We start from the raw sequence: 57671 nt of genomic DNA, 5'->3' as shown, positions 1-57671 counted from the left end.
TATCACTTTGATCAAAAGTGCGCGCGTTCTGTCAGCGGCTCACCATGACATGGGGACTGGATTAATTAATCAACTTTTTGCGACGGGCATCCATGAAAGACAGTTTTTCGCCTTGACCATTGCACGGCACGGCATGCCAGTAAAGGCGCACATAGCCGCCCTGGTGCTTCTGCTTACAGCTCTCCGCCACTTCATACGCTAACCGGGAGGCGTTAAACAGGTTCAGATAATGATCGCTTTTAAGGTCATCTATCACGGCCTGCTTGAGATAGGCGTTTATTCGACTGTCGCGCATCATCGACACGAAATCACGAACAGCCGTGTAGGCAAGGTTCCGGCATTGCAGACGTATTTTGCCCTGGCTGTACCTTTCGCAATTCGAAATGTCTGTTTCTACTGAGCTGAAAAGGAGTGAAACCGGAAACTCCGCGGGAGTCATGACTTTTGCCTCGGCCGGATTTCTTTTCGCTGAGAGTTTGATCATGGGATTCAATGTCATTATCTCTCGCGAAACTGGCTCAAGTTCGGTCGGCAGCTTACTCAAATCAGCGCTTTCCAGCGGCACATAAGGATCATCGTTCTTGAGTAAGGGACCTGACGGCTGTTTAGATTTCAGTACCGTCTCCGTTGAACCGTGTCCGGTGCAACTTGATAAAACAAAAGCAAAAATCAGTAAAACCCAACGTTTCAAAACAGCATACCTACGCAACAACTCAAAGAGGGCCAAGAGGGTAACGCATCTGCACCCTGAAGATCAGCATTCCGTGACGGCGTTTTGTAACAAAAGTATCGTGTGTTTGAGTGACAGGCTCAGGAGCAGCCAGTTGCTGACATTTTCATGGCCTCTAACCTCCGTGGTTACGATCGGTGCTGCCTGTAGTATCAAAGAATAGTTACCTCAGCGTTGCTTATGTACGTCACTCACACTGGCTTAGTTATTGAAAGGGTAAAAATGAACAAGAGCACACCTATGCGCCCTCTGATAATGAAAACCCCGACGCGCACCGGCAATTAATTTCTCGGTTCGTCAACCACAGGGGCTTATGAATTACGGAAGAAAGCTTAAGTCTTCTTCCTTTGGCCCTTAACACTTACAACATTAATGATGTTTTTAGAAATTGTGATTAAGAGAACAATCACGCACATTATTGAAAAAATAGATTTTTAACAGCAATAAATCTCATCAACAAAACCTCATTAAAGCCAAGCCAATTCTAAATTTGAAAGCTATAGTTAGGTCTCACTTGGGATGGTTTATACAGGCATCGCCATGATGATTTAAGCCAATCCAACTGATAATGATTACCGCCTGATTTCGCGCTACCTCATAAGGGTTATAATATGATTCAATCAGCAAGTAGCATTCAGAAACGCAGCGATGAGAAGCGTGGATTTAAACCTAAAACCTATAAACTCTCTTTGACTGCCATCGAGAAGATAGAGTTACTGGCCCGGGAGAAAGGTGTTTCCCAAGGGACAATCATTGCCGATGCAATAATGAACTATGATGGGTCAAAAAAAAGTTAAGCCACGAAATTATGTAATTCAAAACTAAAACACCCGTTCAGGAACTATTTCGGCCATTAAAGAGTGTTGGAACCATATATATCAAATTGCGGACCTCGATAGCGATTTTCAAAACTTTTCTGGCTCGATTCCTACATTCATATCCAGTCCAACGTATCAACACCTGTGACATGTCGCGCCCTCGATAGCAAATAACCCCGCCATTTGGCAGGGTTCCGCTGTTTTAGCTGCATGACTAAGTGACCACTCGTAACTGGCTACAACAGTTTTTGCGTAACGCTGGAGAATTATTTACTATTAATTAGAAATTTTTGAGTATGGCATTGAACGTGGCACCGCCATACATACGACAACCGACGGAGAATGGATGCATGGCACGTAATATGGCCCCGGGCTATTGTATTGTCGAGCGGCCTGGGTCACTTGATTATCAGGCCAGAGAACTGTTCAGAGATACCCGCACTCCAGCTGCTCAGATGTTCATGAGAATGAATACTGATACACCCTGGTTAAAACCCGGGCAGATATTGATTGTTGCCGATCCTGATACACCAGCACCAATGACTTTGCAGGCGCTGTCAGCACTCAGGCAAGCCAAAACAAAAACAAACCAGGCTTTGAACGGAGTCAGCACAGAAGAAGCCAGTTTCATGCAGAAGTATTACGGAGTTATCGCGGGCCTGACAAATGCCGGAGACAAGATTTTCGGTACTGTAGGAGATGCAGGCGAAAAATACTATTCCTCTATAGAACAGACCCTGAAAAAAATCGAGGGCAGCTACCAAAATCAATTCCGCACACAAGGCACCCTTATAAGTCAGCAATTCTTTGTGGAGCGCAATCAGCTATTGAACCAACTGAAAGAACTGGTAAATAAACCCCTTCTCAAGTCTCTAAACCGTTATGCTCTTAAACTTCGGCCTTACGAAGATATGCGCAGAGCATTAAACCTTTCAAGCCGCTCGATCGTTCATGAGTGGTCAACTGTTGGTATCGGTGGAATACCGGGATACTCGAATTTTGTTGGTAATGCAGCCAAAGCAGCACGTTTCCTCAAATACGGTGGATTCATTGGGATTGGTTTTTCTTTTGCTAACACAACAAATGAAGTGGTCAAGAGCTGCACTACAGGCCGTGAGAATGAATGCGAAAGAGTGGCATTCAAAAAATACACTTCGTTTACTGCTTCAACAGCCGGTGGCGTTGGTGGTGGTGCCCTGGGTTCTATTGTTGGTATTGGGATATGTACCGGAATCGGTATTGCAACAGCCGGTGTCGGTGGTGTCGCCTGTGCCGCAGTTGGTTCTGTTGCGGGAGGTTTGGCTGGAAGTTCCGCAGCTGACTTGATTATGGATTCAATATACAAACACCTGGACATCTGACAGCAAATGAAAATTTTTGTAATCGCCGTTATCATTGTTGCCAGCCTGGCTTTTATCGCCTCAATCATCTGGTATGCAATCAACAGGCCCAAGTACTACGAATTATTGAATCGCTTCCAAAGAAAATATACGTTTCCTGCTCCGTACTCATTTAGCTGCATGGTAGGCTTTTTTGGCGCACCACTTATGGCTTACTTTTTCCTTCGACTAAAGAACAGAAAGAACATACTGTTTGTTGAGAAAGCCAGTGATGTATACACCTTTCCGGATAATGACACTATCAAATTAATGTCCTGGTTACCGGTCTTCAAAGGTTTATTAATAATTTGCACGGTTTGCTATTCCTTCCTCATGCTTCTTGCGGTTTTTCTGGAGGCAAAGGACAGATTATTCCCATAGTCTGTATGCTTTATCGTCGGGACAAACAGCCCACTAAGTGGGCTGTGACATGCTAATTCTAAAGCGAGCGGTCCATTTCCAGTTTTACATCAAACATCAACAGACAGCCTTCCACAATACCTTCTGCCATCATGAGTTTTATCCTGATCATTCCCTCAGTGACCTTTAGTTTCTTCACAAATGCATGCCGCACCAACAAAAACGGGAGCCATTGGCTCCCGTTTTGCACTCTACCCGCTAAGGCAGATTACATATTCGCGATAATCGCGTCGCCAAACTCTGAACATTTCAGCAGTTTAGCGCCTTCCATCAGACGTTCGAAGTCATAGGTCACGGTCTTGTTGGCGATTGCGCCTTCCATGCCTTTAACAATCAGGTCTGCGGCTTCGAACCACTCCAGATGACGCAGCATCATCTCAGCGGAGAGGATAACGGAACCTGGGTTCACTTTATCCTGACCCGCATATTTCGGTGCAGTACCGTGGGTCGCTTCGAACAGCGCACATTCGTCACCGATGTTGGCACCCGGTGCGATACCGATACCGCCAACCTGCGCCGCCAGGGCGTCAGAGATGTAGTCACCGTTCAGGTTCATACAGGCGATCACGTCGTACTCTGCCGGACGCAGCAGGATCTGTTGCAGGAAGGCGTCAGCGATGACGTCTTTCACGATGATCTCTTTGCCGGTGTTCGGGTTTTTGAACTTCATCCACGGACCGCCATCGATCAGTTCGCCGCCGAACTCTTCTTTCACCAGCTGGTAGCCCCAGTCTTTGAAAGAACCTTCGGTGAACTTCATGATGTTGCCTTTGTGCACCAGGGTCAGGGAGTCACGATCGTTAGTGATGGTGTATTCCACTGCGGCACGCACCAGACGTTTGGTGCCTTCTTCTGAACACGGCTTCACGCCGATGCCACACTGCTGCGGGAAGCGAATTTTCTTCACGCCCATCTCTTCACGCAGGAACTTGATCACTTTGTCCGCTTCCGGCGTACCGGCTTTCCACTCGATACCGGCATAGATATCTTCGGAGTTTTCACGGAAGATCACCATGTCGGTATCTTCAGGACGTTTTACCGGGCTCGGGGTGCCTTTGTAGTAGCGTACCGGACGCAGACATACGTAGAGGTCCAGCTCCTGACGCAGCGCAACGTTCAGAGAACGAATACCGCCACCAACCGGGGTAGTCAGCGGGCCTTTGATGGCAACGCGATATTCTTTGATTAAATCGAGGGTTTCCTGCGGCAGCCAGACGTCCTGGCCGTAGAGTTCTACTGATTTCTCACCGGTGTAAATTTCCATCCAGGAAATTTTTCGCTCGCCGTTGTAGGCTTTCTTCACAGCGGCATCAACCACTTTCAGCATCACAGGCGAAACGTCAACACCGATGCCGTCACCTTCAATGTAGGGGATGATCGGGTTATTAGGTACTACCAGTTTGCCCTGATCCAGGGTGATTTTCTGACCTTCCGCCGGAACAACTACTTTGCTTTCCATTAACCTCTCCTTCGAGCGATTTTTTGTTAATGATTTGTAAGATGCGCGTCAATACTACTTGAATATTTCCGCCGCGCCAATCACCGCAGTTTCGCGTTATAATGCGCTGATTGTCACCGACTGCAAAGCCCATGCGAAAAACTTCTCAACGAATTCACCAGGATAAACGATTCAGCGGCCCGGCACGTAAGCCTGTCCGCCGTGATACGCGGCCCAAAGGCCCGGTACGCGTCATACTCTTTAACAAACCTTTCGATGTTTTACCGCAATTTAGCGATGAGGCCGGACGCCGCACCCTCAAGGATTTCGTGCCCGTCACCGACGTCTACGCCGCAGGCCGCCTCGATCGCGACAGCGAAGGGCTGATGGTGTTAACCAATGATGGCGCACTCCAGGCGCAGTTAACACAGCCCGGTAAACGGACCGGGAAAATCTATTTTGTGCAGGTGGAAGGCGAACCGCAGGAATCAGATTTATCCCTCCTGCGCACTGGCGTGACGCTGAATGATGGCCCCACCCTGCCTGCAGGTGTCGAGCGCGTCGCCGAGCCGGAATGGCTGTGGCCACGCCAGCCGCCGATTCGCGAACGCAAAGCTATCCCCACCAGTTGGCTGAAGATCACCTTATATGAAGGGCGTAACCGTCAGGTGCGACGCATGACGGCACACATAGGTTTCCCTACCCTGCGCCTGATTCGCTATGCCTTGGGGGAACATCAGCTGGATAATCTGGCACCGGGCGAATGGCGTGATATCAGCGCACAATTTTCAATAACTTCAGGTTAACAATCCGGGAGGATCGATGTTTAAACCTCATGTCACGGTGGCGTGTCTGGTGCAGGCGCAAGGTCAGTTGCTGGTGGTGGAAGAACAGGTCAATGGCCGCGCTACCTGGAATCAGCCCGCCGGTCATCTGGAAGCGGATGAAACCCTGTTGGAAGCGGTACAACGCGAGCTGTTTGAAGAGACCGGCATCACCGCCACGCCGGACTATTTTCTTGGTGTGCAGCAGTGGATCGCCCCGGATAATACGCCTTTTGTGCGGTTCCTGTTTGGCCTGGATCTGGCAGAAATGGTCGCCACTACGCCACATGACGATGACATCGATTGCTGCTGGTGGCTGACGCCAGAGCAGATTATCAGCGCCGATAAGCTGCGTTCGCCGCTGGTGGCGGAAAGTGTGCGGCTGTGGCAACAGGGGGCACGCTACCCTCTGCAACTGGTTGCTCCGTTCCAGTGGCCGTTTCACGAGGGTGCGCACCCGGCTTCCGCGTGCTAGAATACGCCGCCTGTTTTTATCGTAATCAAGAGTGCGTCATGTCTGACAACAGCCAGAAAAAAGTGATCGTCGGTATGTCCGGCGGCGTCGATTCTTCCGTTTCCGCCTGGTTACTGCAACAGCAGGGCTATCAGGTCGAGGGCCTGTTCATGAAGAACTGGGAGGAAGACGACGGCGAGGAGTATTGCACTGCCGCTGACGACCTGGCTGATGCGCAGGCCGTATGTGACAAACTCGGTATCAAATTGCACAAAGTTAACTTTGCCGCCGAGTACTGGGACAATGTTTTTGAGCATTTCCTCGAAGAGTACAAAGCTGGTCGTACGCCGAACCCCGATATTCTCTGTAACAAAGAGATCAAATTTAAAGCGTTTCTCGAATTCGCCGCTGAAGATCTCGGTGCTGACTTTATCGCGACCGGCCACTACGTGCGTCGTCAGGATGTTGACGGCCAAAGCCGCCTGCTGCGCGGCCTCGACGGCAACAAAGATCAGAGTTACTTCCTGTACACCCTGAGCCATGAGCAGGTTGCGCAAAGCCTGTTCCCGGTGGGTGAGCTGGAAAAACCGGAAGTGCGTCGCATTGCCGAGCAGCTTGATCTGATCACCGCAAAGAAAAAAGATTCCACCGGCATCTGCTTTATTGGCGAACGCAAATTCCGCGATTTCCTTGGTCGCTATCTCCCGGCTCAACCGGGCGAGATTGAAACCGTTGACGGCGAAATCGTCGGTGAGCATCAGGGCCTGATGTACCACACCCTGGGCCAGCGCAAAGGATTGGGCATTGGTGGTCGTAAAGAAAGCAATGACGATCCCTGGTACGTGGTCGATAAAGACGTCGCCCGTAACCGTCTGATTGTGGCGCAGGGTGGTGATCATCCGCGTTTAATGTCCGTGGGGCTGATTGCCCAGCAGTTGCATTGGGTGGATCGTCAGCCGATTACCGCGCCGCTGCGTTGTACGGTGAAAACCCGTTACCGCCAGACCGATATCCCGTGCGAAATTATCCCGCACAGCGATGACCGTATTGAAGTGCGTTTTGATGAGCCGGTTGCGGCTGTCACGCCGGGCCAGTCTGCCGTGTTTTACCTCGGTGACGTTTGCCTGGGTGGCGGCATTATTGAACAGCGTCTGCCCTGGGCAGCGGCCTAAGGTCGGCGCTGCCGACGCGTATACAGGAGTAACCGTGGCTAAGAACTATTATGAGATAACGCTGGCACTGGCGGGCGTCTGCCAGGCTGCGCATCTGGTGCAGCAGCTGGCGCATCAGGGTACCTGTAATAATGACGCGCTGAGCGTGTCACTGCGCAGCCTGCTTGATCTCAATCCCGGCTCAACGCTGGCGGTGTATGGCAATGATGAGGCCAACCTGCGGCTCGGGCTGGAGACGCTAATGGCGGTGCTGAACAGCAGCAGCCGCCAGGGTGCCGGTGCAGAATTGACGCGTTACACCCTGAGCCTGATGGTACTGGAGCGCAAACTGCACGGGAACAAACAGGCATTGAACACCCTGGCCCAGCGCATCAGCCAGTTGGATCGCCAACTGGCGCACTATGAACTGGAATCCGACACCATCACCAGCGCGATGGCAGCGATTTATGTCGATGTGATTAGCCCACTTGGCCCACGTATTCAGGTGACCGGCTCCCCACAGGTGCTGCAAAGCTCACAGATTCAGGGCCGCGTGCGCGCCGCGCTGCTGGCGGGTATCCGTTCTGCCGTATTATGGCAGCAGGTCGGTGGTGGCCGCCTGCAACTGATGTTCTCGCGTCAGCGTTTGCTGAGTGAGGCAAAAACCATTTTATCCCGGCTGGGAACGGCGTATTAAACGTCTTTCCGGCATTACGCTTTGTTAAACGATTCAGGAGTTGCACTGATGGAATTATCCTCTCTGACCGCCGTCTCACCTGTCGATGGTCGTTACGGCGATAAAGTCAGCCCGCTGCGCGCGATTTTCAGCGAATACGGTTTGCTGAAATTCCGCGTTGAGGTTGAAGTTCGCTGGTTACAGAAACTGGCCGCGACCGCAGAGATCAAGGAAGTTCCTGCATTTGATGCTGACGCAAACGCTTTCCTTGACGCTATCGTCGCCAATTTCAATGAAACTGACGCAGCGCGCATCAAAACCATCGAGCGCACCACCAACCACGACGTGAAAGCGGTGGAATACTTTCTGAAAGAGAAAGTGGCCGACGTCCCTGCCCTGCACGCGGTATCTGAGTTTATCCACTTCGCCTGTACTTCCGAAGATATCAACAACCTGTCGCACGCGCTGATGCTGGAAACCGCCCGCCGTGACGTGATTCTGCCGTACTGGAGCAAAATCATTGCCGCAGTGAAAGGCCTGGCGCAGGAATATCGCGACATTCCGCTGCTGTCGCGTACCCACGGCCAGCCTGCCACCCCGTCCACTATGGGTAAAGAGATGGCGAACGTCGCTTACCGTATGGAGCGTCAGCTGCGTCAGTTGGGCAACATCGAAGTACTGGGTAAAATCAATGGTGCGGTAGGTAACTACAACGCCCACATCGCTGCCTATCCGGAAGTGGACTGGCACCAGTTGAGCGAAGCCTTCGTTACCTCTCTGGGCATCACCTGGAACCCCTACACCACGCAGATTGAGCCGCACGACTATATTGCTGAAATGTTCGACTGCATCGCGCGTTTCAACACCATTCTGATCGACTTTGATCGCGATATCTGGGGCTACGTGGCGCTCAACCACTTCAAACAGAAAACTATTGCCGGTGAAATTGGTTCTTCGACCATGCCGCACAAAGTTAACCCGATCGACTTCGAAAACTCCGAAGGTAACCTCGGTCTGGCGAATGCGGTGATGCAACATCTGGCCAGCAAACTGCCGGTTTCGCGCTGGCAGCGTGATTTGACCGACTCCACCGTCCTGCGTAACCTGGGCGTTGGCGTGGGTTATGCGCTGATTGCCTACCAGGCGACGCTGAAAGGCATCTCTAAGCTGGAAGTGAACCGCGATCGTCTGCTTGACGAGCTGGATCACAACTGGGAAGTTCTGGCGGAGCCAATCCAGACGGTAATGCGTCGTTATGGCATCGAGAAGCCGTACGAGAAACTGAAAGAGCTGACGCGCGGTAAACGCGTGGATGCGGCCGGTATGCAGGCGTTTATCGATAGCCTGGAACTGCCGGAAGAAGAAAAAGTGCGTCTGAAACAGATGACGCCGGCAAACTACCTTGGCCGTGCGGTCCAGATGGTTGACGACCTGAAGTAATCGCCACCCACGCAGGCGCGCCGCGGCTCGCCTGCGTTAATCTGCGGTTTAGCTGACCTGGCATATACTTTTCTCCATCAATGTGTTGAAAGTAAGGAAATGCTATGCGTGTTCTGGTTGTGGAAGATAATGCGCTGCTGCGTCATCATCTCGCCGTGCAATTGCGCGAAATGGGCCATCAGGTGGATGCCGCAGAAGATGCGAAAGAAGCCGATTATTTTCTCCAGGAGCATGTGCCGGATATTGCGCTGGTCGATCTCGGCCTGCCGGGCGAAGACGGTATGTCACTGATCCGCCGCTGGCGTGGTGATGCCATTCGCCAACCGATTCTGGTGCTGACCGCGCGTGAAGGCTGGCAGGCAAAAGTGGAGGCGCTGGAAGCCGGTGCCGACGACTATGTCACCAAACCTTTCCATATCGAAGAAGTGGCAGCACGTTTGCAGGCGCTGATGCGTCGTAACAGCGGCCATGCTTCCCAGATTATCTCGATGCCTCCGTTTCAGGTTGACCTCTCGCGTCGCGAGCTGACCATCAATGAAGAACAGGTCAAACTGACGGCGTTTGAATACACTATCGTGGAAACCCTGATCCGCAATGCCGGTAAAGTGGTCAGCAAAGATTCGCTGATGTTGCAGCTTTATCCCGACGCCGAACTGCGTGAAAGTCATACCATTGATGTGCTGATGGGGCGTCTGCGTAAAAAAATTCTCGCGCTCTATCCGACGGAAGTGATTAACACCGTACGCGGCCAGGGCTATCGCTTCGATCTCTGATAAATGAACTGGTTGCGTCGTCTGCGTCCCTTCTCACTGCGCGCCCGCTTTTTGCTGGCGACGGCAGCCATTGTGTTGTTTCTGTCGCTCTCCTACGGCATGGTTGCCGTGGTGGGTTATGTGGTGAGTTTTGATAAGAACACCTACCGCGTGATGCGAGGCGAGAGCAACCTGTTTTTTACCCTCGCCCAATGGCAGGACAACAAACTCACCATTGCTCAGCCGGAGCGCATGACGCTGAATTTCCCGACGCTGGTTTTTATCTACGATGAACACGGCAAATTGCTGTGGCAACAGCGCGATGTCCCGGAGATTCGCAAGAAAATTCAGCGCGAGTGGTTACTCAAACCAGATTTTTACGAAATTGATACCAGCAATCGTACCAGCCTGGCGGCGATGGGGAATAACCCGGTGGCGCAGAGGCAGTTACACGCCTGGGATACCGACAGCAACGACACCTTTACCCACTCGGTTGCCGTCAATCGCTACGATGCCACCACCAACTTACCGGCGCTGACGATTGTGGTAGTCGATTCGATCCCGCAGGAACTGCAACATTCGGATGTGGTGTGGTCATGGTTTAGCTATGTGCTGGCCGCGAATCTGCTGTTGGTGATCCCATTGCTATGGCTGGCCGCGCACTGGAGCCTGCGTCCCATTGGCGATCTCACTTCTCAGGTACGCGAGCTGGAAACCAGCCAGCGTGAAAACCTCGATGATAATCCTCCGCAGGAACTGAAGAGCCTGGTTCGCAACCTGAATTTGCTGCTTTCCAACGAACGACAGCGTTATACGCGCTATCGCACTACACTGTCCGATCTCACCCACAGCCTGAAAACCCCGCTGGCGGTGTTGCAGAGTACGCTGCGTTCACTACGCAGCGGCAAAGAGCTGACGGTGGAACAAGCCGAACCGGTGATGCTGGAACAAATCAGCCGTATCTCGCAGCAAATTGGTTATTACCTGCATCGTGCCACCATGCAGGCCGACCATAACCCGTTGCAGCGCGACCTCCATTCCGTCTCCGCGTTGCTCGACAGCCTGTGCTCGGCGTTAAACAAGGTTTATCAACGCAAAGGGGTGGAAATCACCCTCGATATCTCCCCTGAGCTGACCTTTATCGGTGACCAAAACGATTTCATGGAAGTGCTGGGCAACGTACTGGATAACGCCTGCAAATATTGCCTGGAGTTTATTGAGGTCACCGCGCGCCAGACAGACAAAGCCCTGCATCTGTATATCGACGACGATGGTCCCGGCATTCCCGAAAGCAAGCGGGATTTGATCTTTGTACGCGGGCAGCGCGCCGATACGCTGCGTCCCGGCCAGGGCCTGGGTTTGGCGGTGGTGCGCGACATTCTGGAACAATATGCCGGTCAGGTTATCGCCACCACCAGCCCGCTGGGCGGTGCCCGTATGGAAGTCATCTTCCAACGTCAGGAAGTTGAACATCGTCGTGAGTAGAACGGCACGCGGGCTGTTATACTTGCAGGCATTCATGGCCCTAACCGGAACCCTTCTATGGATTATCAGCTCGATCTTAACTGGCCCGATTTTATTCAGCGCTACTGGCAAAAACGCCCGGTGGTGCTCAAACGTGGTTTTAAAAACTTTATTGACCCTATTTCTCCTGATGAGCTGGCCGGTCTGGCAATGGAAAACGAGGTGGATAGCCGCCTGGTGAGCCACAACAACGGCAAATGGCAGGTAAGCCACGGTCCGTTTGAAAGTTACGATCATCTCGGCGAAAACAACTGGTCGCTGCTGGTGCAGGCGGTGAACCACTGGCACGAGCCTTCTGCGGCGCTGATGCGTCCGTTCCGCTTCTTGCCCGACTGGCGCATTGACGATCTGATGATCTCCTTTGCCGTGCCGGGCGGCGGCGTAGGTCCCCATTTCGACCAGTATGATGTGTTTATTATTCAGGGCACCGGACGTCGTCGCTGGCGCGTTGGCGAGAAAGTGCCGATGAAACAGCATTGCCCGCACCCGGACCTGCTCCAGGTGGAACCCTTTGATGCCATCATTGATGAAGAGATGGAACCGGGCGATATTCTCTATATTCCGCCGGGATTCCCGCACGAAGGTTACTCGCTGGAAAACGCGCTAAACTACTCGGTAGGCTTCCGTGCCCCCAGTGGCCGTGAACTGATCAGCGGTTTTGCCGACTATGTGCTGGCGCATGAGCTGGGCAGCTATCGTTATAGCGATCCCGATGTCCCAACGCGTGATTGTCCGTCGCAAATCCTGCCGTCAGAAGTGGAAGGCATCCGTGCGGCGATGTTGGATGTGATCAATCAGCCGGAACAATTTAACCAGTGGTTTGGCGAATTTATTTCCCAGTCACGTCACGAACTGGATATCGCGCCACCTGAGCCACCATATCAGCCAGATGAGATCTACGATGCCCTGCAACAGGGGGACGCCCTGACCCGTCTTGGCGGTCTGCGTGTGTTGACGCTGGGTGATGTGGTGTTCGTTAATGGTGAAAGCGTGGGTTGTAGCCACCCGGAAGTGCTGGCGGCGCTGGCCAATCGTCAGGTGCTGACGCTGGAAGATTTTGGTACTGCGTTGGATGACCCGTCGCTGCTGGCGCAGCTCGCTGCACTGGTCAACAGTGGCTACTGGTTCTTCGCGGACTAACAACAGTATGCACTGAACCGTCACGGCGCGATAAACGCGCCGTGACGGACGTTATTTCTTCTCTGCCACCAGCGCTGCAAGGCGCACAATCACATCCACCGCCTGGGCCATCACGTTGAGTGAAGCAAACTCATGTTTGCCGTGATAGTTGTAGCCACCGGTAAACAGATTCGGGCACGGTAAACCTTTCCACGACAACGCTGAACCGTCAGTACCGCCGCGAATCGGTTTCACGTTTGGCTCGATGCCGCAATCACGCATCGCCTGCAACGCCAGCTCGATAATATGCGGGTGTGGCTCGACCTTCTCCCGCATATTGCGATAGCTGTCGCTGATCTCGACTTTTACTGAACACTCGCCGTGTAATCCCTTGCTGACCCGACGGCCAATCTCTTCCAGCAGCTGTTTACGTTTCGCGTAGTTGTCGGCGTCAAAGTCACGGATGATGTATTGCATCTCGGCATGTTCTACCGTGCCTTTGATGTTGTGCAGATGATAGAAACCTTCATAACCTTCGGTAAACTGGGGTTTCTCCTGCGCCGGAACCTCAGCATGGAAACGCATCGCCAGCTCCAGCGCATTCACCATCACGCCTTTCGCGGTGCCGGGATGAACATTGTTACCGACGATTTTCACCACGGCTGACGCGGCATTAAAGTTCTCGAATTCGAATTCGCCGAGGTCGCTACCATCAACGGTATAAGCCCAGTCGGCGGCAAAATTCTCGATGTCGAAGTACGACGTACCACGACCAATCTCTTCATCCGGCGTAAAGGCGACACGAATCGCACCGTGCGGGATATCCCCTTTGGCAAGGCGCGCCATCGCCGTCATAATTTCCGCCACCCCGGCCTTATCATCGGCACCCAGCAGGGTTTTACCGTCGGTGGTAACCAGCGTATGACCAATCAATTTATGCAATATCGGGAACATCACCGGCGAAAGAATTTCGTCCCCATTGCCGAGGGCAATATCCCCGCCACGGTAGTTTTCAATAATCTGCGGATTGACATTCTTCGCGGTGAAATCCGGCGAGGTGTCCATATGCGAGATAAAGCCAATCACCGGGGTCGGCCAGTCAACATTCGCCGGTAAGGTGCCCATCACGCAGCAATGGTCGCTTAAAGTCACATCAACAAAACCCAGAGCCAGCAGTTCTTCCTGTAACTGACGTGCCAGCGTCCACTGCCCTTCGCTGCTTGGCACCTGTCGTGCCTGCGGTTTTGATTGGGTTTCTACCGCCACATAACTGAGAAAGCGCTCAAGTAATTGATCCATCGGTCATCCCTCTAAAGAACCTGCATTATTATCATAGGTCGCTGGTGACGCGATGTTGCGTCAAATCATTATCCATCAGGTTAGTCCTGTCCTGATGATTTGCTTAATCATCAAATAAAGAAAGATGACTTCCCTGCCAGCGAGTGTCCGTACAGCATACTCCGATTTTTTTCAGACTTTTCAAGGTAATTCCTCGCTGAAACATGGCATTGGTGCTTTTTTCAGGTATTATCCCGCCCTTCATCACGGCAGGCCGTTACCAACGACTATGCTGTAATCAGATCATTTTCAGACTGAGTGACTAAAATGACGCAAACACGCGCGCAACAAGCGCTGGTTACGCTTTCTGGCATCAGTAAAGCTTTCGATGGTAAATCCATCATCTCCGACTTTCAGCTGACTATCCGCCACGGCGAATTTATCACCCTGCTGGGTCCCTCCGGCTGTGGCAAAACCACGATCCTGCGTCTGATTGCCGGACTGGAAGAGGCCGATAACGGTCGCATCATCCTTGATGACAACGATATCACCGACACGCCCGCCGAGCACCGCCATATCAACACCGTGTTTCAGAGCTATGCGCTGTTTCCGCATATGTCAGTATTTGAGAACGTCGCTTTTGGCCTGCGGATGCAGAAAACCCCGACGGATGAGATAACCCGGCGCGTCAACGAGGCGCTGGCGATGGTGCAGCTGGAAAGTTTTGCGCAGCGTCGCCCTCAGCAGCTCTCTGGCGGCCAACAGCAGCGCGTGGCAATCGCCCGTGCGGTGGTGAATCGGCCAAAAGTCTTGCTGCTTGACGAGTCGTTGTCGGCACTGGATTACAAACTGCGTAAGCAGATGCAAAACGAACTGAAAGCGTTGCAGCGTAAGCTGGGTATCACTTTTGTCTTTGTCACCCATGATCAGGAAGAAGCCCTGACCATGTCGGATCGCATCGTGGTGATGCGTGATGGACGGATTGAACAGGATGGCACGCCCCGCGAGATTTATGAAGAACCCGCCAATCTGTTTGTCGCCCGATTTATCGGTGAAATCAACGTGTTTGATGCCGAGGTGTTGAACAGTGATAACGCACCCTGTGTTCGCGCGCGTGTGGAAGGTCGGGAATGTGAGATCCACTGCCCTTTCCCGGTCGTCGCGGGTGATAAATTGCATGTTCTGCTGCGCCCGGAAGATTTGCGTGTGGAAGAGATAGCCGACGACAGCCCCAGCGACCAGCTGATCGGCTATGTTCGCGAACGCAACTACAAAGGCATGACGCTGGAATCTACCGTCGAACTGGAAAACGGTAAGTTGCTGACGGTGAGTGAGTTCTTTAATGAGGACGATCCCGATTTTGACCACTCGCTAAACCAAAAAATGGCGGTGAGCTGGGTGCAAAGCTGGGAGGTGGTGCTGCCGTATGAAACTGATGCGTAATCGCCTGCAAAATTTTATTGTGGCAATGATTGTCGGCTGGCTGGCGCTGTTCGTATTGCTGCCAAACCTGATGATCTTTGTCACCAGCTTTCTGACGCGTGACGATGCGCATTTCGTCAGCATGGTGTTTACCCTCAGTAACTACAGCCGTCTGGTCGACCCGTTATATGCCGAGGTGCTGCTGCATTCGCTGAATATGGCGGTGATTGCCACCCTCTGCTGCTTGCTGCTGGGTTATCCCTTCGCCTGGTGCCTGACCAGGCTGTCGCCCCGCCTGCGGCCGCTGATGTTGTTTCTGCTGATCGTGCCGTTCTGGACCAACTCGTTGATCCGCATCTACGGCCTGAAAATTTTTCTCAGCACCCGCGGCTGGCTGAATGATTTTTTGTTGTGGCTCGGGGTGATCGATGAACCTTTTCGCATTATGTACACGCCGCAAGCGGTGATCCTTGGGCTGATTTATATCCTGCTGCCGTTTATGGTGCTACCGCTCTACTCCAGCCTGGAAAAACTGGACCGTTCCTGTCTTGAGGCGGCGCGGGATCTCGGCGCGAATACGCTGCAACGCTTTATCCGCATCATTTTGCCGCTTACCATGCCGGGGATTGTTGCCGGTTGCCTGCTGGTGTTGATCCCGGCAATGGGTCTGTTCTACGTCTCCGATTTGATGGGTGGCGCCAGAAATCTGCTGATTGGTAACGTGATTAAAAGCCAGTTTCTTAACATCCGTGACTGGCCGTTTGGGGCCGCCACCAGCATCGTAATGACGCTGCTGATGGGGCTGATGCTGTTGTTTTACTGGCGCGCGGCGCGACTGCTGAATAACAAAGTGGAGCTGCAATAATGGCACGCTGGTTACGCGGCAGCTTTATGGCCGTCATTTACGCCTGGTTTTATATTCCGATCATTATCCTGATCGTCAATTCGTTTAATGCGTCGCGCTTTGGCATCAACTGGCAGGGATTCAGTACCCAGTGGTACGGGTTGCTGATCAACAACGATAGTTTGCTCCAGGCGGCACAACATTCGCTGCTGATGGGGGTGCTCTCCGCCAGCTGCGCCACGATTATCGGTTCCCTGACGGCGGTCGCGCTGTATCGTTATCGTTTTCGCGGCAAACCTTTCGTCAGCGGCATGTTGTTTGTGGTGATGATGTCACCCGACATTGTGATGGCGATTTCGCTGCTGGTGCTGTTTATGTTGCTGGGCATCTCACTCGGCTTCTGGTCGCTGTTGTTTTCGCATATCACCTTTTGCCTGCCGTTTGTCGTCATTACCGTGTATTCACGTCTGAAAGGGTTTGATGTGCGTATGCTGGAGGCCGCCAGGGATCTCGGTGCCAGTGAAATCATCATCCTGCGCAAGATTTTGCTGCCGCTGGCGCTGCCCGCGGTGGCTGCCGGGTGGCTGTTGAGCTTTACCCTGTCGATGGACGATGTGGTGGTTTCCTCCTTCGTCACCGGCCCAACGTTTGAAATTCTGCCGTTGAAAATTTACTCGATGGTGAAAGTCGGCGTCTCGCCCGAGGTGAACGCGCTGGCGACAATTTTGCTGCTACTGTCGCTGCTGTTGGTGGCAGCCAGTCAGCTGTTATTGCGCGATAAAACTAAATAGAGGACAACCCATGAATAAATGGTCTCACTGGCTGGCGGCTGGGGCGCTGGCACTGGGCATGCAGAGCGCACAGGCTGACGACAGCAACACGCTCTATTTCTACAACTGGACCGAATATGTGCCGCCGGGGCTGCTGGAGCAGTTCACCAAAGAAACCGGCATCAAGGTGATTTACTCCACCTACGAGTCTAACGAGAGCATGTATGCCAAGCTGAAAACCTGGAAAGATGGCGCGTATGACCTGGTGGTGCCCTCCACTTACTTTATCGCCAAAATGCGCAATGAAGGGATGTTGCAGAAAATTGATAAGTCTCAGTTGAGCAACTTTCACAACCTCGATCCGAATCTGCTCAACAAACCGTTCGATCCCAATAACGATTACTCGATCCCCTATATCTGGGGTGCAACCGCGATTGGCATCAATACCGACGCCATTGACCCGAAAAGCGTCAGCGGCTGGGCCGACTTGTGGAAGCCGGAATATAAACAAAGCCTGCTACTGACCGATGATGCACGCGAAGTGTTCCAGATGGCGCTGCTTAAGTTGGGATACTCGGGCAACACCCGTGACCCGAAGGAGATCGACGCGGCTTATGAAGAGTTGAAAAAGCTGATGCCGAACGTGCTGGCCTTCAACTCCGATAACCCAGGCAACCCTTATATGGAAGGGGAAGTGAATCTCGGCATGATCTGGAATGGTTCCGCCTATGTTGCGCGTCAGGCCGGCACACCGTTGCAGGTCATCTGGCCGAAAGAAGGCGGTATTTTCTGGATGGATAACCTGGCGATCCCGGCCAATGCCAAAAACAAGGCCGGCGCGCTGAAGTTGATAAACTTCCTGCTACGCCCGGAAGTCGCCGCAAAAGTGGCGGAAACCATTGGTTATCCGACGCCAAATCTGGCGGCGAAGAAATTGTTGCCGAAAGCGGTAGCGGAAGACCCGTCGCTGTATCCCTCCGCAGACGTGATTAATCACGGCGAGTGGCAGAATGATGTCGGCGATGCCAGCGTGCAGTACGAGACATTGTTCCAGAAGCTCAAAGCGGGACGTTAACAAAAATGCGCGATAAATCGCGCCGCTACGAGACCTGCATGTATTGTAGCGGCGCGATTTATCGCGCGGATTTTTGTCTATTTATACAACCCACGCAGAAAGGTGTGCACAAACTCCGGCACCACAACGCTCGCCAGGCCGTACTGACCTTCAGCAAATTCGTTACCGATATGGCTGGGTTCCAGATTCAGTTCCACTGTATGCGCGCCCTGTATTTTCGCCTCATGGACAAAACCGGCCGCCGGATAGACATGACCAGAGGTGCCAATCGCGATAAAGAGGTTGGCGCTATCGAGTGCCTGATAAATCTCTTCCATCCCCAGCGGCATTTCGCCAAACCACACCACATGCGGACGCAATGCGGAAGGGAACTGACAGCAGGTGCAGCGGTCATCCGGGGTGAGATCGTCGGTCCAGTCAATCACCTGGCCGCTGCTGACACAGCGCACTTTCAGCAATTCACCGTGCATATGCAGCACGCGTTGGCTACCGGCGCGTTCGTGCAAATCATCGATATTTTGCGTCACCAGCAGGAAGTTATCGCCCAACACCTGCTCCAGCTCCGCCAGGGCCAGATGCGCCGCATTGGGTTGGATGTCAGGTTGTTGCAGTTGACGCCGACGCGCATTGTAAAACGCCTGTACCAGCGCCGGATCGCGGTGAAATCCTTCCGGGGTGGCAACATCTTCTACCTGATGTTCTTCCCACAGGCCATCCGCCGCGCGGAAGGTGCGAATGCCCGATTCCGCTGATATTCCCGCCCCGGTTAACACCACCACACGCGGTAAGGGATGCGCGGCCAGCTCGGCTTTACGATCGCGTTCAAAAATACGCTGGCGAAAGCGCTGATGCACTTTACGACGCGTTTTTTTATAGCGGGCGAGTCGTAAGCGACGACGGGGTGTGCGCATAAAGGCTCCTTAATCTGCGCAGCCGCGATACCGCCGCTGCGCCTGTTTGCGGTTACTGCCCGCTCAACACGCGGGCCGGGTCGATGCGGCTGGCGCGACGGGCCGGATACCAACTGGCGAGCAGGCTCAGAATTATAGCCGTGGCCAGGACGGAAATCACATCCAGCCAGTGCAGCTCTGACGGCAGGAAGTCGATAAAGTAGATATCTCCGGCCAGCAATTGATGGCCTGTAACATGTTCCAGGCCGCGCATAATCGGTGTCAGATTCAGTGCCACCAGCACGCCAACCACCACGCCACTGACGCTGCCCAGCAACCCAGCGAGCAGCCCGTACCAGATAAAGATGGCGCGAATCAGGCCATCCTTCGCCCCGAGCGTGCGCAGCACCGCGATATCGCTACTCTTATCCTTCACCGCCATCACCAGCGTCGAGACGATATTGAAGCAGGCGACGCCAATCACCAGCACCATCGCCAGATACATAATGGCGCGGATCATCTGAATATCACGGTACATATAACCGTAAGTCCCAATCCAGCTACGGATATAGACGTACGAATGGGTCACTTCACCGGCGTCACGCACCAGTTTCTGCGCCTTGAAGGGGTCGCTCATCTTCAGCGCGATACCGCTGACGCTGTCACCCATATCCAGATACGTTTGTGCATCAGCCAGCGGCACCAGCGCCAGGCTGTGATCCAACATGCCGCTAAGTTGCAGAATACCGCTCACCTGCAAACGGATACGTTTCGGCTGAAGCAGCTTATTTTCGCCATCATTGTTGGGGATCATGATGGTGATCCAGTCACCCTGCTTCACGTTTAGCGACTTAGCGATACCACCGCCCAAAATGATTTGCTGTTTTCCGGCCGCAAATTGTGACCAGGCATCACCGGCAACAAAACGCGGCAGCGCACTGAGGCGTGGTTCCTGTTGCGGATCCACCCCTTTGACCTGGAGCGCCTGTAACTTCGCGCCGCTCTCAATCAAGCCGGTAAAGTTGACGTAAGGGGCAGCGGCGGCAATACCCGGCACCTGCTCGATCGGCGCAATCATCGGCTGCCAGTTGCGAAACGGCTGGTTTACCGGCTCGATTTCACCGTGCGGCACCACCGCCAGAATGCGGTTATTCAATTCCCGTTCGAAGCCGTTCATCGCACTCAGGCCGATGATCAACACCGCCACGCCCAGCGCGATACCGACGGTGGAGATAATCGAAATCAGCGACACCATGCCGCCACGCCGACGGCCACGGCTGAAGCGCAGCCCCAGCAGCAGGGATAACGAAGGCGTCATTACTGCGCTCCCAGCGTTAAATGTTCGCTCAACTGACCGTCGCGCATCTCCATCTGACGGCTGAGACGTTTCGCCAGCTGTAAATCGTGTGTCACCACCAGAAATGCGGTGCCCTGGCGGGTATTGAGTTCACCCAGCAACTCAAAGATCGCATCAGCATTCCGGGCATCGAGGTTGCCGGTTGGCTCATCCGCCATCACCAGACGCGGGCGATTCACCAGCGCACGGGCAATCGCCACACGCTGCCGCTCACCACCGGATAACTCGGAAGGACGGTGCGCAGCGCGTTTCTCCAGCCCAACGGCCGCCAGCATCTCACGGGCGCGCGCTTCCGCTTCACCTTTGGCAGCTTTGCCAATCAGCAGCGGCATCGCCACGTTTTCCAGCGCGGTGAAATCCGGCAGCAGGTGGTGGAACTGATAAATAAAGCCCAACTCGCGGTTGCGCAGCTCCGCTTTGGCCGAAGAGGACATCGCATTCAGCGATTTACCATCAAAGATTACATCGCCAGAGGTTGGCGCATCCAACCCGCCCAGCAGATGCAGCAAAGTACTCTTACCGGAACCGGAGCTGCCGACAATCGCCGTCAGTTCACCGGGTTGCAGGCTGAAAGCCACGTTGCGCAGCACATCGGTCTGCACGCTGCCTTCCTGATAGCGTTTGCACAGGTCACGACACTGCAACAAAGGGGTGTTACTCATAACGTAAAGCCTCAGCGGGTTGAACGGCGGCAGCGCGCCATGACGGATAAAAAGTAGAAAGCAGCGCCACGGCCATCGACACCAGCGCAATGGTGACCACCTGCCAGACATTGATGTCTACCGGCAACGCGGCACCATCGAGGAACAGGCCAATCACCGGCAGCAAATGGTTGAGCTGGCTGGCGAGTAACACCCCCAGCAGCGTGCCGAGCAGCGCGCCGATAATACCGGCGCTGGCGCCCTGCACCATAAACACCGCCACAATCTGTCGACGGGTTAAGCCCTGGGTTTGCAGAATCGCCACTTCGGCCTGCTTTTCCATAATCAGCAGGCCCAGCGAGGTAATGATGTTAAACGCGGCGACAGCAATGATCAGACTGAGCAGCAGCCCCATCATATTTTTCTCCATGCGTACCGCCTGGAACAGATCGCCTTTGCGCTCGCGCCAGTCTTTCCACACCAGGCCATCGGCCAGTTTTTGCTGGCTGAGGGTATCGACGTCGAGCGGTTTGTCCAGCCACAGACGCCAGCCGGTAATGTTGCCGAGCGGATAGCGCATCACGCGTGAGGCATCCTGCTGATTCACCAGGATCTGGTAGCCGTCCACTTCGCTGTTGGCGGCGTAGGTACCCGCCACGGTAAAGATACGCTGGCTCGGCACGCGACCCACCGGCGTAAACTGGCTGACTGACGGCACCATCAGACGCAGCTGGTCGCCACGTTTGACGCCCAACTGCCCGGCCAGTTGCTCACCGAGAATCACGTTGTATTGTCCGGCTTGCAGCACGCTCTGCGGAGTATTGACCAGATAAGGGGTTAAGGGGTCTTTTTCGTCCGGGTTGATGCCAAGCATCACCCCGACTGAAACATTATGGGCGCTTTGCAGCACCACATCGGCCGTGGTCAATGGCGCGACACGGCTGACGCCCTGCAAATTAAGGCTTTGCGCCGTGAGTTGCTGCGGATTGATGCTGCCTTTATCGCTGGTCACCAGCGCCTGCGGCATCAGACCGAGGATATTGCCCTCCAGCTCGCGCTCGAAGCCGTTCATCACCGACAGCACTGTCACCAGCGCCAGCACTCCCAGCGTGATGCCGATAGTGGAGAGCCAGGAGACGAAGCGACCGAAGCGGTCTGAAGCGCGGCCACGCATGTAGCGCAGGCCGATGAATAACGCGACTGGTTGATACATGAGATCCGTCTTGGCAGTAGCCTGAAAATAAGTAGTGGGATGATAAAGGAGCCGCCTGCTTTATGAAACCTCTAACCCTCTGAGTCTGCGGCAAAGTTGCGTCAAAATGCGTCGCATAGCGACCTCATGCACAAAAAAGCGACAAAATAATGACGTTAATTGTACGTTTATTGGTCAGCCGCTGCGGTAAACTACACTAAGTAGTGATGTTGAGTGTGGGGGTACAACATATGCTCAAGTTTCCCAAAGGCAGTATCGTTAAACACAAATCGGGTGAAATTAAAGGCGTGATCGTCAACGTGTTCGAGCAGGGTGATGCGCCAACCGGTTATTACGTGAAGTGGGACGACGGTAACCACAGTTATCATCTGGAACAGGAACTCTCCTGGGCCAACGTCGATCGACCGCGTATGCATTATACGCAGCAATCAATTAAGTAACGGAACCGGGAAAAAAGCACCGCGACAGGTGATCCTCAGGGCGGATTGTGGAATGATGACGCCCTGGAATAAAAGGAGAGAATGTCGAGACCCCATGTCCGAACAGAGTCGTTATACCCTGCCAGTCAAAGCCGGTGACCACCGTCAACTCGGTCAACTGGTGGGAGCCGCCCAGGCGGTTGAGTGTGCCAGCATCACCGAACATCATCAGGGTCCGGTGCTGATGATTACCCCGGATATGCAATCTGCCCTGCGACTACAGGAAGAGATTCGCCAGTTCACCGATCTGCCGGTCAGTAACCTCGCCGACTGGGAAACGCTGCCCTACGACAGCTTCTCCCCGCATCAGGACATTATATCCTCCCGTTTGTCCACCTTGTATCAATTGCCGACCCTGACGCAGGGCATGCTGATCATGCCGGTGAACACGCTGATGCAGCGCGTTTGCCCGCACAGCTTTTTACACGGCCATGCGCTGGTGATGCGTAAAGGGCAACAGCTTTCGCGCGATGCCCTGCGCGACCAACTGGAACAAGCCGGTTATCGCCATGTCGACCAGGTGATGGAGCACGGGGAATATGCCACGCGTGGCGCGCTGCTCGACCTGTTCCCGATGGGCAGCGATCAGCCGTACCGCATTGACTTCTTTGATGATGAAATCGATAGCCTGCGCCTGTTTGATGTCGACAGCCAACGCACGCTGGAAGCGGTCGATGCCATCAATCTGCTGCCTGCCCATGAATTCCCGACCGATAAAGCCGCCATTGAACAGTTTCGCACCCGCTGGCGCGAAACCTTTGATGTGCGCCGCGAAGCGGAACACGTTTATCAGCAGGTGAGCAAAGGCACCCTGCCCGCCGGGATTGAATACTGGCAGCCGCTGTTTTTCGAGCAGGCGCTGCCGACGTTATTCAGCTACCTACCTGCCAACACTTTGATTGTTAACAGCGGCGACCTGGAAAGCAGCGCGCAGCGCTTCTGGCAAGACGTCAATGCGCGCTTTGAAAACCGCCGTATCGACCCGATGCGCCCACTGCTGGAGCCGGTGGCGTTGTGGCTGCGTCCGGATGCGTTATTCAGTGAGCTGAAAGCCTGGCCACGCGTCCAGTTAAGCAGCGAAACGCTGGCTGACAAGGCCGCCAATAGCAACCTCGGCTATCAACCGCTGCCGGAACTGACGGTGCAGGCTCAGGCCAAAGCGCCACTCGATCTGCTGCGTCAGTTCCTGGAACAGTTCAACGGTCCGGTGGTGTTCTCAGTCGAGAGCGAAGGCCGCCGCGAAAGCTTGCAGGAACTGCTGGCGCGCATCAAATTGCGTCCACAGCCCATCAGCCGCCTGGCGGATGCCAGCGCACAACCGCACAGCCTGATGATTGGTGCCAGCGAACGCGGTTTTATCGATAACGCACGCCAGCTGGCGTTTATCTGCGAAAGCGACCTGCTGGGCGAGCGTGTCAGCCGCCGTCGTCAGGACAACCGCCGCACCATTAATCCGGATGTGCTGATCCGCAACCTCGCCGAGTTGCATCCCGGTCAGCCGGTGGTGCATCTGGAACACGGCGTGGGACGTTATATTGGCCTGACCCGATTGGAAGCCGGGGGGATTGAAGCCGAATATCTGATGCTCTCCTACGCTGGCGACGCCAAACTGTATGTGCCGGTCTCGTCGTTGCATCTGATCAGCCGTTACGCCGGGGGCGCTGACGAAAACGCGCCGCTGCACAAGCTGGGAAGCGATGCCTGGTCCCGCGCCCGTCAGAAAGCGGCAGAAAAAGTGCGCGACGTGGCAGCAGAACTGCTGGATATCTATGCCCAGCGTGCCGCCAAAGCCGGTTTTGCCTTTAAGCACGACCGCGATCAATACCAATTGTTCTGTGAAGGCTTCCCGTTTGAAACCACGCCGGATCAGGCCCAGGCGATCAACGCCGTACTGAGCGATATGTGTCAGCCGCTGGCCATGGATCGTCTGGTGTGCGGTGACGTGGGCTTCGGTAAAACCGAGGTTGCGATGCGCGCCGCCTTCCTGGCGGTGGAGAACAGCAAACAGGTGGCGGTACTGGTGCCCACCACCCTGCTGGCTCAGCAGCACTACGATAATTTCCGCGATCGTTTTGCCAACTGGCCCATCCGCATTGAGATGCTGTCACGCTTCCGCAGTGCCAAAGAGCAAAACCAGGTGCTGGAGCAGGCGGCAGAGGGCAAAGTTGATATCCTGATCGGCACGCACAAGCTACTGATGAGTGACCTGAAGTGGCACGATCTCGGGCTGTTAATTGTCGATGAAGAACACCGCTTTGGTGTGCGTCACAAGGAGCGCATCAAGGCGATGCGCGCCGATGTCGATATTCTGACGCTGACCGCGACCCCGATCCCGCGTACCCTGAATATGGCGATGAGCGGCATGCGCGATCTGTCGATTATCGCTACGCCACCGGCACGCCGTCTGGCGGTGAAAACCTTTGTGCGCGAGTACGATAGCCTGGTGGTGCGTGAAGCGATTCTGCGTGAAGTGCTGCGCGGCGGCCAGGTTTACTATCTGTACAACGATGTGGAAAACATCGAAAAGGCGGCTCAACGGCTGGCGGAACTGGTGCCGGAAGCCCGCATCGCCATTGGTCACGGCCAGATGCGTGAGCGCGATCTGGAACGGGTAATGAACGATTTCCACCACCAGCGCTTCAACGTGCTGGTGTGTACCACCATCATCGAAACCGGTATCGACGTGCCAAGCGCCAATACCATCATCATCGAACGTGCCGACCATTTTGGCCTGGCGCAGCTGCATCAGTTGCGTGGTCGTGTCGGCCGTTCGCACCACCAGGCGTATGCCTGGTTGCTGACCCCACATCCGAAAGCCATGACCACCGACGCACAAAAGCGACTGGAAGCCATCGCCTCACTGGAGGATTTGGGTGCCGGTTTTGCGCTGGCGACCCACGATCTGGAGATTCGCGGGGCCGGTGAATTGCTGGGTGAAGATCAGAGCGGCCAGATGGAAACCATCGGGTTTACCTTGTATATGGAGCTGCTGGAAAGCGCGGTCGATGCACTGAAGGCCGGACGTGAACCCTCGCTGGAAGACCTCACCAGTAACCAGACGGACATTGAGCTGCGTATGCCAGCGCTGCTGCCGGATGATTTTATCCCTGATGTGAACACCCGTCTGTCATTGTACAAACGCATCGCCAGCGCCAGCGATGACGGCGAACTGGCTGAGCTGAAGGTGGAGATGATTGACCGCTTTGGCTCCCTGCCTGATGCAGCACGTAATCTGCTGGATATTGCAGCGTTGCGTTTAGTTGCGCGTCAGCTGGGTGTGCGCCGCATCGAGGCCAGTGAAAAAGGCGGTTTCTTTGAGTTCGCACCGCAGAATCACGTCGATCCTGGCTGGTTGATTGGTCTGCTGCAAAAAGACCCGCGCCAGTGGAAGCTGGATGGTCCGACACGCCTGAAATTCACCCGCGATTTAGCCGAGCGCAAAACGCGCATGGAGTGGGTGCAGAATTTCGTCAGTGACCTGATGAAAAATCGGGTGTAAGGCTTATTGCTGGTGCGCAGCAATGCGCATCAGCTTAAATTAAATTAATGGTTTTATCATTCCATTGAAAACACCATAAATTGATTGTCTTTATATATCATAAAATTAAACCAGACCCTTTTTAACCCCGCCCACGTAAAATATCAGTCCTGATACTGGATAAGCCCAGGGTTGCTGACTATCTTTCTCATCAGTCCATTTTATGCGCTGGTGTGTTTATGCTGTTTCGCAAGGAAGTCAGTGAACATTTGCAGTCACGTTACGCCGGACCGATTCTGCTTATCACCGGCTGGCCCGTATGGATAACGTTGTGCATCACCTTACTGTTTCTTGCCGCGCTGTTGCTTTTTCTGTGGCAGGGCAGCTACACACGCCGGGCCAATGTCAGTGGCGAAGTCATCACCTGGCCCCACACCATCAATCTGTTTGCACCTGAACAAGGGGTGATTTCCCGTTTATTAGTCTCCCCCGGCCAACAGGTCAATGCCGGTACGCCGCTGTATGCACTGGATATCAGCCGCGTGTCCTCTTCCGGCAACCTCAGCGCCACCACCCGTGCCCTGCTGAAAAAACAGCAGCAGCAGATGGGAGAAATGCAGCATCAGTTGGAACAAAATCGACGCGCCACCCTGACCAGCATTCAGCAGCAACTTGATCAGTTACGCAGCGCCCGCGAAAAAACCCAACAGATGGTGGATTCTGCCACTGAAGGGTTGAACGTGATGCGCAGCAGTATGAACGACTATAGCCGTTTCATGCGTAAGGGGTTGATCACCACCGACCAGCAAAACAATCAACGCTATCTTTTTTATCAACAGCTTAGTGTCTGGCATAGCCTGAACTCGCAGCGGGTACAACAGGATATGCAGATTGCAGAGCTGCTCAGCCAGCAGGTGACCCGTGCCGCCGATTTTGACGCCCAGCAGGCGCAGTACCACATCCGTCAGGCCGATATTGAGCGGCAGTTGGCGGAAGCTGATGCAGGCAGTGAGCGCCTGATTTCCGCCCCCTCAGCCGGACGTATCTCGTCATTAAGCGTCACTGCAGGTGAGATGGTTAGCGACGGCGATAGCCTGGCGCAATTGGTGCCGACCGGCGATAGCACCCCCAGCCTGGTGATCTGGCTACCGAACGACAGCGTCCCGTACGTCAAACCCGGTGACATGATTAATATCAGCTATGCCGCGTACCCGGCGGAGAAATATGGTCAGTTTCCGGGCAAGGTGCTGTCGATCTCCTCCGCGCCGGTTTCACCGCGTGAACTCAACAACTACGGCAGCGCGCCACGGTTAGCGGATGGGCAGATCGCCGGAGCCTGGTTTAAAGCCAATGTGGCGCTGAATCACCAGGGATTGCGCTGGCAGGGAAAAACGCTGCCATTAGCCAGTGGTATGCAGCTCCAGGCCACGGTGTTTCTTGAAAAGCGCCCACTGTGGCAGTGGATGCTCTCCCCTTACTATTTCCTGAAAAACAGCATCACGGGGCCAGTCAGTGACGAACGGTGAAATGAAAGAACTCTTCTCCCGCCTGCATATCCGCCTGCGACGTCGCATGCCGGTGCTGTTGCAAACTGAAGCGGCTGAATGTGGGCTGGTTAGTCTGGCGATGATCGCCAGTTGGTATCAGTTACCGGCAGATCTGAGACTGCTGCGCCAACAATCCGGCATCTCATCCCGGGGGGCGACCCTGCGTACCGTGATCGATACCGCCGCGATGGCCGGTCTGAAATCGCGCGCACTCCGGCTGGAGATGGATAATCTGCGAGCGCTGAAGTTGCCCTGTATCCTGCACTGGGATCTTAACCATTTTGTAGTGCTGGTGGCGGTTAAGCGTAACCGCGTCATTATTCATGATCCGGCTACAGGTCATCGTGTGCTGGGGATGCAGGAAGTTTCGCTGCATTTTACCGGCGTGGCGCTGGAATTATGGCCCTCGGGTGAAATACCGAAAAATTCCCCTGCCCGCCCACGCATACCTCTCTGGTCACTGACGGGACGCATTGCTGGCCTGGGAACTACACTCACCAAATTATTCTGTTACTCGGTGCTGATAGAATCCGTCAGTCTGCTGCTGCCCGTGGGGATGCAGATGGTGCTGGACCATGCCATCCCCGCCAGCGATGCCGGACTACTGACGTTGATTTGTCTCGGATTAGTGTTTTTTGTGCTGTTTCGCACCGGTGCCAGCATGCTCAGAGGCTGGACTTCTCTGGTCATGAGCACCCTGATTACGGTGCAAGGCAAAGCGCGGCTGTTTGATCATCTGCTCGCGTTGCCAACCGAATGGTTTGAAAAGCGCAAGCTTGGCGATATTCAGTCGCGCTTTACCTCGCTGGAGACGCTACAAACCACTCTGACCAGTAATGTGGTCAGCGGCATTATCGACAGCATTATGACCGTGGGCCTGATTATCATGATGCTGTTGTATGGCGGCAGTTTATTATGGGTGGTGCTGGCGTTTACCCTGTTGTGGATCCTGTTTCGGCTGGGTACCTACCAGGCATGGCGGCAAAGCTCAGAAGAACAAATTGTCAAAAATGCCCGTTCCGGTTCCCATTTTATGGAAACCCTGTATGGCATCCACACCATCAAAGCGCTGGGATTAGCGGCACTACGGGCGCAGCATTGGTTAAACCTGAATGTCGAAAGCGCCAATACCACCATCCGCAAGACCCGCTTTGAGATGCTGTTTTCAGGCGGTAATACCCTGATTGCCACGCTGCAACAAATTACCCTGTTGTGGCTGGGGGCGAATGCGGTGATTGCCGGGCATATGACGCTGGGAATGTTTGTCGCCTTCAGCACCTATCGTGGACTCTTTGCCGATCGCACTGCGGCCCTGCTGGATAATGTGCTCCAGCTCCGCATGCTGTCTGTGCATAAGGAACGCGTGGCCGATGTCGTCCTTGCGACACCTGAAACGACACCTGGCGCGCCTGTCTATCCGCTTCTGCACCACGAGGAGCCAGCGGCATTATCCGTCAGAAAATTGACCTTCCGGCACGACCCGTTCAGCCCCTTGCTGTTCAATGAGCTGGATTTGGATATTCATGCCAGAGAATGTGTGGCGATCACCGGCCCCTCCGGTAGAGGAAAAACCACCCTGCTGAAGATTATGGCCGGATTGCTGAAGCCGACTGGCGGAGAAGTGTATGTCAATGGCATCGACATTCGTGCCAGCGGGATCGCCAACTGGCAGGCCTGTATCGCCTGCGTACTTCAGGAAGACACGCTACTGGCCGGTTCCGTGGCGGAGAACATTTGCTCCTTTGATACCCAGCCAGATGATGCGTGGATACAGGAATGCGCCAGACTAAGCCAAATTCACGATGATATTCTGGCCATGCCGATGGGGTATCAAACGTTGATCAGTGAGTTAGGGGGAAGTCTCTCTGGCGGGCAAAAGCAGCGGCTGCTGATCGCCCGCGCACTGTATCGTCGACCCCAGGTGTTATTTCTGGATGAGGCAACCAGCCACCTTGATGTCGATAACGAGAGTCGAATCAATGCAGCCATCCGCGGGCTGAACATCACCCGTATCCTGATCGCCCACCGCCCTTCAACTATCGCCTCGGCAGACCGGGTGATCGATATGGCGGAGTGGTCATAACCTATTTAGGACAGAACTGAGTTTATTACGGAATTATTCTTTTCCGTATTGATGGTTATATAAAATAATCCGGAAAAATACCGGAGACTTATTTTCGCCATTAAAAATAACTTTCCTTTTTAGGGCCAATTATTTTTCAAAAATATTCTTTTCATTCATCCAATGCCGTCTATCCTGAATATGGGCTTTCAAAAAACAAGGCCCGATTCAAATATCGTTATCATCCAGTCAACCATTTTTTGATAATCTGGAGTCCAACTATGAATGAATCAATGCGTGAACTCTCTGAGCAGGAAATTTCACAGGTTAGCGGCGGCGCGGTATCACTTCCCGGTGTCGCGGATGTGAGCGGAGTCGTGGGTAACCTCACCTCAACTGTCACGGGTTTACTCGGTTCGGTGCTATCGACCGTCGGTGGCGTGGTGAGTGGCCTGGGCTCAGCATTGAGTGGGTTAACCAATAACTCAGGTATTTGATGGTTGTAGTTTTCATATATCTGTAGCGCCTCAGGGATGAGGCGATAATTAGCCATGAAAAATGACTTTAATTTGTAGCAGCGCGATTTATCACGCTATTTTTTTATAAAAATCCGCGCGATATATGCCAGAAATGATTAGGGGGCGGTCCCTGAGGATCGCCCCCTGCTGTGATGTGTCTTTGCCCAATCAGGCCTGATTTGAATTCAGGATCAACTGACCATTACGGTCAAGCGGAATGCGGGTGCCAGGGTCTTTTTCCATACGGATTTTGCCCTGCTGGTCGCCTATTTTATAGGTCACGTCATAACCCAGCATTTTTTCCTGTTTGTCATACACCGTTTTGCAACGTTGTTCCGAAGTGGTGTAGGTATCACGTTCCTGCATACCTGCCTGCACCTGATTACCGGCGTAGCCACCCGCCAGTGCACCTGCGACTGTCGCCACATCCCTGCCGCGTCCGCCACCGAACTGGTGACCCAGCACACCGCCAGCCACCGCACCCAATACGGAACCGGTCAAACGATTCTCATCCTGCACCGGACGGCGATGGGTTGATGTCACATTGCGACACTCCTGTCGCGGTTGCTTGATACTCTCTTTAATCGGTGTTGCGGAGAGAACCTGAGCGTATTGCGGGCCACGGTCAAAGACATCCATGCTGGCAACTGCAGCAACCCCTAATGCGGCCGCTACGCCAATACCGATACCCGCTAACATTGATTTGTTCACAGGAATGTCCTCCTGAAGTTGTTACCGCGCAATCCTGAAACTCACAGCATCCTGTGTAGCCGGGACATAACCGGCGTGCGCGACGCGCCGTGTCTGTGAGATAAGTTTTACAGATGGCCCGATTTTGCAACATCAGATTAATGGAGGAAACGCAGCGCCGGGCCGTCAGGGCCAGCTTTTCGGAGAGTTCTTAGTTCAGAAAAACGCCAGACGGCGCTGCGGGCCGGTCTGAACGTTTTCAATCAGTTAGCAGATTCGGGCGGCTGAAACCGCCCGGAATGGCTTAGTGCAGCTTGAGGCGAGGACGCAGCACGCGGTTCAGGCTACCGACCAACATCATCAGGCCCGTTTTGAAGTAACCGTGCAGGGCGATCTGGTGCATACGATACAGAGAAATGTAGACGAAACGGGCGATACGCCCTTCGACCATCATCGAGCCACGCATCAGGTTGCCCATCAGGCTGCCGACGGTACTGAAGCGCGACAGCGACACCAGCGAGCCGTGATCTTTATAGACATAGGCTTTCAGCGGCTTGCCCTTCATCTGCGCCAGGATATTCTCCAGCGCGCGCGAGGCCATCTGATGAGCCGACTGCGCACGCGGCGGCACAAAACCACCAGATGGCAGCGCACAGGAGGCGCAGTCGCCGATGGCATAGATGTCATCATCCAGGGTGGTCTGCAACGTGTCCTTCACCACCAGTTGGTTGATGCGGTTGGTTTCCAGCCCGCCGATCTCTTTCATGAAATCAGGTGCCTTGATACCGGCCGCCCACACCATCAGGTCGGCTTCGATAAACTCGCCACCTTTGGTGTTCAGGCCGTTGGCTGCGGCGCTGGTGACCATAGTTTGCGTCAGCACGCGCACGCCGAGTTTGGTCAACTCCTGATGCGCCGCGGCAGAAATACGTGGCGGCAACGCAGGCAAAATACGCTCGCCGGCTTCCACCAGCGTGACATTCAGCGCGGAGCTATCCAGACCTTTGTAGCCGTAGCTGTGCAACTGTTTCACCGCATTGTGCAGTTCGGCTGACAGCTCAACGCCGGTCGCACCGGCGCCGACAATGGCGATGTTCACTTTATCCAGGCGGCCTTCGCTGGCCGAGAATTTCAGGAACAGGTTGAGCATTTCGTTATGGAAACGACGCGCCTGATGCGGGTTGTCGAGGAAAATGCAGTGATCTTTCACACCCGGAGTGCCGAAATCATTCGAGGTACTGCCCAGCGCCATCACCAGCGTGTCATAGGCCAACTCACGCTGCGGCACCAACACTTCACCTTCCGCATCGAGAATCTCTGCCAGCTCGATGGTTTTGTTTTCACGGTTGATCTGCGTCAGGGACCCCAACTGGAACTGAAAACCGTGATTACGTGCGTGGGCCAGATAGCTCAGCGCATCAATACCTTCATCCAGTGAACCGGTAGCGACTTCATGCAGCAGCGGTTTCCACAGATGGCTGTGGTTACGATCAACCAGAATCACCTCAGCTTTCTTTTTCCGGCCCAGCTTGTGTCCGAGCTGGGTGGCCAGCTCTAAGCCGCCGGCACCACCGCCGACAATCACAATTTTTTTCATAGATGTAGTCAACAAAGACCCCCTCAAAGTTGTAAACCAAAAGTTAATTAATGGTTAATAAAAACCTTAATAAACATAGGGTTGGCGAAATTAAATCGCGAGCTGAGGGCAGAATATCATGGCGGGATCGGGATATCACAACAAAATTGATGTACATCAATCTTTCAGCGGCATTATCAGAATGTTACACAAACATTGCGCCGCATCACACGGCGCAGGCAGGATTAAACCAAGGTTTTGAAGGCTTTGATGCGTTGAAGATGCGGCGCGATGTTCCTGAATTTATGGCTGGCTTCTTCGTCCCAGACAATTTCATAGAAGTGATGCAGCTGTGCGGCACTGCGTTGATTATCCAGCGCTTCATCATGGCGTGATAAAATGGCGAGGCAGTGATCGCGGTTCTTCTCGCGAAAATTGTTGACGCATTTGGTGGCGATATCGGCGTACTCTTCCGGGCGATCGATCTTGCCCTCCATATTCTCTTCCGGGAACAGGTTAGGATTAAAGATCACCTGGCGAATGCCACACAGAAAGCCGATACGTTCGGCCCAATACCCCCCCAAGCCGACACCACAAATCAGCGGCCGATCATCGGCAGCCTGATGCAGCAGCTTGTCACACTCTTTCAGCAAAAACTGCATATCGTGTTTTGGGTGGCGGGTGCTGTAACTGATCAGCCTGACGTCCGGGTCAATGAACTGCAATTGCAGCACCTTTTCATGGTTGCCCGGACTGTTGGAATCGAAACCGTGCAAATAGATGATCATGATTATCCTCAGCGTGGTGAACGTTCCGGGCAGCGGCCGTTATCTGCCCGACGCTTTATGTGCCAGCCAGCGGTGTTGCAGCTCACTGAGCTGGCGCTGATTCTGCTGCCAGCGCGTGCTCGCCTGTAGCGTATCGCGCGTGAATCGTCCCTGATGGTATAACTGCGCCACCCGCGTCGCCCCGATCGGGATCAAATTATCCAGCACGCTGATCGCCCCCTGACGATGGTTACATACCAGAATCATGTCACATCCGGCGTTCAGCGACTGTTGCGCGCGTTCAGCGTAGCTACCCATGACGGCGGCGCCTTCCATCGACAAATCATCGGAGAAAATCACCCCGTCGAAGCCCAGCTCCTCACGCAACACGGTTTTCAACCAGTAAGGCGAACCGCTGGCAGGTAACGGGTCCACCTCAGTATAGATAACGTGGGCGGGCATCACCGCATCTAACGCACGCTCGTCAATCAGTTGCTGGAAGATCGCCATATCATGCTGACGCAGGGTGGCGGCATCACGCGGATCGCGAGGCGTCTCTTTATGCGAATCGGCGCTCACCGCACCGTGTCCGGGAAAATGTTTGCCGGTGGTTTTCATACCCGCTTCATGCATGCCCGCGATAAAGCGACGCGCCACTTGTAAAGCGATGTGCGGATCGGCATGGAACGAACGATCGCCAATCGCCGCGCTGATATGACCAATATCCAGCACCGGAGCAAAGCTGATGTCGATATCCAGCGCAATCATCTCCGCCGCCATTTGCCAGCCTGCCTGCTGCGCCACGTCTCCCGCGGTCGGCAGATCATGCAACGCCGCGAACGACTGCATCGCCGGTAACGTGGTGAATCCCTCACGGAAACGTTGTACCCGTCCACCTTCCTGATCCACCGCGACCACCAGGCGGCTATGCGATGCCGCACGAATCTGCCGCACCAGTTCAGCCAGCTGCGCCGGGTCATGATAGTTGCGGGCAAACAGAATCAGGCCACCTACCAACGGATGTTGCAATATTTCCCGCTCCTCGGCGTCAAGCTCATAGCTTTCGACGTCGAGCATCAGTGGTCCGGGGGTATTCATCGTCATCATATCAATCCTGTAAAATCAAAGGTCTTGCCAGCTGGCACGCGCCAGTTGCTCCAGCGTGTCATCCTGGCTCTGCTCGGCGCGGAGTTGGTACCAACTGGCCATCAACACCTGTAGCCACGGCTGCCATTGCTGAATTTGCCGCTGCAATACGGCGGGAATCAGCTGCGTCGCCTCGGCATAAGTCGCGATCCATTCCTGTTGCTGTGCTGGATTGACCGCGCAAATTGCCGCGAGTTCCAGCGCGACGTCCCCGTCGGCCGCATACTCCCAGTCAATCAGACGCAGTCCCGCATCGGTCATGATCAGGTTCCCGGCGTGAACATCCATATGGATGGGAGCCAGACGTAATGGACGTGGCTCACCCACTTTCGCCAACCGCTGCAATCGCCGCTGCCAGCGCCAGTGTTTCTGCTGACAAAGCTGCCAGTAACGCTGCAACAGCGGCGTAAGGGAGAGCCGATAGCCGGTCAGCGGCTGTTGATGCAGACGTTGCAGTAACGCCACCACCGCCTCACGCTGTTGGCTGAACTCGGCCTCTGACAACACCTCTCCCGCTATCCACGGCAACAGCAGCCAGGGCTCGCGCCAGCCCAGGGGGCGAGGTGCCAGTTGGGAGGCCTGGAGTTTGTTCAGCAGACGATATTCACGCTGACGGTCGACAAAGGGAATCGGTGAGCCAGGTGCGCGCCGCGCCAGCAATGAACCCTGCCCACTATCGATGCGTACACTCTGTCCACTCAGTCCTGGCAACGTGAAAAAATGACCGCCAGCTTGCGCCGTCGGCCATTGTTGTTCAATCAGATAATTCAGCTGAATATCAGGGCTGTGCAACACCGTTTCCTGACCAGATGATTTCGCCGGTCTGCACCAACATCAGCTGCATTTGTAACGTCGGGGATTTCACATCACCCGCGGCGTTGCTGTACAACACATATTGCGCGTTCACGTTACGTGCCAGGCCAATCGCCTTGCTGCGCGAGTTGAGGCTGTCGTCCGCCGATAAACCCAGCGCCTGTTTCGCTTGCGCCAGTTGCTCCGGCGTTACCAGGGTAAACTTGCCGTTGTTCGCCAGCGCATTCTGGATAGCATCGGTGGCTTTGTCGCTCTGCAACGCGCCATTGGTGCTGTTCTTGATGCGATCCACCATCAGCACGCTGCCCGGATTGACCCCGGCTGATTGCACCATGTTGGCCACCAGCGGTTGTACGCTGGCGCTCCAGTTGATGGTCTTCAACTTGGGCGGCTGTGGCACCGTTTCCGGCGGCTGTTGCGGCTGGGTTGGCGGCGGAACAGGTTGAGTCGGTGTCGTCGGTTGGGTCGGTTCTACCGGAGCCGGTGTTTGCTGTTTAATCACACAGCCGGTCAGCATCAGCGCAAATAACAGCGCGCCGGAACGTTGTAAACTGCGAATCACGGATTACTCCTCAGAGATAAAGATAGAGACGCACCTTGCTGGCGGTCAGATTGCCGATTTGCGATGCGGCTTCCACGCTGCCATGCGCAGGAACCGTTAGCGTTTGCGCCGGTTCGCGCGGCGTGATTTCCAGTCCCTTATCGTCGTACCAATAATAACGATAGTGCACAGTGACCGGCGTTTCGCGTTGATTGTAAAGCACGCTGGCAGCGCGCAGTTGCCCATCATTGCCCGCCAGCTTCGGCTCATCGGTGATGATACCGGCTGACAGCACTGACGATTCCATCACCAGCGATTGCGAAGTATTGATCATCGGCTTATCACTGCTGCAACCCGCCAGGGTCAGCAATAACAGGCCGCTCAGCCATTGACGCATAGCAAGTCCTGCCTGAGGTTTAGTCAACCAACATCGGTCCAAGCGGTTTGCCGCCGACCAGATGCATATGAATGTGGTAAACCTCCTGGCCGCCATGACGGTTGCAGTTCATGATCAGACGATAGCCATCTTCGGCGATCCCTTCATCACGGGCGATTTTCGCTGCGACGGTAATCATGCGCCCCAATGCCTGCTCGTGTGCGGCCTGCACATCATTCGCGGTGGGAATCAGCACGTTAGGGATGATCAGAATATGCGTAGGTGCTTTGGGTGCGATATCACGGAAGGCGGTAACCAGTTCGTCCTGATAAACCACGTCAGCGGGGATTTCGCGACGGATGATTTTACTGAAAATGGTTTCTTCAGCCATGGTGCATTTCCTTAAACCTGGAGTTTAGTCAGGCAGTATGCGGGAGGAATTCTGGTTCTTTCAACCTCGGGACCACTTTTCTTACATTAAATGGCTGCGTTTACATCACTTTTCCGCGCCATAAATCGCGTCGCGACACAATTCTGACATTTTTCCCACCACGAAAATGAAACGCTGTTTTATAAATTAGATTTATCACCATCGTTTCTTTGCGATTTTGCCACTTGCGCAGGGAAGCTTGCCAAATCGCGAAGGTTTAGCACCGCTTCCCGCTCTACTTTCTAACCAATCCGAGCCAGCTGTCCGGAAGGATGAGGGATGTACACCACATTTGTCTCAGGGAGTACCTGCAATGCGCTCACGTAAGATTGGTTTGGGCCACTATCTGGCATATGGCTCCGGGGATTTCCTCGGCGCAGGCACCACGGCGCTGACTGCCGCCTGGCTGCTGTATTTCTACACCACGTTTTGTGGACTGACCCCTATCGAAGCCACCTTTATCTTTGCTGCCGCGCGTGTGCTGGATGCGCTGGTCAGTCCGTTAATGGGTTTTCTCACCGATAATTTCGGCTCCACCTGGCTGGGTAAACGCTTTGGTCGCCGCAAGTTCTTTATCATGCTCGGTATCCCCTGCGTCTTCAGCTACAGCCTGATGTGGATCGCCGACATGAGTTTCTGGTGGTATCTGCTGACCTATTTGTTGTTCGATATCGTCTACACCATGATTCTGGTGCCCTACGAAACGCTGGTGCCGGAGATGACCGATGATTTCAAACAGAAAACTCGCTTCTCGGGTGCACGCATCGCCCTGGCGCAGCTGTCGGCGATTTTGGCGGCGTTTCTGCCGGGTATCCTGATTGGCTGGTTCGGCAAAGAAAATCCGCTGTCGTTCTTCTATGCCAGCCTGGTGTTCGCGGTGATTTGCGCCCTGGTGCTGACGCTGGTGTGGCGCTTTACCTGGGAGCGCCACCCGGATGATTTTTCAGCGGAATCCCTGCGTGCCGAGCAGGAGAAATCCGGCCTGTCGCTGTGGCAAAGCCTGAAACGCCTCTACATCGAACTCGGTTCGACGCTGCGCATTCGTATCTTCCGCCAGCATCTCGGCATGTATCTCGGTGGCTACATCGCGCAGGACGTGTTTAACGCGGTCTTCACCTGGTATGTGGTATTCGTGTTAATGCAAAGCGCGCAGATTGCTTCCAGCCTGATGGGCACTATGGCGGTGCTGCAATTTATCGCGGCGATGGCGATGATCCCACTGTGCATCCGCCTGGGACCGGCACCGGCGTATCGTCTGGTGGTGATACTGTTCGGCCTGAGCGCCCTCTCCTATGCGGGCCTGTGGTACACCGGCATGAATAACAACATGGCGCTGCTGGTGCTGATTTCCGGCCTGGCCGGACTGGGACGGGGTGGCATCAACTATGTGCCCTGGAATACCTACACCTATATCGCCGATGTGGATGAGGTGGTCACCGGTCAGCGCCGTGAAGGGATCTTTGCCGGCATTATGACGCTGACGCGCAAAGCCTCACAGGCCGGAGCCGTCATGCTGGTCGGCATCGTGTTGCAACTGGCGGGATTTGTTTCCGGGCATACCACGCAGGTACCGGCGGTGAGCCACACCATTCTGGCGATCCTCAGTATCGGCACCGTCTGCGTGCTGACCTGCGGTTTTCTGGTGTCGCTGCGCTTTAAACTCAATCTGCATACCCACACCGTGTTGCGTGAAGAGACGCTGAAGATGCGTGATGCCGGGCGTCCGGTGCCGGAGCGTATCACCCCGGAAGCACGCGAGATTGTCGAAACGCTGGCGGGGATGCCCTATGAACATTTATGGGGTAACAACAACGTTGGCTACCTCAATCGCCTTAAGCCCGCGGCACCGCCTTTACCGCGTAAAGCCAGCGCGCTACATCCTCTCCCTGCCCCTTCAAAACGATAGGAATAGATCATGACCGTATTTCCGGTAAAACATAGCGACCTGTTACGTCAGCCCGAGTATCTGCTGCCGCGTAAGGAATTGGTGCAGCTGATCCATCAGTTAACGCAGAATCTGGTCAATATCCGCGACGAAAGCGGTGAATTTCTGCTGCGCCTCGATGATGGCCGCGTAATTGATACCAAAGGCTGGGCAGGTTGGGAGTGGACGCACGGTATCGGGCTGTATGGCATGCTGCATTTTTATCAGCAGACAGGCGACCAGGCCACGTTGCAGATCATCGATGACTGGTTCAGCACCCGCCTGGCAGAAGGCACCCCCACCAAGAACGTCAACACCGTCTGTCCGTTTTTGACGCTGGCATACCGCTATGAAGAGACGGGCAATGCAGCCTGGCGACCGGTACTGGAGCGCTGGGCGGAATGGGTGATGTATGAGATGCCACGTACCGAAAACGGTGGATTGCAGCACATCGTTTATAACAACGAAAATACCCAGCAGTTATGGGACGATACCCTGATGATGAGCGTGATGGCGCTGGCGAAGATTGGTCAGTTGCTGGAACGGCCGGAATTTGTTGAAGAAGCGAGTTTCCAGTTTCTTCTCCATACCCAATACCTGATGGATCGTCAGACCGGTTTATGGTTCCACGGCTGGAATTTCGCCGGTCGCCACAACTTTGCCGCCGCGCGCTGGGCGCGCGGCAACAGTTGGGTCACCATTGTCATCCCGGATTTCCTCGAACTGATGAACTGGCCGGAGCAGCACGCCACGCGTCGTTTCCTGCTTCAGGTGCTGGAAAGCCAGGTCAAAGCGCTGGCCGACTGCCAGCACAGCAGCGGCCTGTGGCATACCCTCTTGGACGATCCACACAGTTACCCCGAAGCCTCCGCCACTGCCGGTTTTGCCTATGGCATCCTGAAAGCGGTGCGCAAACGCTATCTGTCACGCGACTATTTGCCTGTCGCAGAAAAGGCGTTACGTGGCGTGATTGCCAATATTGATGACGATGGCGAGCTGAAGCAGGTGTCGTTTGGTACGGCGATGGGTAGCGATTTGGATTATTACCGTCAGGTGCCCCTGACGTCGATGCCTTATGGTCAGGCGATGGCGCTGCTGTGCCTGACAGAGTATTTACGGGTGTATTTATAACAAAACGGCCCCCAAATTGGGGGCCGTTGTTTATCACTCGTCGGAGTGATTACATATTACGGATATAGTCATCCATTTCAGTTTTCAGGTTATCGGACTTGGTGCCGAAAATCGCCTGAACACCGGAACCTGCCACCACCACGCCACGCGCGCCGAGGCTTTTCAGTTCAGTCTGGTCAACTTTGCCCACATCAGCCACGCTGACGCGCAGACGGGTAATACAGGCATCGAGGTTAGTGATGTTCTCTTTACCACCGAATGCAGTAACCAATTTACCCGCCATTTCGCTACCGGTCGCGCTGCTCTGCTCAACGGCGTTATCTTCACGACCCGGCGTTTTCAGGTTCAGCTTGGCAATCAGCACGCGGAATACGGTGTAGTAGATCAGACCGTAGATGATACCGACAATCGGGAACAGCCAGATTTTGCTGCTGTTGCCACTCAGCACGATAAAGTCGATCAGACCGTGTGAGAAGCTGGTGCCATCACGCATACCGAGCAGAATACAGATCGGGAATGCCAGACCAGCCAGAATGGCGTGAATCACATACAGGATCGGTGCCACGAACATAAAGGAGAACTCGATCGGCTCGGTGATACCGGTCAGGAACGAGGTCAGCGCAGCGGAGATCATGATACCGCCCACTTTGGCGCGGTTTTCTGGTTTAGCGGAATGCCAGATAGCGATAGCAGCGGCTGGCAGACCATACATTTTGAACAGGAAGCCGCCAGACAGTTTGCCCGCAGTCGGGTCACCGGCCATATAGCGCGGAATGTCACCGTGGAACACCTGGCCTGCCGCGTTGGTGAATTCACCAATCTGCATCTGGAAAGGTACGTTCCAGATATGGTGCAGACCAAACGGCACCAGCGCACGTTCAACCACACCATAGATACCGAAAGCGACCACCGGGTTCTGATAAGCCGCCCATTGCGAGAAGTCCTGAATCGCGGTACCCACCGGTGGCCAGATGAAGGACAGCAGCACACCCAGTACGATAGCCGCCAGGCCAGAGATAATCGGCACAAAGCGTTTACCGGCAAAGAAGCCAAGGTATTCCGGCAGCTTGATACGGTAGAAGCGGTTAAACATATACGCCGCGATCGCACCGGCGATAATCCCGCCGAGTACGCCGGTATCGGCCAGATGTTTCGCCTCGATTTCAGCCGCAGGCAGATGCAGCACCAACGGGGCCACGACTGCCATGGTTTTCACCATAATGCCGTAGGCCACCACCGCCGCCAGCGCAGAGACGCCGTCGTTGTTGGTAAAGCCGAGCGCCACACCGATGGCAAAAATCAGCGGCATGTTGGCAAACACCGAACCGCCAGCCTCGGCCATCACATGCGATACCACCGCAGGTAACCAGCTGAAGTTGGCAGAACCAACACCTAATAAAATACCGGCGATCGGCAATACCGACACCGGTAACATCAGCGATTTACCTACCTTTTGCAGGTTCGCAAATGCGTTCTTGAACATAGCGTGAAGCTCCTGAGTATGAGTGCATTTCGCGCAGTGCGCGTGGCAGAGGGGGGAGGACCCTCTACCGGGATGACGCTGAGCGTCTTTTGATTTATTACGAAGAGTAAAATAAATAGAATTTTCTTACTTTGACGGCTATCACGTTTCGCTCATGCCACTGTTCGGCTTTCAGGTAATTCTGACTGACTTGCTGCTATTTACGACAATAAATGACTGGCTGTGCCCTTTCAGGCACAGCCAGTCTGATGAATTTCTGATTAATTACAGAGTTTGAAATAAAGTGTCTTAACCGCCCAAGCGGCTCATCGGGACATGAAACAGGCGGGAGAAATTCTCGGTGGTTGCGGCTGCCAGCGTTTCAATATCGACGCCCTTCAGTACCGCCATATAATCAGCGACATCGCGGGTAAACGCCGGTTGGTTCTCTTTGCCACGATGCGGCACCGGTGCCAGATATGGTGAATCGGTTTCGACCAGCATCCGGTCGAGCGGCACATAACGCGCCGCATCGCGGATCTGCTCGGCGTTACGGAACGTCAAAATTCCGGAAAAGGAGATATAGAAGCCCATATCCAGCAGTTTCTCTGCCGTTTCCCGATCTTCGGTGAAACAGTGCAACACGCCGCCGCACTTCTCCACCTGTTCCTCGCGCAGGATTGCCAGCGTGTCTTCACGCGCGTCGCGGGTATGCACGATAATCGGCTTGTTCAGCGCGATCCCGGTACGGATATGCTCACGGAATGAAGCCTGCTGCTGCGCTTTGGTTTCCTGCTGATAGAAATAATCGAGGCCGGTTTCACCCAACGCGATCACCTGATCTTCCGCCGCCAGACGACGAAACTCTTCAACATCGTACGGCGTTTCCTGATTAAGCGGATGCACCCCGCAGGCCAGCGCAATGTTGTCGCGCTCACCCACCAGCGCTTTCAGGGTGTGGTAATCCGGTAAGGTGGTGGCAATTGCCAGCATAAATTTCACATCGCGTGCCGCCGCTTTGGCGATCACATCATCCAGGTCACGATGCTGCTTTTCATAATCCAGGCCATCGAGATGGCAGTGGGAATCAACAATAAACATACTTCTCTCTTTTTAGCGTTATCCGAAGGTGGCCGGGCTGAGCAGACGACTCCAGCTCAACAGGCGATCGGTCAACATTAATTCACGATTGAGCGCCGCCACCTGTTGCAGTTGCTCGCGGCACTGCATCCACAACTGCACGCTGGCATTCAGGGCGTTGCTGTTTAATTGCTGCGCCAGTAACGTCACCACATCTGGGCGATCGCCATTGCTCAGCCAGCGACTCGCGCCTTGTTGCACCTTCATCGCATCGACCAGCAACGAGAGGAGCCAGGCGAGACGGTCAGCAACGTCATCGCTATTCAGGCATGGCAACAGTTGCAGGATGTTTTGCTGCAACGCACCCGCCAGCGCATTACACAACGTCTCGCGGGTCTGCCAGCGCTCAGGCTGCAACAAGGTCAACGCCGCCGCAGGCGCACCGTTACTTAAACGCAACGCCGCACGCAACGTCTCTTCCGGCTGCGAAATCTGCTTTTGCAGCCATTGCAGGCTGTGGATTTCATCGGGTGGCGACAGATGCCAGGTCATACAACGGCTACGCAGCGTAGCAAGCAGGCGCGAGGGTTCGCGGGTACTGAGGAAAAACCAGGTATTGGCGGGTGGCTCCTCCAGGGTCTTCAACAAGGCATTGGCCGCCGCTTCGGTCAACTGCGCCGCATCCGGCAACCACACCACTTTGGCCCCACCCTGCTGGGCAAAATGGTAGAGTTTTTCCGTCACATCACGCACTGCATCAATCCCCAACGAGGATTTGCCTTTCTCGGCTTCGAGTCGATACCAATCCGGGTGCGTCTGCGCCTGCATCAACTGACAGCCGTGGCAGTGTCCACAACTCTTCAACCCTTCCGGTTGCTGGCACATCAGCCAGCGGCTGACACCCCATACCAGAGCATCATCACCCATCCCTTCAATCGCCTGAATCAGCAGCGCATGGTGCGCCTGGCCGCTCTGATGCCGGGTAATGATGCGCCGATAGGGTTGATTCAGCCACGGATACCAGTTCATGCCGTCTGACCCACCAGCCAGCGCTGCACCGCCGCTTTGATTGACGCGGTCACCTGCGGCAATGTTTGAGTGGCATCGATGGTGATAATGGTTGGATCCTCGGCCGCCAGAGCCAGATAACGCTCGCGGGTGCGCTCAAAAAAGCGCAGCGATTCCTGTTCAATCCTGTCTAGTTCACCGCGCGCACGCGCCCGCTGCAAACCAATTTCCGGTGTGACGTCGAGGTACAACGTGCAGTCCGGGCGAAACTCGCCCAGCACCGCATCACGCAGCGTCGTCATCAATTGCGTGTCGAGGCCACGCCCTCCGCCCTGATAGGCCTGCGACGAGAGATCATGACGGTCGCCGATCACCCAGGCACCCCGTGCCAGAGCAGGCTTAATCACGTTTTCCACCAGTTGCACGCGTGCCGCATACAACATCAACAATTCGGCTTTGTCCGTCACCTGCTCGCCATCAATGCCCTGCTTAACCAGCACGCGCAACTGCTCCGCCAGCGGCGTGCCGCCCGGTTCACGGGTAAACACCAGATCATCAATGCCCTGCTCGCGCAGTACCTCGACCACCGCATCACGCGCGGTGGTTTTGCCTGCCCCTTCAAGGCCTTCAATGACGATAAACTTACTTTTCATTTTTTTCCTTCATTGCCAGCCGATACGCCTGCACGGCTTTATTATGGCTGACCAGATTGGTGGTGAAGGTGTGACCACCTTTGCCATCCGCAACAAAATAGAGGTAATTGGTTTTTTCCGGGTGTGCTGCCGCTTCCAGTGAAGCCCGGCCCGGCATCGCAATCGGCCCCGGCGGCATACCGCTGATGGTATAGGTATTGTAATCGGTTGGCGTGTCGAGATCTTTACGTGTGATAGTACCGGTGTAGTTATCACCCAGGCCATATATCACCGTGGGATCGGTCTGCAACTTCATGCCAATCCGCAGACGGTTGATAAACACCGAGGCAACGCGTGCACGTTCTTCACTGACGCCGGTTTCTTTCTCGATGATCGACGCCATCGTCACCAGATCCTGCTCCTTTTTATAGGGCAGATTATCCATGCGACCTTGCCAGATCTCATCCACCAGTTTGTTCATCCGCGCATGGGCGCGATCCAGCAACGCGACATCACTGGTGTTGGCGGTATACAGATAAGTATCGGGATAGAATCCGCCTTCAAGCTGGTTAGCATCGAGTTTCAGTGCCGCAGCCACCGTCGCGAACTGGTCATCTTTCAGGGTGTGCTTGAGATAAGGTGCGGCACGCAACTGCGCCAGCCACTCCTTGAGGCGAGAACCTTCCACAAAACGGACCGGGAACTGCGCTTCTTTACCACTCGCCAGCAATTCCAGCAATTGACGGACGGTCATATTGCTTTCCAGTCGATAAGTCCCGGCCTTAAAGCGCGCCAGTTCCGGCTCCAGCTTTAATAAGGGACCAAACCACAGGCTCGGCGCGATAACATGTTCGCCCTCCAGTTGCGCTTCCAGCGCCACCCGGCCAGTGCCCGCAGGCAGGGTGAAAATGGTTTCCTGGTGCAACGTCAAAGGTGTATCGGCGAAACGTTCAATCTGCCAATAGCTAAAGGCCGCAGCGAGGCCAATAATCACCGTGGCGCCGGCGATAATTTTTTTCATTCGAGTCATGATGCTTCCATTTTCTGGCAACTGGCGAGCAGTTGCTGGTACAGCGAACGTGCGCTAAACGTAATATCGTCAATGCTACGCACGGGTAAAACTGGCATCAGAGCATTGCATATCACCACTTCATCTGCGGCGAGTAGCCTCTCCCGGCTGCCATCAATCAACTGACAATCCTGACCTGCGGCTGCCATCTGCGCCATCAGATAACGCCGCATAATCCCGGCAACGCCAGCCTGTTCAAGTCGCGGCGTGAAGACGGTGTCGCCCTCACGCCAGAATAAATTGGCCGCACAGCATTCCACCACCGTCCCCTCAGTGTCAAGCACCAGCGCCTCGTCGGCGTCGGTCTGGTCAAGATGATGACGAATCAGCACTTGCTCCAGTCGGTTGAGGTGTTTGATCCCCGCCAACAGCGGGTTACGCCCCAGTCGTACCGGGCTGGTTACCAGACGTACACCCTGCTGTTGTAGCGACTGATAATGCTGCGGCCAGGGGGAAAGTGAGAGAATACGTGTTGGGGCGCTGCATCCTGCACGGCTATAACCACGTCCACCTGCGCCTGGGGTCAATATGACTTTTAACACCGCCTGTTGTTGGTTGTGCGCGGCAACGCGCATTTCCGCTTCGAGCTGCTGCCAGTCAGGTTCAGCCATCAGCAATCGCTCACAACCCTGTTTCAGACGTTGCAAATGCGCCGCAAACAGCTGGATCTCTCCCTGCTGTACCGCCGCCGTGGTAAAACAGCCATCACCGAATTGCACCGCCCGATCGCGCGCGGTCAGTTGCGTCTGTTCTGCGCCATTTATCCACATCATAACGACCCCAATCAATTGACCTTGCTTTGAATAGCATTGAAGGCCGTAAGATTCTATGCAACTGCGTGACAAAATATAAAAAAGGCCCGCATTGCGGGCCTCTGTCTGGAACGATGTGACTTACACTTTGCGGAAAATCAGTGAACCGTTGGTTCCACCGAAACCGAAGGAGTTACACAGCGTGTATTCCAGACCACTCACCTGACGCGCCGTGTGTGGCACAAAGTCCAGATCACAGCCTTCATCAGGGTTATCGAGGTTGATGGTCGGTGGAATTGCCTGATCGCGCAATGCCAGGATTGAGTAGATAGATTCTACCGCGCCCGCAGCACCCAACAGGTGACCCGTCATCGATTTGGTTGAGCTGACCATCACAGAGTTGGCTGCCGCACCAAAGACCGATTTCACCGCCTGCGCTTCCGCTTTATCACCGGCTGGCGTTGAGGTGCCATGCGCGTTGACGTAACCGATCTGTTCCGGATTCAACTGTGCATCACGCAGAGCGTTGACCATAGCCAGCGCCGCGCCTGCGCCATTTTCCGGCGGTGAGGTCATGTGGTAAGCATCGCTGCTCATGCCGAAACCAACAATTTCAGCATAAATCTTCGCACCGCGTTTCTTCGCGTGCTCGTACTCTTCCAGCACCACAATGCCTGCACCGTCACCCAGCACAAAACCATCACGATCTTTGTCCCACGGACGGCTTGCCGCCTGCGGATTATCGTTACGGGTGGAGAGCGCACGCGCCGCACCAAAGCCACCGACACCCAGAGGGGTACTGGCTTTTTCTGCACCACCGGCCAGCATGACATCGGCATCGTTGTAAGCAATGATGCGTGCCGCATGACCAATGTTATGTACACCCGAAGTACAGGCCGTGGCGATAGAGATGCTCGGACCTTTCAGGCCATACATAATCGTAAGATGACCCGCGACCATGTTTACAATGGTAGAAGGCACAAAGAACGGGCTGATTTTGCGTGGGCCGCCATTGACCAGCGAGGAGTGGTTTTCTTCAATCAAACCCAATCCGCCGATGCCGGAACCAATCGCCGCACCAAAACGACCAGCATTTTCTTCAGTTACGACCAGACCGGAGTCCTGCATAGCCTGTATGCCAGCAACGATGCCATATTGGATGAAATCATCCATCTTGCGCTGATCTTTGCGCGAGATGAATTCATCACAATCAAAATCTCTTACCAAACCTGCAAAACGTGTTGCATAGGCACTGGTATCAAAATGGTCGATCAGGGTAATGCCGCTCTGACCGGCAAGGAGAGCACTCCAGGTAGACTCTACGGTATTGCCGACAGGAGACAACATGCCAAGACCGGTCACAACTACACGACGCTTAGACACGTTCGTCCTCCAGGGAGGGATAAAAAAAAGCTATGTGGGACAAACTATAAAACTCAGGCGGTCGAGCGACCGCCTGAAGGATATTCATTAGCCTTGGTGGCTAGTGATGTAGTCGATCGCTGCCTGAACGGTAGTGATTTTCTCAGCTTCTTCGTCTGGAATCTCGGTATCGAACTCTTCTTCCAGAGCCATAACCAGTTCAACGGTGTCAAGAGAATCAGCACCCAGGTCGTCAACGAAAGACTTTTCATTAGTCACATCTTCCGGTTTCGCGCCCAACTGCTCGATGATGATCTTCTTAACTCTATCCTGAATGTCGCTCATGCTATTAAATTTCCTATCAAAACTCGCTTTCGCGATGGTTTTCGTAGTGTATAAAATGTTGAAAAAGATGCAACAAAATCCCGGCTGGTCGAACCACGATTTTACGCTATTCTGCGGTTTTTACCGCGAATAATGCAAATTATTTCGTGATTATCAGACCATGTACATACCGCCATTGACGTGTAGCGTCTCACCTGTGATATAGGCGGCTTCGTCAGAGGCTAAGAATGCAACAGCATTGGCGATTTCCTGCGGATCACCTAAGCGACCTGCTGGAACTTCCGCCAGAATGCCCGAGCGCTGATCTTCGTTCAGTGCACGCGTCATGTCCGTTTCAATAAAGCCCGGAGCCACGACGTTTACGGTAATGCCACGGGACGCGACTTCTCGCGCCAGTGATTTGCTAAAGCCAATCAAACCTGCTTTTGCTGCTGCATAGTTTGCCTGGCCCGCGTTACCCATGGTTCCAACTACAGAACCGATGGTAATGATACGGCCCACACGTTTCTTCATCATGGCACGCATAACCGCCTTCGAGAGACGGAAAACTGATGTCAGGTTGGTATCAAGGATATCCGCCCATTCATCGTCTTTCATGCGCATCAGTAAATTATCACGCGTAATGCCTGCATTATTGACTAAAATGTCCACTTCGCCAAATTCTGCGCGTACTTTCTCGAGCACACTCTCAATGGAAGCAGGATCGGTCACGTTCAACAGCAGACCTTTACCGCTGTCGCCGAGGTAAGCACTGATTGCCTCCGCGCCGCTCTCGCTGGTGGCAGTTCCCACCACTTTGGCACCGCGTGCCGCCAGCGTTTCCGCAATGGCGCGACCGATACCGCGGCTCGCGCCGGTAACCAGCGCAACTTTACCTTCAAAGCCCATGATTTTCCTCTTATTCCTGGCTAAGCGCAGCAGTCAATGAAGCAGGATCGTTCACTGCGGCTGCGGTCAGGGTATCCACAATACGTTTAGTGAGACCGGTCAGCACTTTACCCGGACCAATCTCCAGCAACTGAGTCACGCCTTGCGCGGCCATAAACTCAACCGCTTCTGTCCAGCGTACCGGACTGTACAATTGACGCACCAGCGCGCTACGAATCGCCTCGGCTGAGGTTTCACACTGCACATCAACGTTGTTAACCACCGGGACTGACGGGGTATTGAAGTTGATCGCTTCCAGTGCCACCGCCAGTTTCTCTGCCGCTGGCTTCATCAGCGCGCAGTGAGATGGCACGCTGACCGGTAACGGCAGCGCACGTTTCGCCCCTGCGGCTTTACAGGCTGCGCCTGCACGCTCAACGGCTTCTTTGTTACCCGCAATCACCACCTGGCCCGGCGAGTTAAAGTTAACCGGCGACACCACCTGGCCTTGTGCACTCTCTTCACAGGCTTTACGAATGGCGGCATCATCAAGACCGATAATCGCCTGCATCGCGCCAGTGCCTTCCGGCACCGCTTCCTGCATCAGTTTGCCACGCAGTTCAACCAGTTTAATGGCATCGACAAAATTCAGTACGCCCGCACAAACCAGCGCCGAGTATTCACCCAGACTGTGACCGGCCATGATGGCAGGCTGAGGCGCATTTTTGCTCTGCCAGACGCGATAAATCGCAACTGAAGCCGCCAGCAACGCGGGCTGTGTCTGCCAGGTTTTGTTCAGTTCCTCAGCAGGTCCCTGCTGAACCAACTGCCATAAGTCATAACCCAGTGCGTCTGAAGCTTCACGGAAAGTAGCCTCTACCTGCGGGTATTCAGTGGCCAGGTCAGCCAGCATGCCCACAGTCTGTGATCCCTGTCCGGGGAACACAAAAGCAAATTGCGTCATCATTCGTTCCTGTAATCAAAAGCGAACCAGCGCGGAACCCCAGGTGAAACCACCACCAAAGGCCTCCAGCAGAATCAGTTGTCCCGGTTTGATGCGACCATCACGTACCGCTTCATCCAGCGCACTGGGTACGGAAGCCGCAGAGGTGTTACCGTGACGATCCAGCGTCACCACCACTTTGTCCATGCCCATACCGAGTTTTTTCGCCGTGGCGCTGATAATGCGCAGGTTAGCCTGATGCGGCACCAGCCAGTCGAGCATTTCGCGATCGAGATTGTTGGCCTGCAAGGTTTCATCCACAATGTGCGCCAGTTCAGTGACCGCCACTTTGAAGACTTCGTTGCCTGCCATCGTCAGGTAAGCAGGTTGATCCTGCTGCTCGCGGTCCTGATATGGCAGCGTCAGCAGTTTACCGTAACGACCATCCGCATGCAGATGGGTAGAAAGAATGCCCGGTTCGCTGCTCTGGCCCAGAACCACCGCACCTGCTCCATCACCGAACAGAATAATGGTGCCACGATCGGCGGGATCGAGCGTACGTGCCAGTGCATCCGCACCGATCACCAGCGCATGTTTCACTGCGCCATTTTTGATGTACTGATCGGCTACGCTCAGGGCATAGGTAAAACCTGCGCACGCGGCTGCAAGGTCAAACGCCGCACAGTCGTTGATCTCTAGCATTTGCTGGATCATGCAGGCTGAGCTTGGGAATGCGTGGCTCGAAGAGGTGGTCGCCACAATAATCAGACCCACGTCACTCGCCGCAACGCCCGCCATTTCCAGCGCTCGCTGTGCTGCCGAAAAGCCCATGGTGGCGACAGTTTCATCCGGCGCAGCAATGCGGCGTTCACGGATGCCGGTACGGGTGACAATCCACTCGTCCGAAGTTTCCACCATTTTTTCCAGATCCGCGTTGGTACGTACCTGGCTGGGCAAATAACTGCCCGTACCGAGAATTTTGGTAAACATCTACGCTTTGTCACTCCTGGCTAATACAGTATCCAGGCGCGCAGCAATCCGTTCCGGGACTTGCCGCCGCACCGCCTGCTCTGCCTGTTCTATCGCTACGGCAAACGCACGTTGATTCGCCGCGCCGTGGCTCTTGATCACCGTTCCGCGCAATCCTAACAGACAAGCGCCATTATACTGGTCGGGGTTGAGGTGACCGAAACGCTTCGCCAGACGCTTTTGGATCCAGCGCCCCAGCCACTTCAGCCACCAGGCCCGTTTTTTTCCTTCCCCTGACGATTTAAGCAGCGAAAGAAACATTCTTACCACACCTTCCATCGTTTTCAGCGTGACGTTGCCAACAAAGCCATCGCAAACCAGCACATCCGTTTTGCCGGTGAGGAGATCATTCCCCTCAAGGTAACCAATATAGTTGATCTGCGGGGATTCCCGCAGCACCGCCGCTGCTGTGCGGATGGCTTCCAGACCTTTGGTCTCTTCCTGGCCGATATTGAGCAACGCAACGCGCGGCTGGTTAATGGCAAGCACTTCTTCGGCTACCACCGCACCCATCACCGCAAATTGCACCAACATTTCACTGTCGGACTCTACGTTGGCGCCCAAATCGAGCACCACCGTTTTGCCGTGCTGCTGATGAGGCAGAACGGTCATCAGCGCCGGGCGCTCAATGCCATCCAGCGGCTTGAGCAACAATTTGGCTAACCCCATCAGCGCGCCGGTGTTCCCCGCGCTGACACAGGCTTGTGCCTTACCCTCTTTCACCAGCTCCAATGCGATACGCATGGAACTGCCGCGACTGTTACGAATCGCCTGTGAGGGTCTGGCATCACTTGCAATAACCGATTCGGCAGGGATCACCTGCACACGCCCCGCTACAGAGGAATCCGCTTTGGCAAGTAATGGCATGATTGTGTCGGGATTACCGACCAGAAGGAGAACCAGGTGCGAATGAGAGGCCAGTGCCTGCAAGGCTGCAGGCACTGTCACGCAGGGACCGAAATCCCCGCCCATGGCATCTATCGCCAGGGTCAAACGTGTCAAAGTATCGCCTTGCGTAACCGCAAGAATTACTTAGCGATAACCTTGCGACCGCGGTAGTAACCATCCGCAGTGATGTGGTGACGCAGATGAGTTTCGCCAGAAACTTTATCTACAGACAGAGTGGTGGTGGTCAGAGCATCATGAGAACGACGCATACCACGCTTAGAACGGGTGGGTTTATTCTGTTGTACGGCCATGGACCTTACTCCTATTACTTACGCTTTAAACTGGCTAATACGGCAAATGGATTTGGTTTTTCTGCCTCTTCAGGCAACTTACCAAAAACCATGTCCGCGTCGGACACTTCACAGTGTTCAGAATCATGCACCGGAACCACCGGCAGTGCGAGGATGATTTCATCTTCAATCACCGCCAACAGATCGATTTCGCCAAAATCATCGACATCGATCGGTTCGTAGGCTTCCGGCAGTGCTTCGGCCTGCTCTTCAGTAGAGACAGGACTGAAGCAATAGCTTACGTGAACCTGATGCGGAAACGGCTGGTTGCAGCGCTGACATAACAACGTAACCTGCACATCCGCTGTTCCTTGCAGAACCGCGAGGCGCTGGTTGTCAACCGCAAACGACATGGCACATTCCACATCACTGTCCACACTCACGACCGAGTCGGCCACGCGCGCCACCAATTCAGGCGAATAAACACCATGATAATCAAGGCGTTTTTGCGCAGCGCGTACCGGATCGAGCGTCAGGGGTAATTTTACCTTTTGCATAGGGCGCGAATATTAACTTTGTAACGTCATAGAGTCAAAGAAAAAGGCCGTTTTACAGCATCTTTCACCCGTTAGTCGCATCCAGTGCGGCGCACAGTTTAAAATGACTGTCTCCTTTACGCTATCTATTCTGCAAAAAAATGACGACATCGCTGGTTTTAGCTTCAACCTCACCCTTCCGCCAGGCTTTATTAAGTAAGCTTGGCCTGCCTTTTCTCTGCGCGGCACCGCACACCGATGAGACGCCGCAGCCCGGCGAAGCGGCAGATGCGTTGGTACAACGCCTCGCGCTGGCGAAAGCCAGGGCGTTGGCGGCCGACTATCCGGATCGCTGGATCATCGGTTCCGATCAAGTCTGCGTGCTGGACGGACAGATCACCGGTAAGCCGCACACGGAAGAAAACGCGCGCAGGCAACTCTCTGCCGCCAGTGGCAAAGCCATCACCTTCTATACCGGCCTGGCGCTCATCCAACCGCAAAGCGGGCAGCAATTTCTCTGCTGTGAACCCTTCACCGTCCATTTTCGCACGCTGAGTGCAGCCGAAATTGCCGGATACGTTGCCAAAGAACAGCCACTGCAATGTGCAGGCAGCTTCAAAAGCGAAGGCCTTGGTATTTGTCTGTTTGAACGGCTGGAAGGACGCGATCCCAATACTTTGATTGGATTGCCGCTGATTGCGTTGAATGGGATGTTACGAGAAGCGGGCATCAACCCCTTGTGTTGATGCCCGTGACGTTACGCCTTTTTCTGGCGTAACTGCGACAGGCAATGCTTCAAAGCGCCGTCCAGCGGCGCTTCCATCCGTAACGTCTCACCGGTGTTGGGATGGGTAAACGTCAACGCCGCCGCATGCAGGAACAGACGGGAAAGTCCGGTCGGTGCCAGCTGGCGTTCAAATTCCCGATCGCCATAACGATCGTCAAACGCGATGGGATGGCCCGCATGTAAGGTATGCACACGAATCTGGTGGGTGCGGCCAGTGACCGGACTGGCTTTTACCAGGGTGGCAAAGCCAAAACGCTCTTCCACTTTAAACCGTGTCTCCGAAGGTTTACCTTCCGCGCTGACGCGCACCACGCGCTCACCGCTTTGCAGGATATTCTTCAACAACGGTGCCTGTACCACTTTCAGGTGGGATGGCCAGTCGCCACGCACCAGCGCCAGGTAATCTTTTTGCATGCCCTTATCGCGTAGCTGTTCGTGCAGGGAACGCAGTGCCGAGCGTTTCTTCGCAACCAGCAAGATACCCGAGGTGTCGCGATCGAGACGATGCACCAATTCGAGAAAACGCGCTTCCGGGCGCAGCGCACGCAAGCCTTCAATTACGCCAAAACTTAAACCGCTGCCGCCATGTACGGCGGTGCCGGAAGGCTTGTTCAGGACCAGCAGATAATCATCCTCATACAGGATGGCGTCAGCCAGTGAAGCCACTTTCTCCAGCTTCGGCGAGACAGTCTGCTCTTCACGTTCCGCCACCCGTACGGGTGGAATACGGATCTCATCGCCTTCTTCCAGCTTATATTCAGGTTTGATGCGTTTTTTATTTACCCGCACTTCCCCTTTACGCAGGATGCGATAAATCATACTTTTCGGCACACCCTTCAATTGGGTGCGCAAAAAGTTATCGATACGTTGTCCGGCATTTTCAGCCGTAATGGCGACAAATTGTACGCCGGGATTCTCAGTTTTCATGGCGGCGATTCTAAATAGTGTCCCCGGATAGCGCCACCCCTTTTTCTGTGCTTAACTCTCTGGTTGTCGCGGCGCTAAAGAGTCGAAATGCTGACTTTTTCAACAATGCGATGATAACCCCTGCAAATGAACAGGTTAAGGATGAATAAACTTCACAGCTCGGCAAAAGTCGCCTTGCTATATGTTGGTGAGCAATGGAATAATGCAGGGGTTTCTGTCCTGGAAAGATTCAGGCAGAAAAAAGAGCGAAATAAGTCATTTTGCCGGATTAAACGGACACGCAGCAATGGCGTAAGACGTAATGTTAAATCAGGCACTTAGCGGGCTGCGGGTTGCAGCCAGGACGACAGACTGGGATGTGTGGATTTTTGAATACTCTGTAGCACTTCCACCTTCAGGCGCTGGATTTCCTTATGAAAAACAGGCCACCGACAAGATTTGCGCCCCTTTAGCCGCCGACAACCGTGAGGTTGACGTCTGTGCATTAAAGACACGGGGCCATCGGTTGATTCTCGTCCAGGGTAACGATGCCCGCAGCTTTGTCACTCATGAGAGAATAACGAGTAAGTCACGATGAAAAGAATGTTAATTAACGCAACTCAGCAGGAGGAGTTGCGCGTTGCCCTGGTTGATGGACAACGTCTGTACGATCTGGATATCGAAAGCCCCGGACACGAACAGAAAAAAGCCAACATCTACAAAGGTAAAATCACCCGTATTGAACCCAGCCTGGAAGCTGCGTTTGTTGATTACGGTGCTGAGCGTCACGGTTTTCTCCCTCTGAAAGAAATTTCCCGCGAATATTTCCCCGCCAGTTACAACGCGCACGGACGTCCCAATATTAAAGATGTTCTGCGTGAAGGTCAGGAAGTCATCGTTCAAATTGATAAAGAGGAGCGTGGTAATAAAGGAGCAGCACTGACCACCTTTATTTCACTGGCCGGTAGCTACCTGGTGCTGATGCCGAACAACCCGCGTGCGGGTGGCATTTCGCGCCGTATTGAAGGCGATGATCGCACCGAACTGAAAGAAGCCCTGTCAGCGCTGGAACTGCCGGAAGGCATGGGCCTGATTGTGCGCACCGCTGGCGTTGGCAAATCCGCCGAGTCGTTACAGTGGGACCTTAGCTTCCGTCTGAAACACTGGGAAGCGATCAAAAAAGCCGCAGAAAGCCGCCCGGCACCTTTCCTGATCCATCAGGAAAGTAATGTGATCGTGCGCGCCTTCCGCGACTATCTGCGTCAGGATATCGGTGAAATCCTCATCGATAACCCGAAAGTCCTCGAACTGGCGCGTCAGCATATCGCTGCGCTCGGTCGTCCGGACTTCAGCAGCAAAATCAAGTTGTACACCGGTGAAATCCCGCTGTTCAGCCACTACCAAATCGAATCGCAGATTGAATCTGCTTTCCAGCGTGAAGTGCGTCTGCCATCTGGCGGCTCTATCGTCATTGACAGCACCGAAGCACTGACTGCGATTGATATCAACTCAGCACGCGCGACGCGCGGTGGTGATATCGAAGAGACGGCGTTCAATACCAACCTCGAAGCGGCAGACGAAATCGCTCGTCAGCTGCGTCTGCGTGACCTCGGTGGTCTGATTGTTATCGACTTCATCGATATGACGCCGGTACGCCACCAGCGTGCCGTGGAAAACCGTCTGCGTGAAGCGGTACGTCAGGATCGTGCACGTATTCAAATCAGCCATATTTCACGCTTTGGTCTGCTGGAGATGTCACGTCAGCGCCTCAGCCCATCACTGGGCGAGTCCAGTCATCACGTCTGCCCACGTTGTAGCGGTACCGGCACCATCCGTGATAACGAATCGCTGTCGCTGTCTATTCTGCGTCTGATTGAAGAAGAAGCGCTGAAAGACAACACCAAAGAAGTCCACGCCATTGTGCCGGTTCCGGTCGCTTCCTATCTGCTGAACGAGAAACGTGATGCGGTCAGCGCCATTGAGAAGCGTCAGGGTGGCGTGCGCGCCATCATCGTACCGAACGATCAGATGGAAACGCCACACTACTCCGTGTTGCGCGTGCGCAAAGGCGAAGAGACGCAAACGCTGAGCTACCACCTGCCGAAACTGCATGAAGCGGAAATGGCACTGCCTTCCGAAGAAGAGCAGTCAGAACGTCGTCGTCCTGAGCAACCTGCCCTCGCCGCCTTTGTGATGCCGGATGCACCGCCTGCACCAGTTGAAGTGGCAGAAGAGAGCAAGCCTGCGGTGAAAGCTGAGCCGAAGAAGGCCAGGACAACCGACACCGTCGCAGCACCGGCTGCGTCAACCGGCTTTATGGCACGTCTGCTGGGTGGATTGAAAAAACTGTTTGTTGGTGATGCACCGGCGACTACGCCGGAAGCCAGCGAGAAACAGGAAAGCAAAGCAAACGCTGATGAAAACGGTCAACAGCGTGGCGATCGTCGCAACAACCGCCGCAATAATCGTCGTGAACGCACTCCGCGTAACGCTGAAAACGCGCCGGTACGTGAAGCACGCGAGCCGCGTGAGCCACGCGAAGCGCGTGAAACCACCGAAAACCGCCGCAATAAACGCCAGAACGAGCCGCGTGAAGAACGCAGCCCGGCACAAAGCGAAGAAGCACGCCAGCAACGCGAAGAGCAGCAACAACAGCGTCGCGAACAACGTGCGGAGCGCCAGCGTCGTCGTCAGGAAGAGAAACGCGCCCAGCAGCAGGAACAGAAAGCCGCTGAGCCGGTGGTGCAGGCTGAAATCGTTGATGAGGCAGCGCAGGAAGAAGAACATGTTCAGGTCATGCCGCGTCGTAAACAACGCCAGCTGAGCCAGAAAGTGCGTTTTGGTGATGAAAGCGAAGCGACAACCGAGAACGTTATCGCTCCGGTTGAAACTGCGCCGCGTGCAGTCGCTAATGAAGAACCGGAAGCGGTCAATGATGATCAGGATGACGTTGATAACCGTGACAGCGCCAATATGCCGCGCCGTTCACGTCGTTCACCGCGCCACCTGCGTGTCAGCGGTCAGCGTCGTCGCCGTTACCGTGATGAGCGCTATCCGACCCAATCTGCAATGCCTCTGGCTGCGGCTTCGGCTTCACCGGAAATGGCCTCTGGCAAAGTTTGGGTACGTTATCCGGTTGCACAAACCAATGAAGAACTGGTCACACCGGATGCACTGAACGAGACGCCGGATTACAGCCGCGAAGAGACGGCCGCTGCCGTTGCTCTGCCTGCCAGCGTTGAGCCAGTACAGGAAGTAGTTGCTGAGCCAGTCGTCGAAGTAGTGGAACCGCAGGCACACACCGACGTTCCGGTAGTGAACTCCGATGACACCCGTCCGATTGAATCACCGGTCAATGAAGAACCGACCGTGATTTCAGCGGCGGATGAAGCGGTTGCCGAAGTAACCGCCGCGCAGGCCGAACCGGTGGTTGATGTTGCTGCTGAGGTCAACGAAGCCGTAACCGCTGCCATCGAAACACCTGCTCAGGTGGCACCGGAAGTGACTGCGCCAGTGGAAGAGGTACTGTCCACGCCGGTTGCCGCAGAAGCGCAGCCAGCGCCAGTTGCGGAACCTGATGCGCCAGTCGCCGCTCACGCTACCGTGGCCAACAACGCAGAAACCCGCTGGAAGCATTATGCTTCGGCACCGATGACCAAAGCACCGGCACCGGCATGGGAACCTGAACCGGCTCGCCATAGCGATTGGGTACGTCCACCGTTTGCCTTTGCCGGCCGTGGATCGGCTGGCGGTCATAGCGCCACACAGCAGGCGACCGCACCGGCAACCAAGCCAGAAAGCGTCTAAGTTAGCGCTACATCACACAGCAAACCCCGGCCAGTCCGGGGTTTTTTATTTGTATCTATTCGTAGCGGCGCGATTTATCGCGCAATTTCGTGCGCGATGCGTGAAAAATCCGCGCGATAAATCGCGCCGCTTGTATCTTGAAGTTGTAACTGGTTAGCTACCCGTTACACGAAACGGAGGCAGCTTGTCGCGCCGCTTAAGCCTCGATCTTGTGC

General features: G+C 54.5%; 54 protein-coding genes. 23 read left to right on the top strand and 31 right to left on the bottom strand.

Annotated elements, in window-relative coordinates; all coding sequences use genetic code 11:
- Positions 1-61: 61 nt before the first annotated feature.
- Positions 62-691, bottom strand: a complete 630-nt coding sequence (locus L579_RS18180; protein ID WP_152521910.1) for a hypothetical protein — start codon at positions 689-691, stop codon at positions 62-64.
- Positions 692-1341: 650 nt separating this feature from the next.
- On the opposite strand from L579_RS18180, the gene L579_RS18175 reads away from it, so the two are divergent.
- Positions 1342-1527 (top strand): hypothetical protein, encoded by a 186-nt coding sequence (locus L579_RS18175; protein ID WP_036627391.1) that lies wholly within the window; start codon positions 1342-1344, stop codon positions 1525-1527.
- A gap of 371 nt (positions 1528-1898) precedes the next feature.
- Positions 1899-2909, top strand: coding sequence for a hypothetical protein (locus L579_RS18170; protein ID WP_021185643.1), 1011 nt, complete (start codon positions 1899-1901; stop codon positions 2907-2909).
- Positions 2910-3366: 457 nt separating this feature from the next.
- Here the strand turns inward: L579_RS18170 and L579_RS24285 are convergent, their stop codons facing one another.
- On the bottom strand, positions 3367-3486 hold the full coding sequence (locus L579_RS24285; RefSeq protein WP_255341966.1) for an antiterminator Q family protein: 120 nt from the start codon (positions 3484-3486) through the stop codon (positions 3367-3369).
- 69 nt (positions 3487-3555) lie between these two features.
- On the bottom strand, positions 3556-4806 hold the full coding sequence (gene icd / locus L579_RS18160; RefSeq protein WP_013508701.1) for an NADP-dependent isocitrate dehydrogenase: 1251 nt from the start codon (positions 4804-4806) through the stop codon (positions 3556-3558).
- A gap of 131 nt (positions 4807-4937) precedes the next feature.
- On the opposite strand from icd, the gene rluE reads away from it, so the two are divergent.
- The 8 genes from rluE (at position 4938) to L579_RS18120 (ending at position 12746) form a co-directional block, all read left to right on the top strand.
- Positions 4938-5591 carry a 23S rRNA pseudouridine(2457) synthase RluE gene (rluE, locus tag L579_RS18155; protein WP_021185642.1) on the top strand — a complete coding sequence of 218 codons (654 nt, stop codon included), beginning with the start codon at positions 4938-4940 and terminating at the stop codon, positions 5589-5591.
- Between the two features lie 16 nt (positions 5592-5607).
- Entirely contained in the window at positions 5608-6084 is a 477-nt protein-coding gene (locus L579_RS18150) for an NUDIX domain-containing protein (RefSeq protein WP_021185641.1), read from the top strand.
- 38 nt (positions 6085-6122) lie between these two features.
- Positions 6123-7235 (top strand): tRNA 2-thiouridine(34) synthase MnmA, encoded by a 1113-nt coding sequence (gene mnmA / locus L579_RS18145; protein ID WP_021185640.1) that lies wholly within the window; start codon positions 6123-6125, stop codon positions 7233-7235.
- Between the two features lie 34 nt (positions 7236-7269).
- Positions 7270-7911: a high frequency lysogenization protein HflD gene (gene hflD, locus L579_RS18140; RefSeq protein WP_013508697.1), complete on the top strand. Its 642-nt coding sequence runs from the start codon at positions 7270-7272 to the stop codon at positions 7909-7911.
- A gap of 48 nt (positions 7912-7959) precedes the next feature.
- Complete coding sequence (gene purB / locus L579_RS18135; RefSeq protein WP_021185639.1) at positions 7960-9330, top strand: adenylosuccinate lyase; 1371 nt, start codon at positions 7960-7962, stop codon at positions 9328-9330.
- Between the two features lie 104 nt (positions 9331-9434).
- On the top strand, positions 9435-10103 hold the full coding sequence (gene phoP / locus L579_RS18130; RefSeq protein WP_021185638.1) for a two-component system response regulator PhoP: 669 nt from the start codon (positions 9435-9437) through the stop codon (positions 10101-10103).
- Positions 10104-10106: 3 nt separating this feature from the next.
- Positions 10107-11567 carry a two-component system sensor histidine kinase PhoQ gene (gene phoQ, locus L579_RS18125; protein WP_021185637.1) on the top strand — a complete coding sequence of 487 codons (1461 nt, stop codon included), beginning with the start codon at positions 10107-10109 and terminating at the stop codon, positions 11565-11567.
- A 57-nt stretch (positions 11568-11624) separates the two neighbouring features.
- On the top strand, positions 11625-12746 hold the full coding sequence (locus tag L579_RS18120) for a ribosomal protein uL16 3-hydroxylase (protein WP_021185636.1): 1122 nt from the start codon (positions 11625-11627) through the stop codon (positions 12744-12746).
- Between the two features lie 51 nt (positions 12747-12797).
- Here the strand turns inward: L579_RS18120 and pepT are convergent, their stop codons facing one another.
- Complete coding sequence (pepT, locus tag L579_RS18115) at positions 12798-14024, bottom strand: peptidase T (protein ID WP_021185635.1); 1227 nt, start codon at positions 14022-14024, stop codon at positions 12798-12800.
- 306 nt (positions 14025-14330) lie between these two features.
- On the opposite strand from pepT, the gene potA reads away from it, so the two are divergent.
- The 4 genes from potA to potD are packed head-to-tail and all read left to right on the top strand — an operon-like array spanning position 14331 to position 18114.
- A complete protein-coding gene (potA, locus tag L579_RS18110) occupies positions 14331-15446 on the top strand; it encodes a spermidine/putrescine ABC transporter ATP-binding protein PotA (protein WP_021185634.1) in 1116 nt (371 codons plus the stop codon).
- Entirely contained in the window at positions 15439-16290 is an 852-nt protein-coding gene (gene potB / locus L579_RS18105; RefSeq protein WP_200864680.1) for a spermidine/putrescine ABC transporter permease PotB, read from the top strand. The genes potA and potB overlap by 8 nt, the downstream gene beginning before the upstream one ends.
- The gene (potC, locus tag L579_RS18100; protein ID WP_036627384.1) at positions 16287-17060 is read left to right on the top strand and encodes a spermidine/putrescine ABC transporter permease PotC; all 774 of its coding nucleotides are present in this window, start codon (positions 16287-16289) and stop codon (positions 17058-17060) included. Before potB ends, potC begins: the two co-directional genes overlap by 4 nt.
- Before the next feature lie 10 nt (positions 17061-17070).
- Positions 17071-18114: a spermidine/putrescine ABC transporter substrate-binding protein PotD gene (potD, locus tag L579_RS18095; protein WP_021185631.1), complete on the top strand. Its 1044-nt coding sequence runs from the start codon at positions 17071-17073 to the stop codon at positions 18112-18114.
- Positions 18115-18191: 77 nt separating this feature from the next.
- Here the strand turns inward: potD and cobB are convergent, their stop codons facing one another.
- From cobB to lolC, 4 genes are read right to left on the bottom strand one after another with little or no spacing between them, the layout of a single operon-like run.
- Complete coding sequence (cobB, locus tag L579_RS18090) at positions 18192-19025, bottom strand: Sir2 family NAD+-dependent deacetylase (RefSeq protein ID WP_021185630.1); 834 nt, start codon at positions 19023-19025, stop codon at positions 18192-18194.
- Positions 19026-19077: 52 nt separating this feature from the next.
- Positions 19078-20322, bottom strand: a complete 1245-nt coding sequence (gene lolE, locus L579_RS18085) for a lipoprotein-releasing ABC transporter permease subunit LolE (RefSeq protein ID WP_021185629.1) — start codon at positions 20320-20322, stop codon at positions 19078-19080.
- Positions 20322-21023, bottom strand: a complete 702-nt coding sequence (gene lolD, locus L579_RS18080; protein WP_021185628.1) for a lipoprotein-releasing ABC transporter ATP-binding protein LolD — start codon at positions 21021-21023, stop codon at positions 20322-20324. The genes lolE and lolD overlap by 1 nt, the downstream gene beginning before the upstream one ends.
- Positions 21016-22215, bottom strand: coding sequence for a lipoprotein-releasing ABC transporter permease subunit LolC (gene lolC / locus L579_RS18075; RefSeq protein WP_021185627.1), 1200 nt, complete (start codon positions 22213-22215; stop codon positions 21016-21018). The genes lolD and lolC overlap by 8 nt, the downstream gene beginning before the upstream one ends.
- A gap of 230 nt (positions 22216-22445) precedes the next feature.
- Here lolC and L579_RS18070 point away from each other — a divergent pair, with 230 nt between their 5' ends.
- From L579_RS18070 to L579_RS18050, 5 genes are all read left to right on the top strand, one after another.
- On the top strand, positions 22446-22655 hold the full coding sequence (locus tag L579_RS18070) for a hypothetical protein (RefSeq protein WP_021185626.1): 210 nt from the start codon (positions 22446-22448) through the stop codon (positions 22653-22655).
- A 94-nt stretch (positions 22656-22749) separates the two neighbouring features.
- Positions 22750-26193 carry a transcription-repair coupling factor gene (mfd, locus tag L579_RS18065; protein ID WP_021185625.1) on the top strand — a complete coding sequence of 1148 codons (3444 nt, stop codon included), beginning with the start codon at positions 22750-22752 and terminating at the stop codon, positions 26191-26193.
- 218 nt (positions 26194-26411) lie between these two features.
- The gene (locus tag L579_RS18060) at positions 26412-27698 is read left to right on the top strand and encodes an HlyD family secretion protein (RefSeq protein WP_021185624.1); all 1287 of its coding nucleotides are present in this window, start codon (positions 26412-26414) and stop codon (positions 27696-27698) included.
- Complete coding sequence (locus L579_RS18055) at positions 27685-29802, top strand: peptidase domain-containing ABC transporter (protein WP_255341965.1); 2118 nt, start codon at positions 27685-27687, stop codon at positions 29800-29802. Before L579_RS18060 ends, L579_RS18055 begins: the two co-directional genes overlap by 14 nt.
- A gap of 260 nt (positions 29803-30062) precedes the next feature.
- Positions 30063-30278, top strand: a complete 216-nt coding sequence (locus tag L579_RS18050; RefSeq protein ID WP_021185622.1) for a hypothetical protein — start codon at positions 30063-30065, stop codon at positions 30276-30278.
- Between the two features lie 189 nt (positions 30279-30467).
- Here L579_RS18050 and L579_RS18045 read toward each other — a convergent pair whose 3' ends face one another.
- The 8 genes from L579_RS18045 to hinT form a co-directional block, all read right to left on the bottom strand.
- Positions 30468-31010, bottom strand: coding sequence for a glycine zipper 2TM domain-containing protein (locus L579_RS18045; protein ID WP_021185621.1), 543 nt, complete (start codon positions 31008-31010; stop codon positions 30468-30470).
- A gap of 283 nt (positions 31011-31293) precedes the next feature.
- On the bottom strand, positions 31294-32598 hold the full coding sequence (locus L579_RS18040) for an NAD(P)/FAD-dependent oxidoreductase (RefSeq protein WP_152521908.1): 1305 nt from the start codon (positions 32596-32598) through the stop codon (positions 31294-31296).
- Positions 32599-32810: 212 nt separating this feature from the next.
- Positions 32811-33353 (bottom strand): alpha/beta hydrolase YcfP, encoded by a 543-nt coding sequence (gene ycfP, locus L579_RS18035; protein WP_021185619.1) that lies wholly within the window; start codon positions 33351-33353, stop codon positions 32811-32813.
- Positions 33354-33392: 39 nt separating this feature from the next.
- Positions 33393-34436: a beta-N-acetylhexosaminidase gene (nagZ, locus tag L579_RS18030; RefSeq protein ID WP_036627380.1), complete on the bottom strand. Its 1044-nt coding sequence runs from the start codon at positions 34434-34436 to the stop codon at positions 33393-33395.
- A gap of 18 nt (positions 34437-34454) precedes the next feature.
- Entirely contained in the window at positions 34455-35270 is an 816-nt protein-coding gene (gene thiK, locus L579_RS18025) for a thiamine kinase (protein ID WP_021185617.1), read from the bottom strand.
- Positions 35257-35853 carry a penicillin-binding protein activator LpoB gene (gene lpoB / locus L579_RS18020; protein ID WP_021185616.1) on the bottom strand — a complete coding sequence of 199 codons (597 nt, stop codon included), beginning with the start codon at positions 35851-35853 and terminating at the stop codon, positions 35257-35259. The genes thiK and lpoB overlap by 14 nt, the downstream gene beginning before the upstream one ends.
- Before the next feature lie 10 nt (positions 35854-35863).
- Positions 35864-36229 carry a YcfL family protein gene (locus L579_RS18015; protein ID WP_021185615.1) on the bottom strand — a complete coding sequence of 122 codons (366 nt, stop codon included), beginning with the start codon at positions 36227-36229 and terminating at the stop codon, positions 35864-35866.
- 19 nt (positions 36230-36248) lie between these two features.
- Positions 36249-36599: a purine nucleoside phosphoramidase gene (gene hinT / locus L579_RS18010; RefSeq protein WP_013508671.1), complete on the bottom strand. Its 351-nt coding sequence runs from the start codon at positions 36597-36599 to the stop codon at positions 36249-36251.
- Positions 36600-36951: 352 nt separating this feature from the next.
- Between hinT and L579_RS18005 the strand changes: the two genes are divergently transcribed.
- Both L579_RS18005 and L579_RS18000 read left to right on the top strand, forming a co-directional pair.
- Complete coding sequence (locus L579_RS18005; RefSeq protein ID WP_021185614.1) at positions 36952-38544, top strand: MFS transporter; 1593 nt, start codon at positions 36952-36954, stop codon at positions 38542-38544.
- A 9-nt stretch (positions 38545-38553) separates the two neighbouring features.
- A complete protein-coding gene (locus L579_RS18000; RefSeq protein WP_021185613.1) occupies positions 38554-39693 on the top strand; it encodes a beta-galactosidase BglB in 1140 nt (379 codons plus the stop codon).
- A 49-nt stretch (positions 39694-39742) separates the two neighbouring features.
- Here L579_RS18000 and ptsG read toward each other — a convergent pair whose 3' ends face one another.
- The 14 genes from ptsG to yceD all read right to left on the bottom strand — a co-directional run bounded on the left by ptsG (position 39743) and on the right by yceD (position 51977).
- The gene (ptsG, locus tag L579_RS17995) at positions 39743-41176 is read right to left on the bottom strand and encodes a PTS glucose transporter subunit IIBC (protein ID WP_021185612.1); all 1434 of its coding nucleotides are present in this window, start codon (positions 41174-41176) and stop codon (positions 39743-39745) included.
- A gap of 288 nt (positions 41177-41464) precedes the next feature.
- Entirely contained in the window at positions 41465-42256 is a 792-nt protein-coding gene (locus L579_RS17990; protein WP_021185611.1) for a metal-dependent hydrolase, read from the bottom strand.
- 18 nt (positions 42257-42274) lie between these two features.
- Positions 42275-43264, bottom strand: coding sequence for a DNA polymerase III subunit delta' (gene holB / locus L579_RS17985; RefSeq protein ID WP_021185610.1), 990 nt, complete (start codon positions 43262-43264; stop codon positions 42275-42277).
- Positions 43261-43896, bottom strand: a complete 636-nt coding sequence (tmk, locus tag L579_RS17980; protein ID WP_021185609.1) for a dTMP kinase — start codon at positions 43894-43896, stop codon at positions 43261-43263. Before tmk ends, holB begins: the two co-directional genes overlap by 4 nt.
- Complete coding sequence (gene mltG / locus L579_RS17975) at positions 43886-44905, bottom strand: endolytic transglycosylase MltG (protein ID WP_021185608.1); 1020 nt, start codon at positions 44903-44905, stop codon at positions 43886-43888. Before mltG ends, tmk begins: the two co-directional genes overlap by 11 nt.
- Positions 44902-45717 carry an aminodeoxychorismate lyase gene (gene pabC, locus L579_RS17970; protein WP_021185607.1) on the bottom strand — a complete coding sequence of 272 codons (816 nt, stop codon included), beginning with the start codon at positions 45715-45717 and terminating at the stop codon, positions 44902-44904. Before pabC ends, mltG begins: the two co-directional genes overlap by 4 nt.
- A 120-nt stretch (positions 45718-45837) precedes the next feature.
- Positions 45838-47079, bottom strand: coding sequence for a beta-ketoacyl-ACP synthase II (fabF, locus tag L579_RS17965; protein WP_021185606.1), 1242 nt, complete (start codon positions 47077-47079; stop codon positions 45838-45840).
- An 87-nt stretch (positions 47080-47166) separates the two neighbouring features.
- Positions 47167-47403, bottom strand: coding sequence for an acyl carrier protein (acpP, locus tag L579_RS17960; RefSeq protein WP_021185605.1), 237 nt, complete (start codon positions 47401-47403; stop codon positions 47167-47169).
- A 153-nt stretch (positions 47404-47556) separates the two neighbouring features.
- Positions 47557-48291: a 3-oxoacyl-ACP reductase FabG gene (fabG, locus tag L579_RS17955; RefSeq protein WP_021185603.1), complete on the bottom strand. Its 735-nt coding sequence runs from the start codon at positions 48289-48291 to the stop codon at positions 47557-47559.
- A gap of 10 nt (positions 48292-48301) precedes the next feature.
- Positions 48302-49234 carry an ACP S-malonyltransferase gene (fabD, locus tag L579_RS17950; RefSeq protein WP_036627376.1) on the bottom strand — a complete coding sequence of 311 codons (933 nt, stop codon included), beginning with the start codon at positions 49232-49234 and terminating at the stop codon, positions 48302-48304.
- Positions 49235-49249: 15 nt separating this feature from the next.
- On the bottom strand, positions 49250-50203 hold the full coding sequence (locus L579_RS17945) for a beta-ketoacyl-ACP synthase III (protein ID WP_021185601.1): 954 nt from the start codon (positions 50201-50203) through the stop codon (positions 49250-49252).
- Positions 50204-51244 carry a phosphate acyltransferase PlsX gene (gene plsX / locus L579_RS17940; protein ID WP_021185600.1) on the bottom strand — a complete coding sequence of 347 codons (1041 nt, stop codon included), beginning with the start codon at positions 51242-51244 and terminating at the stop codon, positions 50204-50206.
- 26 nt (positions 51245-51270) lie between these two features.
- Positions 51271-51441, bottom strand: coding sequence for a 50S ribosomal protein L32 (gene rpmF / locus L579_RS17935; RefSeq protein ID WP_013508656.1), 171 nt, complete (start codon positions 51439-51441; stop codon positions 51271-51273).
- Between the two features lie 14 nt (positions 51442-51455).
- The gene (gene yceD, locus L579_RS17930) at positions 51456-51977 is read right to left on the bottom strand and encodes a 23S rRNA accumulation protein YceD (protein WP_021185599.1); all 522 of its coding nucleotides are present in this window, start codon (positions 51975-51977) and stop codon (positions 51456-51458) included.
- Positions 51978-52117: 140 nt separating this feature from the next.
- Between yceD and L579_RS17925 the strand changes: the two genes are divergently transcribed.
- A complete protein-coding gene (locus tag L579_RS17925) occupies positions 52118-52702 on the top strand; it encodes a Maf family protein (RefSeq protein WP_021185598.1) in 585 nt (194 codons plus the stop codon).
- Positions 52703-52713: 11 nt separating this feature from the next.
- Here the strand turns inward: L579_RS17925 and rluC are convergent, their stop codons facing one another.
- Positions 52714-53670, bottom strand: coding sequence for a 23S rRNA pseudouridine(955/2504/2580) synthase RluC (gene rluC, locus L579_RS17920; RefSeq protein ID WP_021185597.1), 957 nt, complete (start codon positions 53668-53670; stop codon positions 52714-52716).
- A gap of 573 nt (positions 53671-54243) precedes the next feature.
- Between rluC and rne the strand changes: the two genes are divergently transcribed.
- The gene (gene rne, locus L579_RS17910) at positions 54244-57456 is read left to right on the top strand and encodes a ribonuclease E (RefSeq protein WP_021185596.1); all 3213 of its coding nucleotides are present in this window, start codon (positions 54244-54246) and stop codon (positions 57454-57456) included.
- Positions 57457-57671 lie beyond the last annotated feature (215 nt).

It is taken from the genome of Pantoea sp. AS-PWVM4 (assembly GCF_000468095.1).
Lineage (GTDB): Bacteria > Pseudomonadota > Gammaproteobacteria > Enterobacterales > Enterobacteriaceae > Pantoea > Pantoea phytobeneficialis.
Note: the sequence above shows the minus strand (reverse complement) of the source record. Positions and strands in the feature narration are given on the sequence as shown.

Coding starts and splice junctions, on each gene's coding strand:
- L579_RS18050 (WP_021185622.1), top strand. CDS start 30,063: ATGAATGAATCAATGCGTGAACTCTCTGAGCAGGAAATTTCACAGGTT.
- mfd (WP_021185625.1), top strand. CDS start 22,750: ATGTCCGAACAGAGTCGTTATACCCTGCCAGTCAAAGCCGGTGACCAC.
- icd (WP_013508701.1), bottom strand. CDS start 4,806: ATGGAAAGCAAAGTAGTTGTTCCGGCGGAAGGTCAGAAAATCACCCTG.
- L579_RS18175 (WP_036627391.1), top strand. CDS start 1,342: ATGATTCAATCAGCAAGTAGCATTCAGAAACGCAGCGATGAGAAGCGT.
- hinT (WP_013508671.1), bottom strand. CDS start 36,599: ATGGCTGAAGAAACCATTTTCAGTAAAATCATCCGTCGCGAAATCCCC.
- rluC (WP_021185597.1), bottom strand. CDS start 53,670: ATGAAAACTGAGAATCCCGGCGTACAATTTGTCGCCATTACGGCTGAA.
- acpP (WP_021185605.1), bottom strand. CDS start 47,403: ATGAGCGACATTCAGGATAGAGTTAAGAAGATCATCATCGAGCAGTTG.
- phoQ (WP_021185637.1), top strand. CDS start 10,107: ATGAACTGGTTGCGTCGTCTGCGTCCCTTCTCACTGCGCGCCCGCTTT.
- rluE (WP_021185642.1), top strand. CDS start 4,938: ATGCGAAAAACTTCTCAACGAATTCACCAGGATAAACGATTCAGCGGC.
- potB (WP_200864680.1), top strand. CDS start 15,439: ATGCGTAATCGCCTGCAAAATTTTATTGTGGCAATGATTGTCGGCTGG.
- ycfP (WP_021185619.1), bottom strand. CDS start 33,353: ATGATCATCTATTTGCACGGTTTCGATTCCAACAGTCCGGGCAACCAT.
- L579_RS18005 (WP_021185614.1), top strand. CDS start 36,952: ATGCGCTCACGTAAGATTGGTTTGGGCCACTATCTGGCATATGGCTCC.
- L579_RS18015 (WP_021185615.1), bottom strand. CDS start 36,229: ATGCGTCAATGGCTGAGCGGCCTGTTATTGCTGACCCTGGCGGGTTGC.
- rpmF (WP_013508656.1), bottom strand. CDS start 51,441: ATGGCCGTACAACAGAATAAACCCACCCGTTCTAAGCGTGGTATGCGT.
- fabG (WP_021185603.1), bottom strand. CDS start 48,291: ATGGGCTTTGAAGGTAAAGTTGCGCTGGTTACCGGCGCGAGCCGCGGT.
- L579_RS18070 (WP_021185626.1), top strand. CDS start 22,446: ATGCTCAAGTTTCCCAAAGGCAGTATCGTTAAACACAAATCGGGTGAA.
- potD (WP_021185631.1), top strand. CDS start 17,071: ATGAATAAATGGTCTCACTGGCTGGCGGCTGGGGCGCTGGCACTGGGC.
- potA (WP_021185634.1), top strand. CDS start 14,331: ATGACGCAAACACGCGCGCAACAAGCGCTGGTTACGCTTTCTGGCATC.
- holB (WP_021185610.1), bottom strand. CDS start 43,264: ATGAACTGGTATCCGTGGCTGAATCAACCCTATCGGCGCATCATTACC.
- L579_RS17990 (WP_021185611.1), bottom strand. CDS start 42,256: ATGTTTATTGTTGATTCCCACTGCCATCTCGATGGCCTGGATTATGAA.
- nagZ (WP_036627380.1), bottom strand. CDS start 34,436: ATGACGATGAATACCCCCGGACCACTGATGCTCGACGTCGAAAGCTAT.
- pabC (WP_021185607.1), bottom strand. CDS start 45,717: ATGATGTGGATAAATGGCGCAGAACAGACGCAACTGACCGCGCGCGAT.
- L579_RS18120 (WP_021185636.1), top strand. CDS start 11,625: ATGGATTATCAGCTCGATCTTAACTGGCCCGATTTTATTCAGCGCTAC.
- lolE (WP_021185629.1), bottom strand. CDS start 20,322: ATGACGCCTTCGTTATCCCTGCTGCTGGGGCTGCGCTTCAGCCGTGGC.
- mltG (WP_021185608.1), bottom strand. CDS start 44,905: ATGACTCGAATGAAAAAAATTATCGCCGGCGCCACGGTGATTATTGGC.
- phoP (WP_021185638.1), top strand. CDS start 9,435: ATGCGTGTTCTGGTTGTGGAAGATAATGCGCTGCTGCGTCATCATCTC.
- tmk (WP_021185609.1), bottom strand. CDS start 43,896: ATGAAAAGTAAGTTTATCGTCATTGAAGGCCTTGAAGGGGCAGGCAAA.
- cobB (WP_021185630.1), bottom strand. CDS start 19,025: ATGCGCACACCCCGTCGTCGCTTACGACTCGCCCGCTATAAAAAAACG.
- mnmA (WP_021185640.1), top strand. CDS start 6,123: ATGTCTGACAACAGCCAGAAAAAAGTGATCGTCGGTATGTCCGGCGGC.
- ptsG (WP_021185612.1), bottom strand. CDS start 41,176: ATGTTCAAGAACGCATTTGCGAACCTGCAAAAGGTAGGTAAATCGCTG.
- L579_RS18060 (WP_021185624.1), top strand. CDS start 26,412: ATGCTGTTTCGCAAGGAAGTCAGTGAACATTTGCAGTCACGTTACGCC.
- purB (WP_021185639.1), top strand. CDS start 7,960: ATGGAATTATCCTCTCTGACCGCCGTCTCACCTGTCGATGGTCGTTAC.
- L579_RS17945 (WP_021185601.1), bottom strand. CDS start 50,203: ATGTTTACCAAAATTCTCGGTACGGGCAGTTATTTGCCCAGCCAGGTA.
- fabD (WP_036627376.1), bottom strand. CDS start 49,234: ATGACGCAATTTGCTTTTGTGTTCCCCGGACAGGGATCACAGACTGTG.
- L579_RS17925 (WP_021185598.1), top strand. CDS start 52,118: ATGACGACATCGCTGGTTTTAGCTTCAACCTCACCCTTCCGCCAGGCT.
- L579_RS18000 (WP_021185613.1), top strand. CDS start 38,554: ATGACCGTATTTCCGGTAAAACATAGCGACCTGTTACGTCAGCCCGAG.
- yceD (WP_021185599.1), bottom strand. CDS start 51,977: ATGCAAAAGGTAAAATTACCCCTGACGCTCGATCCGGTACGCGCTGCG.
- lolC (WP_021185627.1), bottom strand. CDS start 22,215: ATGTATCAACCAGTCGCGTTATTCATCGGCCTGCGCTACATGCGTGGC.
- L579_RS18170 (WP_021185643.1), top strand. CDS start 1,899: ATGGCACGTAATATGGCCCCGGGCTATTGTATTGTCGAGCGGCCTGGG.
- L579_RS18150 (WP_021185641.1), top strand. CDS start 5,608: ATGTTTAAACCTCATGTCACGGTGGCGTGTCTGGTGCAGGCGCAAGGT.
- lolD (WP_021185628.1), bottom strand. CDS start 21,023: ATGAGTAACACCCCTTTGTTGCAGTGTCGTGACCTGTGCAAACGCTAT.
- rne (WP_021185596.1), top strand. CDS start 54,244: ATGAAAAGAATGTTAATTAACGCAACTCAGCAGGAGGAGTTGCGCGTT.
- pepT (WP_021185635.1), bottom strand. CDS start 14,024: ATGGATCAATTACTTGAGCGCTTTCTCAGTTATGTGGCGGTAGAAACC.